At 61.6% G+C, this 55,843-nt stretch carries 53 protein-coding genes and 4 pseudogenes (1 of these 57 only partly in view); 25 read left to right on the forward strand and 32 right to left on the reverse strand.

The features are described 5' to 3' along the window. The first annotated feature begins 118 nt into the window (after positions 1–118). Positions 119–685, forward strand: coding sequence for a phosphoribosyl-AMP cyclohydrolase (locus tag IP85_RS20655; RefSeq protein ID WP_054151546.1), 567 nt, complete (start codon positions 119–121; stop codon positions 683–685). A 58-nt stretch (positions 686–743) separates the two neighbouring features. On the opposite strand, the gene IP85_RS20660 is transcribed toward IP85_RS20655, so the two are convergent. The 3 genes from IP85_RS20660 to IP85_RS20670 form a co-directional block, all read right to left on the reverse strand. After that, positions 744–1,448: a response regulator transcription factor gene (locus IP85_RS20660; protein WP_054151547.1), complete on the reverse strand. Its 705-nt coding sequence runs from the start codon at positions 1,446–1,448 to the stop codon at positions 744–746. Then, complete coding sequence (locus IP85_RS20665; RefSeq protein ID WP_082347849.1) at positions 1,445–3,079, reverse strand: HAMP domain-containing sensor histidine kinase; 1,635 nt, start codon at positions 3,077–3,079, stop codon at positions 1,445–1,447. Before IP85_RS20665 ends, IP85_RS20660 begins: the two co-directional genes overlap by 4 nt. A gap of 387 nt (positions 3,080–3,466) precedes the next feature. Beyond that, positions 3,467–3,895 (reverse strand): SRPBCC domain-containing protein, encoded by a 429-nt coding sequence (locus tag IP85_RS20670; protein ID WP_054151549.1) that lies wholly within the window; start codon positions 3,893–3,895, stop codon positions 3,467–3,469. Between the two features lie 113 nt (positions 3,896–4,008). Here IP85_RS20670 and IP85_RS20675 point away from each other — a divergent pair, with 113 nt between their 5' ends. Continuing rightward, positions 4,009–4,866: a DMT family transporter gene (locus IP85_RS20675; RefSeq protein WP_082347851.1), complete on the forward strand. Its 858-nt coding sequence runs from the start codon at positions 4,009–4,011 to the stop codon at positions 4,864–4,866. A 21-nt stretch (positions 4,867–4,887) separates the two neighbouring features. Here IP85_RS20675 and IP85_RS20680 read toward each other — a convergent pair whose 3' ends face one another. The 4 genes from IP85_RS20680 to carB form a co-directional block, all read right to left on the reverse strand. Continuing rightward, the gene (locus IP85_RS20680; RefSeq protein ID WP_054151550.1) at positions 4,888–5,073 is read right to left on the reverse strand and encodes a hypothetical protein; all 186 of its coding nucleotides are present in this window, start codon (positions 5,071–5,073) and stop codon (positions 4,888–4,890) included. Positions 5,074–5,197: 124 nt separating this feature from the next. Beyond that, a complete protein-coding gene (locus IP85_RS20685; protein WP_054151551.1) occupies positions 5,198–5,392 on the reverse strand; it encodes a DUF2283 domain-containing protein in 195 nt (64 codons plus the stop codon). Further along, positions 5,389–5,646, reverse strand: coding sequence for a DUF4258 domain-containing protein (locus IP85_RS22075; protein WP_082347853.1), 258 nt, complete (start codon positions 5,644–5,646; stop codon positions 5,389–5,391). Before IP85_RS22075 ends, IP85_RS20685 begins: the two co-directional genes overlap by 4 nt. A 10-nt stretch (positions 5,647–5,656) precedes the next feature. Then, positions 5,657–9,139, reverse strand: coding sequence for a carbamoyl-phosphate synthase large subunit (gene carB / locus IP85_RS20690; protein ID WP_054151552.1), 3,483 nt, complete (start codon positions 9,137–9,139; stop codon positions 5,657–5,659). A 287-nt stretch (positions 9,140–9,426) separates the two neighbouring features. On the opposite strand from carB, the gene IP85_RS20695 reads away from it, so the two are divergent. Further along, a complete protein-coding gene (locus IP85_RS20695) occupies positions 9,427–10,521 on the forward strand; it encodes a phosphatase PAP2 family protein (protein WP_082347854.1) in 1,095 nt (364 codons plus the stop codon). A 120-nt stretch (positions 10,522–10,641) separates the two neighbouring features. Next, a complete protein-coding gene (locus IP85_RS20700; protein WP_054151554.1) occupies positions 10,642–11,370 on the forward strand; it encodes a DUF1868 domain-containing protein in 729 nt (242 codons plus the stop codon). Positions 11,371–11,439: 69 nt separating this feature from the next. Here IP85_RS20700 and IP85_RS20705 read toward each other — a convergent pair whose 3' ends face one another. Beyond that, the gene (locus IP85_RS20705; RefSeq protein WP_054151555.1) at positions 11,440–13,815 is read right to left on the reverse strand and encodes a methyl-accepting chemotaxis protein; all 2,376 of its coding nucleotides are present in this window, start codon (positions 13,813–13,815) and stop codon (positions 11,440–11,442) included. 210 nt (positions 13,816–14,025) lie between these two features. On the opposite strand from IP85_RS20705, the gene IP85_RS20710 reads away from it, so the two are divergent. Continuing rightward, the gene (locus IP85_RS20710) at positions 14,026–15,510 is read left to right on the forward strand and encodes an amidase (RefSeq protein WP_082347856.1); all 1,485 of its coding nucleotides are present in this window, start codon (positions 14,026–14,028) and stop codon (positions 15,508–15,510) included. 9 nt (positions 15,511–15,519) lie between these two features. On the opposite strand, the gene IP85_RS20715 is transcribed toward IP85_RS20710, so the two are convergent. Then, on the reverse strand, positions 15,520–16,545 hold the full coding sequence (locus IP85_RS20715) for a zinc-dependent alcohol dehydrogenase family protein (RefSeq protein WP_054151557.1): 1,026 nt from the start codon (positions 16,543–16,545) through the stop codon (positions 15,520–15,522). Positions 16,546–16,725: 180 nt separating this feature from the next. Between IP85_RS20715 and IP85_RS20720 the strand changes: the two genes are divergently transcribed. Next, complete coding sequence (locus IP85_RS20720; RefSeq protein ID WP_054151558.1) at positions 16,726–17,394, forward strand: glutathione S-transferase; 669 nt, start codon at positions 16,726–16,728, stop codon at positions 17,392–17,394. A 6-nt stretch (positions 17,395–17,400) separates the two neighbouring features. On the opposite strand, the gene IP85_RS20725 is transcribed toward IP85_RS20720, so the two are convergent. Further along, complete coding sequence (locus IP85_RS20725; RefSeq protein WP_054151559.1) at positions 17,401–18,213, reverse strand: LytTR family DNA-binding domain-containing protein; 813 nt, start codon at positions 18,211–18,213, stop codon at positions 17,401–17,403. Between the two features lie 105 nt (positions 18,214–18,318). On the opposite strand from IP85_RS20725, the gene IP85_RS20730 reads away from it, so the two are divergent. Together IP85_RS20730 and IP85_RS20735 are read left to right on the forward strand one after the other, a co-directional pair. After that, complete coding sequence (locus IP85_RS20730) at positions 18,319–18,822, forward strand: DUF2306 domain-containing protein (protein WP_054151560.1); 504 nt, start codon at positions 18,319–18,321, stop codon at positions 18,820–18,822. Positions 18,823–18,904: 82 nt separating this feature from the next. Then, entirely contained in the window at positions 18,905–19,828 is a 924-nt protein-coding gene (locus IP85_RS20735; RefSeq protein WP_054151561.1) for a neutral zinc metallopeptidase, read from the forward strand. Positions 19,829–19,841: 13 nt separating this feature from the next. On the opposite strand, the gene IP85_RS20740 is transcribed toward IP85_RS20735, so the two are convergent. Then, complete coding sequence (locus IP85_RS20740) at positions 19,842–20,321, reverse strand: DUF2938 domain-containing protein (RefSeq protein WP_054151562.1); 480 nt, start codon at positions 20,319–20,321, stop codon at positions 19,842–19,844. 354 nt (positions 20,322–20,675) lie between these two features. Here IP85_RS20740 and IP85_RS20745 point away from each other — a divergent pair, with 354 nt between their 5' ends. Then, positions 20,676–22,025: an MATE family efflux transporter gene (locus IP85_RS20745; RefSeq protein ID WP_245280923.1), complete on the forward strand. Its 1,350-nt coding sequence runs from the start codon at positions 20,676–20,678 to the stop codon at positions 22,023–22,025. Positions 22,026–22,061: 36 nt separating this feature from the next. Here the strand turns inward: IP85_RS20745 and carA are convergent, their stop codons facing one another. Further along, positions 22,062–23,267, reverse strand: coding sequence for a glutamine-hydrolyzing carbamoyl-phosphate synthase small subunit (carA, locus tag IP85_RS20750; RefSeq protein ID WP_054151564.1), 1,206 nt, complete (start codon positions 23,265–23,267; stop codon positions 22,062–22,064). A gap of 316 nt (positions 23,268–23,583) precedes the next feature. On the opposite strand from carA, the gene IP85_RS20755 reads away from it, so the two are divergent. Then, the gene (locus IP85_RS20755; protein ID WP_054151565.1) at positions 23,584–24,036 is read left to right on the forward strand and encodes a GatB/YqeY domain-containing protein; all 453 of its coding nucleotides are present in this window, start codon (positions 23,584–23,586) and stop codon (positions 24,034–24,036) included. A gap of 55 nt (positions 24,037–24,091) precedes the next feature. Here the strand turns inward: IP85_RS20755 and IP85_RS20760 are convergent, their stop codons facing one another. Both IP85_RS20760 and IP85_RS22080 read right to left on the reverse strand, forming a co-directional pair. Next, positions 24,092–24,424 carry a BrnA antitoxin family protein gene (locus IP85_RS20760; protein WP_054151566.1) on the reverse strand — a complete coding sequence of 111 codons (333 nt, stop codon included), beginning with the start codon at positions 24,422–24,424 and terminating at the stop codon, positions 24,092–24,094. After that, positions 24,387–24,689: a BrnT family toxin gene (locus IP85_RS22080; protein WP_082347859.1), complete on the reverse strand. Its 303-nt coding sequence runs from the start codon at positions 24,687–24,689 to the stop codon at positions 24,387–24,389. The genes IP85_RS20760 and IP85_RS22080 overlap by 38 nt, the downstream gene beginning before the upstream one ends. A gap of 147 nt (positions 24,690–24,836) precedes the next feature. Here IP85_RS22080 and dnaG point away from each other — a divergent pair, with 147 nt between their 5' ends. The 3 genes from dnaG to rpoD all read left to right on the forward strand — a co-directional run bounded on the left by dnaG (position 24,837) and on the right by rpoD (position 30,670). Further along, a complete protein-coding gene (gene dnaG / locus IP85_RS20765) occupies positions 24,837–26,834 on the forward strand; it encodes a DNA primase (protein ID WP_054151567.1) in 1,998 nt (665 codons plus the stop codon). An 81-nt stretch (positions 26,835–26,915) separates the two neighbouring features. Beyond that, positions 26,916–28,223 (forward strand): adenylate/guanylate cyclase domain-containing protein, encoded by a 1,308-nt coding sequence (locus tag IP85_RS20770; RefSeq protein WP_054151568.1) that lies wholly within the window; start codon positions 26,916–26,918, stop codon positions 28,221–28,223. Positions 28,224–28,606: 383 nt separating this feature from the next. Then, positions 28,607–30,670 (forward strand): RNA polymerase sigma factor RpoD, encoded by a 2,064-nt coding sequence (gene rpoD / locus IP85_RS20775; RefSeq protein WP_054151569.1) that lies wholly within the window; start codon positions 28,607–28,609, stop codon positions 30,668–30,670. Between the two features lie 62 nt (positions 30,671–30,732). Here the strand turns inward: rpoD and IP85_RS20780 are convergent. Together IP85_RS20780 and IP85_RS20785 are read right to left on the reverse strand one after the other, a co-directional pair. After that, positions 30,733–31,155 (reverse strand): annotated as a pseudogene (locus IP85_RS20780) (type II toxin-antitoxin system VapC family toxin). Next, entirely contained in the window at positions 31,155–31,388 is a 234-nt protein-coding gene (locus tag IP85_RS20785; protein ID WP_054151570.1) for a type II toxin-antitoxin system prevent-host-death family antitoxin, read from the reverse strand. Before IP85_RS20785 ends, IP85_RS20780 begins: the two are co-directional and overlap by 1 nt. Positions 31,389–31,534: 146 nt before the next feature. Between IP85_RS20785 and IP85_RS20790 the strand changes: the two genes are divergently transcribed. Further along, positions 31,535–32,587, forward strand: a complete 1,053-nt coding sequence (locus IP85_RS20790; RefSeq protein ID WP_156323032.1) for a DUF930 domain-containing protein — start codon at positions 31,535–31,537, stop codon at positions 32,585–32,587. Between the two features lie 11 nt (positions 32,588–32,598). Here IP85_RS20790 and IP85_RS20795 read toward each other — a convergent pair whose 3' ends face one another. Together IP85_RS20795 and IP85_RS20800 are read right to left on the reverse strand one after the other, a co-directional pair. Next, entirely contained in the window at positions 32,599–33,747 is a 1,149-nt protein-coding gene (locus tag IP85_RS20795; RefSeq protein WP_054151572.1) for an amidohydrolase, read from the reverse strand. Between the two features lie 75 nt (positions 33,748–33,822). Beyond that, entirely contained in the window at positions 33,823–34,422 is a 600-nt protein-coding gene (locus IP85_RS20800; protein ID WP_054151573.1) for a LysE/ArgO family amino acid transporter, read from the reverse strand. Positions 34,423–34,511: 89 nt separating this feature from the next. Between IP85_RS20800 and IP85_RS20805 the strand changes: the two genes are divergently transcribed. Next, positions 34,512–35,414 (forward strand): LysR family transcriptional regulator ArgP, encoded by a 903-nt coding sequence (locus IP85_RS20805; protein ID WP_197278034.1) that lies wholly within the window; start codon positions 34,512–34,514, stop codon positions 35,412–35,414. A 74-nt stretch (positions 35,415–35,488) separates the two neighbouring features. Continuing rightward, the gene (locus IP85_RS20810; protein WP_054151575.1) at positions 35,489–35,869 is read left to right on the forward strand and encodes a nuclear transport factor 2 family protein; all 381 of its coding nucleotides are present in this window, start codon (positions 35,489–35,491) and stop codon (positions 35,867–35,869) included. A gap of 12 nt (positions 35,870–35,881) precedes the next feature. Here the strand turns inward: IP85_RS20810 and IP85_RS20815 are convergent, their stop codons facing one another. Further along, positions 35,882–36,343 carry a heme-degrading domain-containing protein gene (locus IP85_RS20815; protein ID WP_054151576.1) on the reverse strand — a complete coding sequence of 154 codons (462 nt, stop codon included), beginning with the start codon at positions 36,341–36,343 and terminating at the stop codon, positions 35,882–35,884. 94 nt (positions 36,344–36,437) lie between these two features. Between IP85_RS20815 and IP85_RS20820 the strand changes: the two genes are divergently transcribed. The 6 genes and pseudogenes from IP85_RS20820 to IP85_RS20845 all read left to right on the forward strand — a co-directional run. Next, a complete protein-coding gene (locus IP85_RS20820) occupies positions 36,438–36,860 on the forward strand; it encodes a secondary thiamine-phosphate synthase enzyme YjbQ (protein WP_054151577.1) in 423 nt (140 codons plus the stop codon). Between the two features lie 162 nt (positions 36,861–37,022). Beyond that, a complete protein-coding gene (locus tag IP85_RS20825) occupies positions 37,023–37,382 on the forward strand; it encodes a hypothetical protein (RefSeq protein WP_197278038.1) in 360 nt (119 codons plus the stop codon). A gap of 409 nt (positions 37,383–37,791) precedes the next feature. Continuing rightward, on the forward strand, positions 37,792–38,094 hold the full coding sequence (locus IP85_RS20830) for a hypothetical protein (RefSeq protein ID WP_054151579.1): 303 nt from the start codon (positions 37,792–37,794) through the stop codon (positions 38,092–38,094). A gap of 3 nt (positions 38,095–38,097) precedes the next feature. After that, positions 38,098–38,442, forward strand: coding sequence for an ATPase inhibitor subunit zeta (locus tag IP85_RS20835; RefSeq protein WP_236759293.1), 345 nt, complete (start codon positions 38,098–38,100; stop codon positions 38,440–38,442). Positions 38,443–38,558: 116 nt separating this feature from the next. Beyond that, positions 38,559–38,921: a hypothetical protein gene (locus IP85_RS20840; RefSeq protein ID WP_054151580.1), complete on the forward strand. Its 363-nt coding sequence runs from the start codon at positions 38,559–38,561 to the stop codon at positions 38,919–38,921. Between the two features lie 123 nt (positions 38,922–39,044). After that, positions 39,045–39,397, forward strand: a pseudogene (locus IP85_RS20845) (helix-turn-helix domain-containing protein); the annotation flags it as partial. A 141-nt stretch (positions 39,398–39,538) separates the two neighbouring features. Here the strand turns inward: IP85_RS20845 and IP85_RS20850 are convergent. After that, positions 39,539–39,979: pseudogene (locus IP85_RS20850) on the reverse strand (ABC transporter ATP-binding protein); the annotation flags it as partial. Here IP85_RS20850 and IP85_RS22305 point away from each other — a divergent pair. Next, positions 39,968–40,156, forward strand: a pseudogene (locus IP85_RS22305) (cysteine hydrolase); the annotation flags it as partial. The pseudogenes IP85_RS20850 and IP85_RS22305 sit on opposite strands and share 12 nt — an antisense overlap. Before the next feature lie 95 nt (positions 40,157–40,251). Here the strand turns inward: IP85_RS22305 and ggt are convergent. The 6 genes from ggt to IP85_RS20880 form a co-directional block, all read right to left on the reverse strand. Continuing rightward, positions 40,252–41,847, reverse strand: a complete 1,596-nt coding sequence (gene ggt / locus IP85_RS20855) for a gamma-glutamyltransferase (RefSeq protein ID WP_054151582.1) — start codon at positions 41,845–41,847, stop codon at positions 40,252–40,254. Between the two features lie 37 nt (positions 41,848–41,884). Next, positions 41,885–42,577, reverse strand: coding sequence for an ABC transporter permease (locus IP85_RS20860; protein WP_082347862.1), 693 nt, complete (start codon positions 42,575–42,577; stop codon positions 41,885–41,887). Further along, complete coding sequence (locus IP85_RS20865) at positions 42,574–43,287, reverse strand: ABC transporter permease subunit (RefSeq protein ID WP_054151583.1); 714 nt, start codon at positions 43,285–43,287, stop codon at positions 42,574–42,576. Before IP85_RS20865 ends, IP85_RS20860 begins: the two co-directional genes overlap by 4 nt. 72 nt (positions 43,288–43,359) lie before the next feature. After that, positions 43,360–44,211: a transporter substrate-binding domain-containing protein gene (locus tag IP85_RS20870; protein ID WP_054151584.1), complete on the reverse strand. Its 852-nt coding sequence runs from the start codon at positions 44,209–44,211 to the stop codon at positions 43,360–43,362. Between the two features lie 93 nt (positions 44,212–44,304). After that, complete coding sequence (locus tag IP85_RS20875; protein ID WP_054151585.1) at positions 44,305–44,979, reverse strand: GntR family transcriptional regulator; 675 nt, start codon at positions 44,977–44,979, stop codon at positions 44,305–44,307. Positions 44,980–45,068: 89 nt separating this feature from the next. Then, the gene (locus IP85_RS20880) at positions 45,069–45,929 is read right to left on the reverse strand and encodes a LysR family transcriptional regulator (protein ID WP_054151586.1); all 861 of its coding nucleotides are present in this window, start codon (positions 45,927–45,929) and stop codon (positions 45,069–45,071) included. A gap of 83 nt (positions 45,930–46,012) precedes the next feature. On the opposite strand from IP85_RS20880, the gene IP85_RS20885 reads away from it, so the two are divergent. After that, a complete protein-coding gene (locus IP85_RS20885; RefSeq protein WP_054151587.1) occupies positions 46,013–47,011 on the forward strand; it encodes a bile acid:sodium symporter family protein in 999 nt (332 codons plus the stop codon). Between the two features lie 58 nt (positions 47,012–47,069). On the opposite strand, the gene IP85_RS20890 is transcribed toward IP85_RS20885, so the two are convergent. Both IP85_RS20890 and IP85_RS20895 read right to left on the reverse strand, forming a co-directional pair. After that, positions 47,070–47,837 carry a coniferyl-alcohol dehydrogenase gene (locus IP85_RS20890; RefSeq protein WP_054151588.1) on the reverse strand — a complete coding sequence of 256 codons (768 nt, stop codon included), beginning with the start codon at positions 47,835–47,837 and terminating at the stop codon, positions 47,070–47,072. Positions 47,838–47,924: 87 nt separating this feature from the next. Next, positions 47,925–49,397 (reverse strand): benzaldehyde dehydrogenase, encoded by a 1,473-nt coding sequence (locus IP85_RS20895; protein WP_054151589.1) that lies wholly within the window; start codon positions 49,395–49,397, stop codon positions 47,925–47,927. Positions 49,398–49,723: 326 nt separating this feature from the next. On the opposite strand from IP85_RS20895, the gene IP85_RS20900 reads away from it, so the two are divergent. Then, positions 49,724–51,508 carry a sigma-54-dependent Fis family transcriptional regulator gene (locus IP85_RS20900; protein WP_082347863.1) on the forward strand — a complete coding sequence of 595 codons (1,785 nt, stop codon included), beginning with the start codon at positions 49,724–49,726 and terminating at the stop codon, positions 51,506–51,508. 13 nt (positions 51,509–51,521) lie between these two features. Here the strand turns inward: IP85_RS20900 and IP85_RS20905 are convergent, their stop codons facing one another. The 4 genes from IP85_RS20905 to IP85_RS20920 all read right to left on the reverse strand — a co-directional run. Further along, complete coding sequence (locus tag IP85_RS20905) at positions 51,522–52,973, reverse strand: amidohydrolase family protein (protein WP_054151590.1); 1,452 nt, start codon at positions 52,971–52,973, stop codon at positions 51,522–51,524. Continuing rightward, entirely contained in the window at positions 52,970–54,538 is a 1,569-nt protein-coding gene (locus IP85_RS20910) for a gamma-glutamyltransferase (RefSeq protein ID WP_054151591.1), read from the reverse strand. The genes IP85_RS20905 and IP85_RS20910 overlap by 4 nt, the downstream gene beginning before the upstream one ends. Before the next feature lie 96 nt (positions 54,539–54,634). Next, the gene (locus IP85_RS20915; protein WP_054151592.1) at positions 54,635–55,657 is read right to left on the reverse strand and encodes an ABC transporter substrate-binding protein; all 1,023 of its coding nucleotides are present in this window, start codon (positions 55,655–55,657) and stop codon (positions 54,635–54,637) included. Positions 55,658–55,681: 24 nt separating this feature from the next. Then, positions 55,682–55,843 carry the end of an ABC transporter permease gene (locus IP85_RS20920; RefSeq protein ID WP_054151593.1) on the reverse strand. 615 nt of this gene lie beyond the right edge of the window, so only the last 162 of its 777 coding nucleotides appear in the window; the start codon falls outside the window, past its right edge; it ends in the stop codon at positions 55,682–55,684.

Raw genomic sequence — 55,843 nt, forward strand, 5'->3', positions numbered from 1 at the left:
CTCGCAATCTCTCCCTTTAATCTTCCGTTCATGTTCGGCTCATGCAGCTTTCAGCTTCGCGACCCATCTTCATGCCAACGCACTGGGATGGTCCCAGCGTCGCCAATGAGGTTAAGAAATGTTCAGATTTGCCGTTTCGACATTTGCTGCTGTGATGATTGCCTTCTCCGCCCAGGCGGAGATGCCGGTCAAGGCAACGATCATCGACAGCACCATCACCCAGGCCCAGGTCGAGGCCGCCCAGGTTGCCTGGGGCGACGCGCTCGTGAAGATCGCCACGGATTACAAGGACGGCGGCATCGACAAGGCCAAGGCAACGGCCAAGGCGGTGATTGACGGAGCCTATGGCTATAACCTCGGCCCGGTGCTGTTCAAGCCGACGCTGACCGTCGAGCCGCAGACCTTCCGGCCGACGGCCGAAGGGGCGCTCGCCTATTTCGTCGGCCATGACCCGAACTACCCTGCCGATACCGGCTTTGCGCTGAAGGGCTGGACCTCGGTCAAGATCGAGAATTCGGCAATCTTCATCAGCGGCAAGACTGCGCAGACCATTGGCAAGGTCCATATCTCCGATGCCGAAGGCAAGGTCACCACGGTCGACAAGACCTGGGGCTATCAGCTTGACGATGCCGGCAATCTGCGGATCGTCCTGCATCACTCCTCGCTGCCCTATACCGTCAACTAACACTTCCGATCAGCAAACCTCAGCCTGTCTGGTTGTGTTGCGCGCCCCTGAGCACTCCTCAGGGGCGCGTCGCCGTCAGGCGATAGCCTAGGCCCCGGATGGCAGTGATTTTCACATCGGGGTCCAGACTGGCAAGCTTACGCCGAAGCCGGCTGACATAGACATCGACGACATTGGTCAGCGGATCACGATCGGCCGCCCAGACCCGCGCCAGAATGCGTTCTCGGCTGACCGTTGCCCCGGCCTGTGCGGCCAGCAGTTCGATCATTGCCATTTCCAATCCACTAAGCAGGACCTCGCCAGTTGCGCTGCGCAGACCCGGCAGTTGCCGATCCAGGGTAATCTGACCAATCTGCAAAAGCTTGGGCGCAGTGGTGGCCTTTGTCCGACGCATCAGCGCTTCAATTCGGGCCAGCAATTCATCGAAATCAAAGGGTTTGGCCAGATAGTCATCGGCCCCGCGTCGCAAGCCATCAGCGCGCTCCTGGCTTTCTCCCATGGCGCTCAACATCAGCACCGGGACCTGGTGGTTGCGCTGGCGTAGCATCTGGCAGAGGCTCAATCCATCGAGTTCCGGCAACATGACATCAAGAATGACAACACCTGCCAGGTTCTCCGTCGCGCAGGTGCGGGCAAAAGTCTCGGCGGCGGCCAGGCCCTCGCGGCCGTTTCGGATCCAGGTGACGGTATAGCCTTCGGCCTGCAGGCCGCGCTGCAGAAAATCGGCAACCCGGACATCGTCCTCAATCAGCAGAATGTTCATTGAGGCTCCTCATCCGTCAATGGCGGCGACAGCGGCAGTGTCAGGCGTGCAAGCGTGCCGGTACCCTGTGGCGATTCCAAGATCATCAGGCTGCCGCCCTGGGCCTCGGTTAACTGCCATGCGATGGCCAGACCAAGTCCGAGACCATCGGGTCTGTGCGTGCGAGCCTTGCTTGAACGCCAGCCGCGATCAAAAACATGGGGCAGGTCTTCGGCGCTGATGCCGATGCCCTGGTCGATGATGTCGATCTCAATACGCTCAGCCGCGGCTTTCGTGACGCTTACCTGGACCTCGCCACCGGGATGCGAATAGCGGATGGCATTGTCGATGAGGCAGACCAGAACCTGGCGGAGCCGGTTGGGATCAGCCTCGACCACATCCTTTGGCAGAGGGTCCGGCCCTTTGAGCTGAACGGCCCGTTCGGCCGCCATGGCGCCGGCAGCCTCCAGGGCCGCATGAAGCACCTCACCAAGTACCAGCTCTGAACTCTCGATCACCGGCCGGGCCTTCGGATCGCGCACAAGCACCAACAGATCCTCGATCAGGTGGCCCATCTGGCGCGAGACCGTGACGATCCGTTCCAAGGCGGAACGATAGGCGCTGCTGTCAGGATTTTTCTGTCTAAGGGCCACTTGGGCTTCACCGCGGATCACGGTGACCGGGGTGCGCAGTTCATGGCCGATATCGGCAAGCAATTGGGCACGTGCCCCTTCCGATGCCGCAAGTTCATCCACTGTGCGGCTGAGTTCGGCGGTGCGGGTGGCTACCTGCTGTTCAAGCACAATCCGGTCTTCGGTGGCGCAGTTGCGAGACTGTTCAACCTCACCCGCCATGCTGTTCAGCTGGTCGCCGAGATGGCGGAATTCGAGATCGCGAAAGCGTTGAAAACGATAGGAGAAATTGCCCTTTTGATAGGCGCTCAAACCCTGTTCCAGCTGTTCCAGCGGTTGACGGAAGCGGCTGACCAGAAAGGTGGCGAGGACAAAGGTGGCAAACAGTCCAAATCCGCCGGCGAACAGAAAGAGCTGGCGTGCGGTGGCCAACCCGGCATTGGCCCGCGTCCGTTCCGCCTCCAGCGCCATTTCCTCGGCGACAAGCGCCTTTTTCAGGGCCTGGGCCGGCGAAATCCCCTGTACCTGGCCGAACTGGATATCGACCTCGGCCATACGCGAGACCGTGGGCGAGGGGGATGTCAGCAGGGACGCTGTCTCCAGCTTGAGGCTGGCGACGACCTCCTTCAGAAAGGCAAGAAGCTTTGTTCTTTCTTCATGCTCCACGAGGTTCTTGTGGCGAGCGCGATCCATGTCACGCGCCAGGCTGGCCTTCTCCGCCACCCGCGCTATCAGGCCATCCATGCGCTCAAGGATTGCGCTGCGCTGGGCGGGGTCTCCGGGTTCATTCAGCAATCTGCGGAAGCTCCAGTTGCGAAGTGCCGCCTTTTCCAGATCGAAACTGAGGAGTGCTGAATAAATGTCGTGGGCAATTCGCCCGCGCTCTACGCGGTACTGGGATTCGTTCAGCACATACCAGCCGGCGAAAGCAAGGATGACGGTTGGGATGGCCAGACCCAGAAAGGCCAGCCGCAGCTGGGTCACATAACGCAGGGATAGGTCAAGTCGTGTGCGTTTCATCGTGCGCCGCTGTCATGGTTTGAGACGAGGTCATTCTTCTCTAGCCGGGCCGCGCGCCGCCGGCATCCTTTTTTCTGCTGGTGAGAGCGGTCGGAAGGTGGCTTTGAGTACCGCACGGCAGTGGGAAATATCGCCGCAAGAAGCCACCGCTCAGCAAGCACCTTGCGCCGACCGAAGCGGCCGCCCAACGGGTGTCGAGAAAGCCGGCGACCATCAAGCTGGAGATGTCGTCGATCCGTAAAGGCTAGGTGGCCGAAGGATCGAGGTCGGGTCACGATCGCTGGCATGCCGAGAAACAGGACCAAGAGGTCCATTGATAGATCAAGGAAGGCAATCGACAGGATTAGGAGGCCGATCAAATGTTGACGGGTTGCGAACATGGCCTCTTTAGAGGCCGAGGTCAGCCTCTAGTCGGTCGAAGTTCTGCTGGTTGGCGGCTGCGATAAAGCGCTCGATTTCGCGGTTTTCCGGCGTGTCGTCAAACTGCATAAGCCAGGTCATGCGTGTTCCCTCGGCCTCAGTGGCGAACGTCACTTCGAGCGTGAAGACATGCATCGGCTCATGGTGGAGCGCCAGGATCCGTGACGGCGGTTCTATCGCCTCAAAGGTCCAGTGATTGGCAAAGCCGGTGCCGTCGGAATTGGTCATGGTGACCAGCCAGTCACCGCCGGGCGAAAAGTCGAAATGGGTGATTTCGTTGGTGAAGCCGTGCGGTCCCCACCAGCGGGCAAGGGTTGCCGGATCGGAAAAGGCGGCGAAGAGGGTGTCGGACGGAACGTCGAAGATACGTTCGGTGACAATGTGCAGCTTTTCCATCAAAAACCTCCAGACGATCACAGCTTGCCAATGTGGGGGGCTTCGCGTTTAACACGTGGCAGACCCGGCCGGATAGTCTCGCGACACGGCAGGGTTCAGGAGGGGTATTTCAGTTGCATTCGACATTCGTACTGACCGCCATCGCCATGCTGGCCTTCGCCGCCAATTCGCTCCTGGCGCGAGAAGCACTGGGGACAGTGTCGATCGAGGCCGCAGGCTATACCGCTGTCCGGATCGTTTCCGGCGCGCTTGTCCTTTACGGCCTGATGCGACGCGGGCCGCTTCAGTCCGCATCGGTTGACAGACGCCTGCCGGGGGACTGGTGGGCGGCTGCGGCTCTTTTCGTTTATGCCATCGCATTCTCCGCGGCCTATCTTTCGCTTGGTGCTGCGACCGGGGCGCTGATCCTCTTTTCTTCCGTCCAGGCGAGCATGCTGGCCTTCGGACTTTTCAAGGGCGATCGGCCAAGCCTGCGGGAGGTGATCGGCTTTGCGATTGCTTTCGGCGCCTTCGTCTACCTTATCCTGCCCGGCGTGGGACGACCGGATCTCGTTGGCTGCCTGTTGATGATCGCCTCGGGCATGGCCTGGGCTGTCTATACGCTGCGCGGTCGAGGCTCACGCGATCCGATCGGCGAGACCGCCGGCAATTTTGTACGAGCTTCCGTGTTCTGCCTGCCGCTGGCGGGTTTTGCGCTGCTTTACGAGACGGCGACGCTCGCGGGCATCCTTCTTGCACTCGGCTCTGGCATCGTTGCCTCTGGCCTAGGCTATTCCATCTGGTACAGGGCGTTGCGCGGGCTCACCACCTTCCAGGCGGCGCTCATTCAGCTGTCCGTCCCGGTGATTGCGGCGCTCGGTGCCATCCTTTTCCTCAACGAGAGGCTGACGCTGCATTTTGTCGTGGCGGCAGCTTTCGTCATTGGCGGCATCGCCTTCGCCATCCTCGCCAAGCAGAAGCGGCAAGCCTGAACGCGTCGAGATTCGGCTTGGTCAGTTGAAGAATGCGAGCAATCCCGAAATGACCGTTGCCCCACCGATGGGCGCGATGAACAGCAGGATGATGTTCAACCCGACGATCCAGGCCAGCGCCTTCTGCTGGCGCGGTGTCAGTGGCTGCGGCCCCCGGCTCGGTGGTGGCTCTGGCGGCGGCGTATAATTCTTGAGATCGAGAAACATGACGGGAAGCCTGCCTCCGGTGCCGGACCACTATCATCAACCGGATAATAGATAGGCAGCAGTCACGCTTTTCCAGCGTTGACTTCGTCCTTAAAGCAAAGATTATCCTGATATCTTCAAGGGCTCAAGCAGCATCTTCGAGTGCAGCGGCCGGCAGATTGGCGCGTGCATTGAGCACTTCGAGACCGACGATCCGACCATCGCGGTCGTAGTCAAGCATGATGCCTTCGGAGACCTCTTCGCTCTCCAGGACGGGCTCCGTGGAAAAACGAATATAGGCAGCGTCGGCAGCTGCATCATATTCCAGTCTGGGCTTCATCTCGGCATCCGTGCGTTGCGATCGAGAAACGCCGTTATGATACGGATTTCTGTTTCGCTTTCCAAGCGGATTACCCGCAAGATGCGGTCTTCGCGTTCAGGAATACGGCCAAATCGTCGTTCCGTCGGTAGGCCTGATGGATCGCTTTCAGACCAATCTGGATTGCGAACCGTTCGCTCTATCCAGTCGAATTCGAGCTGCCGCTCCAATATCACCGTTTTTGCGTGCGCGGTGACGTGGAGCGGCTTGCTCATTTGGTGCGCCTCAGAAGTAGCTCTGAAGCGGGCGAACCTCGAGCTGGCCGCTCTTCAGCGCCCGGATGGCTTCGGCGGCCGCCAGGGCTCCTGCCATGGTCGTGTAGTAGGGCACCTTCTGCATCAGGGCGGCGCGGCGAAGCGACTTCGAGTCCGAGATCGCCTTGTTGCCGTCGGTCGTGTTGATGACCAGCTGGACCTGACGGTTGCGGATGGCGTCCTCGATATGTGGACGTCCCTCAAGCACCTTGTTGATCTTGATCGCGTCGATGCCGTTTTCGGCGAGGAAGCGCTGGGTGCCGCCCGTTGCCATGACCTTGAAGCCTATCTGGGTGAGGATCTGGATCGCGGGCAGGACGCGGGCCTTGTCCTCGTCGCGGACCGAGACGAAGACCGTGCCATCTCGCGGCAGTTCGACGGATGCTCCGAGCTGGCTCTTGGCGAAGGCGAGCGCAAAGTCCGTGTCGAGGCCGATGACTTCGCCGGTCGAGCGCATTTCCGGTCCAAGCAGCGTGTCGACGCCGGGGAAACGCGCGAACGGGAAGACGGCTTCCTTGACTGCGATGTGCTTCAGGTTGCGCGGATCGGGCTTTTCGCCATAAGCGGCGATCGCGTCGTCGAGCTTTTCGCCGGTCATGATGCGGGCGGCGATCTTCGCGATCGGGGCGCCGATGGTCTTGGCTACGAAGGGCACCGTGCGCGAGGCGCGCGGGTTCACTTCGAGAACGTAGATCACGTCGTCCTTGATGGCGTACTGGACATTCATCAGGCCGCCGACATTGAGCGCCTTGGCCATGGCGGCCGTCTGGCGTTCCAGCTCGTCGAGCGTTGCCTTGGAGAGCGAACGCGAGGGCAGCGAGCAGGCGCTATCGCCCGAATGGATGCCGGCTTCCTCGATATGCTCCATGATGCCGGAGACGAAGACATTCTCGCCGTCGCAGAGTGCGTCGACGTCGACTTCGATGGCGTTGGTCAGGTAGCTGTCGAAAAGCAGCGGGTTCTTGCCAAGCAGGGTGTTGATCTGGCCGGTCTTGTCGTTCGGGTAGCGCTGCTTGATATCCTCAGGCACGAGACCCGGGACAGTGTCGAGCAGGTAGGACTGCAGCATCGATTCCGAATGGATGATCTGCATGGCGCGGCCGCCGAGCACGTAAGAAGGGCGCACGACCAGCGGGAAGCCGATCTCGGAGGCGACGAGGCGTGCCTGCTCGACCGAGTAGGCGATGCCATTGTTCGGCTGGTTGAGGTCGAGCTTCATCAGCAACTTCTGGAAGCGGTCGCGGTCTTCGGCGAGGTCGATCATGTCGGGCGCGGTGCCGAGGATCGGGATACCATTCTTTTCCAGCGCTTCGGCAAGCTTCAGCGGGGTCTGGCCACCGAACTGGACGATGACGCCAACGACTTCACCCTTTTCCTGCTCTGCGCGCAGGATCTCGATCACGTCTTCGGCCGTCAGCGGCTCGAAATAGAGGCGATCGGAGGTGTCGTAGTCGGTCGACACGGTTTCCGGGTTGCAGTTGATCATGATCGCTTCGAACCCTGCATCCTTCAGGGCGAAAGCGGCATGGCAGCAGCAATAGTCGAACTCGATGCCCTGGCCGATACGGTTCGGGCCGCCGCCGAGGATGACGACCTTCTTGCGGTCAGAGACCTGGGCTTCCGAGCGCAGTTCGCCGACGAAAGGCGTCTCGTAGGTCGAATACATGTAAGCCGTCGGCGAGGCGAATTCGGCAGCGCAGGTGTCGATGCGCTTGAAGACCGGGCGGACGTTCAGCCCGTTGCGGAGTTCTGCGACTTCCTTCGGGCGCTTGCCCGACAGCGAGGCGAGGCGGGCGTCGGAGAAGCCCATGGCCTTCAGGGTGCGCAGGTTTTCGGCATCCTGCGGCAGGCCATGCTCGCGAACACGAGCTTCCATGTCGGTGATCGCCTTGAACTGGGCGATGAACCACGGATCGATCTTGCAGCCTTCGTGGACTTCTTCCGGCGACATGCCGAGGCGAAGGGCCTGGGCAACCATGCGCAGACGGTCAGGCGTCGGCGTGCCGATGGCGGCACGGATGGCGTTCTTGTCGTCGCCCTGACCAAGGCCCGGGATCTCGATCTCGTCGAGGCCGGTGAGACCCGTTTCGAGACCGCGCAGCGCCTTCTGCAGCGATTCGGCGAAGGTGCGGCCGATCGCCATGACTTCGCCGACCGACTTCATCGCGGTGGTCAGTGTCGGTTCGGCACCGGGGAATTTTTCGAATGCAAAACGCGGGATCTTGGTGACGACGTAGTCGATCGACGGCTCGAAGGAGGCCGGTGTCGCGCCGCCGGTGATGTCGTTTTCGAGTTCGTCCAGCGTGTAGCCTACGGCGAGCTTGGCAGCGATCTTGGCAATCGGGAAGCCGGTGGCCTTCGAAGCAAGCGCCGACGAGCGCGAGACGCGCGGGTTCATTTCGATGACGACGAGGCGGCCATCGGCCGGGTTGACGGCGAACTGCACGTTCGAGCCGCCCGTCTCAACGCCGATCTCGCGCAGAACCGCGATCGAGGCGTTGCGCATGATCTGGTATTCCTTGTCCGTCAGCGTCAGCGCCGGTGCGACCGTGATGCTATCGCCGGTGTGCACGCCCATCGGATCGATGTTCTCGATCGAGCAGACGATGATGCAGTTGTCCGCCTTGTCGCGGACGACCTCCATTTCATACTCCTTCCAGCCGAGGACCGATTCTTCGATCAGCACTTCGGTGGTGGGAGAGGCGTCGAGGCCGGAATTGATGATCTCGTAGAATTCCGAGCGGTTATAGGCGATGCCGCCGCCGGTGCCGCCCATGGTGAAGGATGGGCGGATGATGGCGGGCAGGCCAACATGGTCGAGGGCCTGGGCGGCAATCGCCATGGCATGACCCATATAGCGCTGCTTGCGGTCGGTCTCGCCAAGGTTCCACTGGTTCTCGAGCTCGTCGAGGGCCTTGTCGAGTTCGGCGCCCGACAGCTTTGCCTTCAGCTCGTTGCGGGCGGCTTCATGCGTCTTGCGGTCGGCATCCTTGATCTCGGTCGCGTTGGCGAGCATCGACTTCGGCGTTTCGAGCCCGATGCGGGTCATGGCTTCGCGGAAGAGGGCGCGGTCTTCTGCCATGTCGATGGCAGCGGGCTTGGCGCCGATCATCTCGACATTGTACCGGTCGAGAACGCCCATGCGCTTCAAGGAGAGCGCGGTGTTCAGCGCCGTCTGGCCGCCCATGGTCGGGAGCAGCGCATCGGGGCGCTCCTTGGCGATGATCTTGGCGACGACTTCAGGCGTGATCGGCTCGACGTAAGTGGCGTCGGCAAGACCCGGATCGGTCATGATGGTCGCCGGGTTGGAATTCACCAGGATGACCCGGTATCCTTCTTCCTTCAGCGCCTTGACGGCCTGGGTACCGGAATAGTCGAACTCACATGCCTGGCCGATGACGATCGGCCCCGCGCCGATGATGAGGATGGACTTGATGTCTTGGCGCTTGGGCATGGCTCTATCCGTTCTTTGACCTGCGCGAAAAACCGGCCTGGGTGAGGGAGGTCACCGGCCGGGCGCAGAGAGATGGTCTTTTCAGGCTAGAAGCGGCTTATAGGGAAATGTTGGCCGGGAAGGAACCCCGAAATTGACGATTCCGACAGGAAATCGCGTCGCTGTCCGAATGGCGTTGGCAAGACTCGATCAGCGTGCGGGGGAGGGGCATCACGACCGATCCCGCCTAGGCGCCTGACGCGCCGTCGATTACGGAATTTTCAGCAAAAGAATGCTTATCATTGCTGATGATTTCAGCTCCTGAGAATACCACTGTCAAAAGCCGCCTACTCGCTCTTTGGCGAGAAATGCTGGCGCATATGCGCTGCGATGGTGCCGTGTATGCTTGCGTGGCAATTTACACGCTCATCTGCTTCGGAGTGCTGCAGTTTTACGGCCGTTGGGACCAGTCGTCCCACACTCTCTATTTCGTACAATGGCCGCTACTTTTTCTCTGGTTCATGCCGATGATGGCGATCACGTTCGATCTTGTCTGCGGGATCCATCGGTTTGGCGGCAACCGGGGCCGCGCCTATCGGCGCTTCTTCGGGGCGAAGCGGCTCGCCAGGCTGTTTGCAGGGATGGTTCTGCTCATGGCCCTGATGATCTTTCAAGGAAGCTTCACTTCTCTCAAGAACATGCTGCCGATTCTGGCTGACGGCTTCCGCTACGACACGCTGCATGCCGACATCGACCGCTATATCCATTTTGGCTACGACCCTTGGCGACTGCTCTATCCACTGGCAGGCCACCCCATCGTCCTGGCGATCCTTGAATGGAACTACAGCGTCCTATGGTTCGTGATCTGCTTTGCATCGCTGTTCTTCGTCGCCACCTCGGCCTGGGCAGACGGTATCCGGACTAGATACATGCTGATGTTCATGTTCGTATGGGTCTTTTGCGGCAATGTGCTGGCCGGTTTGTTCCTGTCTGCGGGCCCCGCCTTCTACGGGGAAGTTACCGGCGACGATTCCCGCTTCGCAGACCAATTGGCATTCCTCGCGGACGGCCAGGCTCGGTCGTTCCAGCTCTATCTGTGGCGGATCTATGAAAACGGGAGCGCCGGCTTTGGTTCGGGGATCTCGGCATTTCCGAGCGTGCATGTGGGGTTGATCACGATGAATGCACTATTCCTGTCGGATCGTTTTCCGAAGCTGGCTTGGCTGGCGGCCGCTTACACCATGCTGATTGTCGTAAGTTCGGTCTATCTCGGCTGGCATTATGCCATCGATGGTTACGTGTCGGTCGTGGTGGTCGCGCTCGCCCATGGGTTACTGAAAAGCTGGGAAGCCCGTAGTCAGTTCCGATCCCCGCAAGCGGTGCTGATCGACGGAAAAGATTGAGCTGAGTTTATGCACTCGAGGAGCGCTGGCGGAACAATCGTTGAGGCTCGCAGTCGCAATCGTCATACTCCGTTTGCAGCCGATTGCTAATCGCAATGGCATCCATAAGCAGAGGATGCCATGTCGACCCACGTTTTCTCAGATCTTCCCGACCGTCTTGTTCCTTTCGCCCGCAATCTGATGTCGGGCCCGATCCCCCATCTCGGGCAACGCTACGACACCGCCGGCACCTTCCTTCGCGAACGCGGCAACACCGTCGTGTGCCACCTCGTCGAGGGGTCCGAAGCGGCGGCTGCGATCACCGATGCACGTTCGCGGTTCACGCAGATGCCCGGTGCCGACAAGCTCGCCTTCACGGCCGCCACCAGCCTGCACATGACCCTCTTTCAGGGGATCATCGAGACGCGGCGGGCGCTGCCCTACTGGCCGTCCGACGTGCCGGTGGAAACGCCAGTCGACGACATGACGGGGCTGTTCATCGATCGCCTGGCGCGCTTTGAGCCAGGTGACACCTTTGCCATGGAGGTGACGCATGCCACCCCGAATGGCCTGACGCTTGATGGTGTGACGGAACGCGACCGGGCAATCCTGAAAGACTGGCGGAACCGCCTGGCGGATCTGCTCGGCTACCGGCATCCGGATCACGAGACCTATGTCTTCCACATCACCTTCGCCTACATGATCGAGCGCTTCGACGATCAGACCATGGCGGCCTGGGTGCCGTTTCTCGACGAAGTCACAACGGAGATCCGTCGGCGCGCGCCGGTGATCGAGCTTAGGGCACCGGCATTCTGTGCCTTCGACGACATGAACCACTTCGAAGAGCTTCTCGTCTTCGAGCCGAAGTGAACCGCAAAGCGGAAACGAAAATGGCGGGCCGGAGCCCGCCATCCCTTGCATCAGGACGAGCCTGCGCGATCAAAATTCTTCCCACTCGGCGCCACTCGGGGCGGGCTTCGCGCCCATGGCCGAGGCGATCTTTCCGGCCAGCGCACGCGCCGGGGATGTTACCGGACGGGCGGCTTCGCTGACAGGCGACGGACGGGCAGGAGACGCTGAGCGGGTGTGGATCGAAGCCGGAGCGCTGTGGGGCCGTAGCGCATGAGTCGCTGCCGATGCGTGCGGGGTCGAGCCGAGATTGAACTGGGCGAGGCGGGCCGAAAGGGCCTGCACTTCCGAGACGAGGGTGTGGGACGCGGCATTGGTTTCCTCGACCATGGCGGCGTTTTTCTGGGTGCCCTGGTCCATGATGTTGACGGCCGAGTTGATCTCGTGAAGGCCGGTCGACTGTTCGCGTGCGGCCTCGACGATCGCATGGACGTTGGTGTTGATCTGCTGCACTTCGGCGACGATGGCGGAGAGGGCTTCGCCGGTCTGGTCGACAAGCGAGACGCCGTGCTTGACCTGTTCGCCGGAGGCCGTGATCAGGGTCTTGATTTCCTTTGCGGCATTGGCCGAGCGTTGCGCAAGCTCGCGGACTTCCTGGGCGACGACGGCAAAACCCTTGCCGGCTTCGCCTGCGCGGGCTGCCTCGACGCCTGCATTGAGCGCCAGCAGGTTGGTCTGGAAGGCGATTTCGTCGATCACGCCGATAATGTTGGAGATCGACTGTGACGACTGTTCGATGGCGCTCATCGCATCGACCGCTGAGCGAACGACCTCACCGGAGCGTTCGGCGCTTTCCTTGGTGCGGCTGACCTGCTGGCCGGCTTCTTCGGCGCGCTGGGTCGATTCCTTGACGGAGCGGGTGATCTGCGAAAGGGCCGCGGACGTCTGCTCGACGGAAGCCGCCTGCTGTTCGGTGCGGCGCGCCAGATCGTCGGCTGCCGAGCGGATTTCGTTCGAGCCGTTCTCGATGGTGGTCGCGTTGTCGCGGAACGAGATCATCGCAGCGCGCAGCTTCTCGATCGAATCGTTGAAGTTGCCACGGATTTCGTCGAGCGCCGGCGAGAAGGTCTTGTCGAGCCGGACAGTCATGTCGCCGTCCGAAAGGCGGGCGAGGCCGGCGCGCAGTTCGTCGACAACGAAGCGGATTTCCTCTTCGCGGGCCTTGTGCCCCTTGGAGCGTTCGACGCGTTCGACCTCTTCGAGCTCGTAGCGGGCTTCCGCCTCCTTCTCGAGCGCGACCTTCTTGCGATTGCTCTCCAGGAGGACGCCGAGCGAGCGGGAGAGATCCCCCAACTCGTCCTGACGGTCCTTGTCGGTCAGTTCGACGTCGAGGCGGCCGGCAGCAATGTCGGTGGTCTGGCCGATGACGCGATTGATGCGACCGATGAAGCGGCGGGCGAGCAGCCAGCCGACAACAATGAGGATGATGGTTGCGCCTGCTATGATCAGAGCGGAGGTCCAGAGGGTCTCCGTCAGGACACCGAGCACGGTTGCGCTCGGGACGGCGACCACGACGTTCCAGATGGCGCCGGGGAAGGGTTCAATCGGGACTGCAATGGCCATGCGCTCGATGCCGTCCTTGTCGACCATGGTGCCGACCGAACCCGGTGACTTCAGCAGGCTCTCCCATGCGGTTGCGTTCAGACCGCTGTCCTTCAGCGCCTTGCCCATGGCCGCCTTGTCCGGATGGCTGACAAAGGCGTTGGCGGACGACAAGAGGGCGATGTAGCCGTCGCCAAGAGGGCGCTTTGCCCCGAGATCGGCAGCCGTCTTGTCGAGGTCGATATCGGCGCCGACATAGCCGAGTGCCTTGCCGTTCTCCATCACCGGGATCGAGATCGTCGTCATCAGGACGTCCTTGCCGTCGACCGGGTAGACGTAGGGTTCGAGCAGAACCGTTTTTCCTGTCGTAACGGGCAGGATGTAGTAGTCGCCAGCGCCTGGCTTGTCATAATCGACGAGCACGTCGCTCTTGATCGTTCCACCCGACCTGTAGATGTAGGGCATGAAGCGGCCGGTCTGATCGTGGGCCGCTTCGCCGACGAAGTCTGCATCCTTCCCGTCGAAAGCGTTCGGTTCCCAGCCGCTCGAAACGCCGATGGCGCCGGGGAAGCCTTCCAAGGTGGTCGTCATGACGGCCATGGCTGTGTCGCGGTCGGCCAGTCCCTTTGCACGCAGGGCGGCAATCGAGGCTTCCATGCCAACGACCATCTGGTGTGCGACGCTGAGCGTCTTGTTCACCTCTGCTGCGGCCTCTGACGCAGCTGTCTGCATCTTGTCGATACCGGCGCCACGGATCGTACCATAGCTGACGCCCACCACTGTCGCGGCAACGCCGATGGTCGTCACGACGCCGAGTGCCACCGTCGAGAAGATGTTCCTGCTGGTTGCAGATTTGAATAACATGGGCCGTTCCCTCATGAGCCTATGACTTCGTTGCGGCAAACAGCGTCCACCGCGCCGGTGTTGTTCCGGCCTTTCAGGGTGAGATTACCCCTGCATGGTTAAGTAGGTGTTTATATTCGGGTGGGCCGCTAGATCCGATCTTGCTTGATCGGCGTGTGGTTTGACCGGAAGGTGAGGGCCATCAAACGAGTCGGCAGTGGGGGAGTGAAAGTGTTCAGGGAGTATGCTGACTTCGACGGATTGGCGCTGGCCGACCTGATCAAGCGCAAAGAGGTTTCGGCTGGCGAGGTGCTTGAGGCGGCGGTAACGCGGATCGAGACGGTCAATCCGGAGCTGAATGCGGTTGTCCGACCGCTTTTCGATCGGGCGCGGCAGCGGGTCGCGAAGGGACTGCCGGACGGCCCGTTTTCCGGTGTTCCGTTTCTGGTGAAGGACCTCCTGGCGCAGATTGATGGTGTGCCGACGGGCAATGGCAATCGGCTCTGGGCAACGCGGGTCGCAAAGGGCAATAGCGAATTGGTGAGCCGATGGGAGACGGCCGGCCTCGTCATCGCCGGGCGCACCAACACGCCTGAATTTGGCCTGACACCCTATACCGAACCAGGCGCCAATGGCCCGACACGCAATCCTTGGGATCTCACGCGCACCCCAGGCGGCTCATCGGGCGGATCGGGTGCGGCGGTAGCCTCCGGCATGGTGCCGATTGCGTCGGGTGGCGACGGTGGCGGGTCTATCCGCATCCCGGCGTCCGCCTGTGGCGTCTTCGGCATGAAGCCGACGCGCGGACGAACTCCGGCCGGACCCTTCATCGGCGAGGCCTGGTCCGGTTTTGCCATCGAGCATGTGCTGACGCGCTCGGTGCGCGACAGCGCCGCTGTCCTTGACGCAACGCATGGAGCGGATCGCGGTTCGCCTCATCCGCTGCCGCCGCAGGAAGGCACATTCCTTGACGCCTGCCAGCGCGCGCCCGGAAAGCTGAAGATCGCGGTGTCGCGCCAGCCGATGCTCGGCAAGGCCGTGGCGCCGGAGGTGGTGGCTGCCTTCAATGATACGGTGAAGCTTCTGGCCGATCTCGGTCACGAGGTGATCGAGGCGGCGCCTCCTGTGGAGCGCGACGCCTTTTCCATGGCCTTCCTGACGGCTCTTGCCGGGGAGCTGCGCGCCGACATCGAGTTCACGGCGAAGACCTTCGGGGTAAAGATCCGTCCCGGCGACTACGATGCGTCCTCCTTTGGTATGGGGCTCCTGGGCGAGGGTTTCACCGCGTCCGACCTGATCACCGCCCATCGCTATCTCACGCTGTCGGCCCGCTCCATCCTCGGTTTCTTCGAGGATGTCGATGTGCTGATGACGCCGGTGCTTTCGACCTTGCCGGTCAAGATTGGCGCCTTGCAGCCGAGCGCCATCGAGAAGAAGCTCTTGACGGTGCTCGGCTATGTCGGCGGCGGCAGGCTATTGAAGAAGCTCGGGATTGCCGAGCAGCTGGCTGCCCAGACCTTCGAGTTTATTCCCTGGACACCTGTCTTCAACGTCACCGGCCAGCCGGCCATGTCGGTTCCAACGGGCTGGTCGCCCGAGGGCTTGCCGATCGGGATGCAGTTCGTCGGTCGTTTCGCCGACGAAGACACGCTGTTTGCGCTTGCCGGCCAACTCGAGCAGGCGGCACCCTGGAAGGACAGACGCCCGCCGCTCTGACCGCCCCGCTTACAGGCCGGGCACGACGAGCACCTTGACCTCGCCCGGTTGCGGCGGATTGCTGACCACATCGGGCGCATCGTCGAGCGAGACCTTGCGCGAGATCAGCTTCTCGACCTCGATTTTGCCCGAGGCGATCAGGTCGGCTGCGCGGCGGTGGGTGAAGGGGTTCAAGAAGGAGGTGACCAGCTTGACCTCGCGGAAGAGCAGGTCGAAGGGCTCGATCGCCACTTTTTCCCCTTGCGCCATCACACCGAGGATGACGGCGGTGCCCCCCGGACGGACGAGCTTCGTCGCCTGAATGACCGTTTCGCCGACGCCTGCGCATTCGAGGACAACGTCCACGCCGCCGGGAACGAGACCGGTCTCGCCGGAGATCTGCATGACGACATCGCCTGCGGCAGGGTCGACGCTGGCGGTTGCGCCGAGCTCTTCGGCGAGCTTGCGGCGGGCGGCCTGACGGGTCACGAGGATGACCGTGGCTGCGCCTGCCAAGCGGGCGAGCTGTACCGTGAGGAGGCCGATGACGCCACCGCCGAGCACGACAACAGAAGCGCCGGCCTTGATCTCGGCGAGATCGATGCCGTGCAGGCAGCATGCAAGCGGTTCACAAAAGGCGCCGTGCATCGGGTCGAGGTCTGGCGGCAGGAGAAAGGCCTGACGGTGTGGAACGACCACATAGTCGGCGAAACCGCCGTCGCGGTGAATGCCGATGGCTCTGAGGTTCCGGCAGAGATTTACCCGGCCGTTGACGCAGTGGCTGCAGCGACCGCAGGCGATGTTCGGGTCCCCCGTGATGCGATCACCGAGTTTGAAGCCGGTGACGGCGCTGCCGATCTCTTCGACAATGCCGCTGAATTCGTGGCCGAGGGTGACCGGTGGCGTGCAGGGGAATTCACCGTGGTAGAGATGCCGGTCGGTGCCGCAGACGCCGCAGGCTTCGACGCGCACCAAGATATCGTCCGGTCCGGCCTTTGGCTTTTCCACCTCCCGTGTGAAAAGCTGGCCCGTCGCCTCCAGTCGCATCGCCTTCATCAGTCACTCCTCCCAAAGCATTGTCTGCCTTTGCAGATTTGCATGCAGGATCAGGGCTGCCAAGCCGTCAGCGCGTGCGATCTGTCTTCCCATCACCGACAAAGTTGAGCTGTCAGCCTCGACGGCGGCCGGGCTGGTCGATAGACAGTTCAAGCAACGACAATCAAAGGGCCGTCTCTGATGATCACCGTCCACTATCTCGACAACTCGCGCGCCCACCGCATTCTCTGGCTGCTCGAGGAGCTTGGCCTCGACTATCAGGTCAAGGTCTATCATCGGACGAAGGAATACCTCGCGCCGAAGGAGCTGAAGGCGGTGCATCCGCTCGGCAAGTCGCCGGTCATCGAGGATGGGGGGCGCGTTGTCGCGGAAAGCGGTGCGATCATGGAATATCTGATCGAGACCTATGGCGGGGAGGGGTTGCGGCCTGCCGCCGGCACCGAGGAGCGGCTGCGCTATCGATACTGGATGCATTATGCCGAAGGATCGGCCATGCCGCTTCTGGTGATGAAGCTGATCTTTGCGCGCATTCCGGGGCAGGTACCCTTCTTCATCCGGCCTGTGGCCAAAATGATCAGCCAGGGTGTGTCGCGTAAACTGCTCGACCCGCAGCTCTCCGACCATCTCGACCTCTGGATCAACGAAGTCGGCAAGGACGGCTGGTTCGCGGGCCGGGAATTCTCGGCGGCCGATATCGCGATGAGCTTTCCGGTCGAAGCCGGTTTGACCCGGATTGCCGGTGGCAAGGATGTGAGCGTGCTGAAAGGCTGGATCGAGCGGATCCGCGCGCGACCTGCCTATCAACGCGCGCTGTCGCGGGGTGGGGACTACGGTTACGCCAAGAGCTGAAACGGCTCAGGTTCCGCCGAAACGCTTGCGTACCCTTTCGGCGAAGCTGCGGCTGACAGGCACCGTGGCGCCAGAGGTCAACCGCAGGAAAAGACGGCTGCCGTCTCTTTCCAGGCCGGTGACATGGCTCGCCGCGACCCAATGGGATCGATGGGTTTGAACGCCATCGGTCGTGCCGATTTCGCGCAAGGCATCGGAAAAGCGCAAGAGAAGAAGCTGCCGGCCACGGGTTGTCGTGACGACGGTGTAGTGATCCTCCACGGTCAAATGCAGAAGCGGACCGCGCATTTCCGGCTTGAGGCGAGCAGTCAGCGGCGCTGGCTCGGCCGCGTCATTCGGCGGTTTGAGCGCAGCCGTTGCGTCGCTACCTGATTTTGGTTCGGGAGTGGTGGCCGACAGCGTCAGATGCGTGAGGAGACTGAAGAGCACCGAGAGTGGAAGGCAGACGACGAGCTGGCGGCCATAGGCTGGAAGGCTTGGCGCAGCGCCTAGCCATGACCAACGGATCAGCTCCACCGCAGCAGCGACGAAGGGTGCGGCGATCAGGGCATTGATGGCGAGCAGCAGAGGGGTGCTGTGCAGTCGTCCGGCAAACGAAATCTCCGCCAGCGTGATGACCACAATCGCGATCGTCCATGCGGCTCCATGCAACAGCGTCCAGAAGGCGGCGCGTTCGAGGACGCCCATGCCCTCCATCGTGCCCGATGGGCCGATCGCCACGAAGACCGAAACCACGATGGCGAATGTTGCCCAGAGGCGCGGCGCGCTGATGAGCATGGTCCATTCACGAAGCGCAGACTGCAGGGTGGTGCTGTTCACGAATTTCTCTCGACATCGACGGCAAAGCATTTGTCTCGCGGCGCCTTGCGAGCGAACAGCGGGACACGATCCATTGAAACCGCGATTTTCTCCAAGGCAAGCCCCATGTCGATTTCTCTGCTGACGCAGTCTTCCCTCGCCATCCAGATCCATGTCGCCTCAGCCGTCTTTGCCCTTCTCCTGGGCGCTACCCTGCTGGTCGGCCGCAAGGGAACTGGCCCGCACCGGCTTCTCGGGCGGCTCTGGATCGGGATGATGGTGATCACTGCACTCTCCAGCTTCTTCATTCAGTCACTGCGGCTCTATTTTGGCTTCAGTCCCATCCACATCTTGTCTGTCTTCACACTGATCGGCAGCTGGCAGGCGGTGGCGGCAGCACGTGCGGGGCGCATCGCCGAACACCGCCGGCACGTGGGCAACCTCTACAGTTTTGCACTGCTGACAGCCGGGGCCTTCACGCTGCTTCCCGGACGGCTGATGCACAAGTTGTTGTTCGGCGAAGGACAAGGGCAGGGGCATCTGTTTGCGATCGGTTTGCTACTCTTCCTCGTGGCGGCGCTTCAGTGGTGGTTGCGCAAGTCCCCCCGGCATTTCAGGCCGGGAACCTGAAACACGCGACTTGCCGCTGGTGTCGTGGAACAGTTCGGCTATCTTCTCATTGTCAAGGGCAGATGCGTGGAGGGACAACATCATGGAATGGCGAGGCCGGCGACAGTCGAACAATGTCGAGGACCGGCGTGGGCAGTCCTCCGGTGGCCTTGGCCGCAACCCGTTCGGGCGCTCCGGTATTCAACTCCCGATGGGTGGGCGGCGCGGCGGTGGCTTGAGCTTCGGCACCATCATTTTCCTTGTTGTCATCTACTTCGTGTTGAAGGCCATGGGCATCGACATGCTGCAGGTACTTGGTGAGGGCAATGTCGGGGGCGCCGGATCGGGTTACGAGCAATCGATCGGCCAGCGTCCTCAGGGGCAGTCCAGTGATGACACCACGGCCTTCGTGCGGACGGTTCTGGCGGAGACCGAGACCACCTGGAATGCAATCTTTACGGCCTCCGGCGAACGCTATCGGGAGCCGACCCTTGTGCTCTTTGCTGGCTCGACGTCATCACCCTGCGGCCAGGCGTCCTCAGCCACCGGTCCGTTTTATTGCCCTGCCGATAGCAAGGTCTATCTCGACACGGAGTTCTTCGACCAGCTTGAGCAGCAGTTCGATGCGGCCGGCGACTTCGCCCAGGCTTATGTGATCGCGCATGAGGTCGGGCATCATGTGCAGAACCTCACCGGTGTTCTCCCGGAGTTCAACCGCCAGCGCCGCTCGATGGGGCAGCGCGAGGCAAACCAGATGTCGGTGCGCGTCGAGCTGCAGGCCGATTGCTATGCCGGGATATGGGCCAAATCCGCCGACAAGGAGGGTATCCTTTCCGACGGTGACCTTGAGGAAGCGTTGAATGCCGCACAGCAGATCGGCGACGACACCCTGCAGAAGCGCAGCCAGGGCTATGTCGTGCCCGACGCCTTCAATCACGGCACGTCTGCGCAGCGGATGAAGTGGTTCAAGCGTGGCTATGACAGCGGCAATGTCGGTGCCTGCGACACCTTCTCCGGCGCGATCTGACGCGCCGGTTCTTTCAGCGGATCAGCAGTGCGGTCAGCCACAGGCCGAGACCGAAGGCGGTATGGGCCAAGAGATTGAGGGCGCGGACCTTATTCGGGTTCGGCGTCTTCGAGGCGGCCCAGCCGAGCCCAAGGCCCGGCTGCAGCAGGAACCAGCCGGCCGCAACAGTGGCAATCGCCCAGATCCAGGCCGGCAGCAGGGTTGGTCCGGCAAGCCAGCTTGAGCCGAGCGCGAGGACGAGGATGATCCCGTAGGCAATGCCGACGGCATAATGCGCGATCCAGCCAAGTGCCTGTTCGTGGCGGTAGGGTGCAGCATCTGCGATCGTTTGATGAAACACCGTGCCGAATTTAAGGTGATAGAACCAACGTCCGACGGGAGCCCAGTTGGCCTTCGGCTGGCGGAAGGCGAGCGTCAGAAACATGGCCCAGAGGTCCATGGCAAGTGTTGCGCCGATCCCGATGATGGAGCCGCGCCAGATCAGTTCCCACATGCTTCATCCGTCCTGGTGATCGAGAAATAGAGAGTTGACCCTATGGGCGGTTTGCGGCCGTAAGAAAGGCCGTTTTGCGCGGCAACAGGCAACTTCCCCTGTTTTTCGAGAGGATTTCGGTTCGGATCTGATGTTTAAGCCCTGATTTTCATCAATCTTGCTGATGTATCGCGCAATAATTTTGCAGGTTGTCGATTTCACCTTGCTGGATTGCAGGTTGCCGCTTATCCCGATGTGACATGCCGCTCACCAGTACGCTCTGGAAGCGGCTTTTTTCGTTGGAATAAAGCCATGCACACCGATGCTGTCACGATCGAAACCTCAAGCCATGCGCCTGTCGGCGCCGGCTCCTGGATGTCGCATATCCGGGCGACGCTGTCGCTCGGTATTCCCCTGATCGGCGCGCAGCTGGCGCAACTCGGCATTCACACCACTGATGTGGTCATCGTCGGTCAGCTCGGAGCGGTACCGCTTGCAGCCATGGTGCTGGCCGGGCAGTTCTTCTTCACGATCTTCATCTTCGGATCCGGTTTCTCCATGGCTGTCATGCCCATGGTCGCTCAGGCCTATGGACGCGGTGACGTCGTCTCGGTCCGTCGCTCGATCCGCATGGGCATGTGGGTGTCGATCCTCTATGTGATCCTGACGATGCCGCTGTTCTTCAATGCGGAGGCGATCCTGCTCGCCTTGGGGCAGAAGCCCGAGGTGGCAAGCCTTGCTGCAAACTATGTCTTCATCATCCAGCTCGGCCTGCTTCCGGCCCTGCTCTTTGCCGTCTTGCGTGCGCTGGTCAGTGCGACGGGCCGGGCCCGGATCGTGCTGTGGGTGACGCTCGGCATCCTGGTCCTCAATGCGATCCTCGCCTATGCGCTGGTGCTCGGGCACTTCGGGCTGCCGGCGCTCGGCATGACCGGGGCGGCGATCGTTGCGGTCATCGTGCAGTGGGTGAGCTTCGTCGCCATGGTGATCTACATCCAGACCCGGGACGAGACGCGGCGTTACGAGCTCTTCGTGCGCTTCTGGCGGCCGGACTGGCAGGCGTTTCGCGAAGTGCTGCATCTCGGGATGCCGATCAGCGTCACAGTGCTTGCGGAAGTCAGCCTGTTCAGCGCTGCCTCGCTTTTGATGGGGCGGATCGGCACGATCGAACTGGCCGCCCATGGCATCGCACTGCAGCTCGCCTCGATCGCCTTCATGCTGCCGCTTGGATTGGCGCAAGCCGCAACCGTTCGGATCGGCCTTGCGCATGGACGGGGCAATTATCCGGAGCTGGTGCGGGCATCGATCACGGTGCTTGGCATTGCCGGTCTGATGTCCCTTTCGGGCGCAATCCTGTTCCTGCTCGTGCCAAATCAACTGTCTGCCGCGTTCATCAACGAGAATGCCCCGGCCGCCGCCGAGGTGCTGGCCTATGCGGGGCCGCTCGTTATGGTCGCGGGGCTTTTCCAGCTGGTCGACGGGTTGCAGGCAATTGCGGCTGGGCTCTTGCGCGGGCTGAAAGATGCGCGCGTACCGATGATCCTGGCGCTCGTTTCCTACTGGCCGATCGGCTTCTTCCTCGCCTGGCTCATGGCCTTCCCGCTCGGGATTGGTGGTATCGGCATCTGGTACGGCTTCTGCCTTGGGCTTGCGAGCGCTGCCTTCATGCTGAGCCTTCGTTTCTACCTGAAGGTCCGGCATGAAATGCAAACTGCCCGGGCATGAACCCGGGCCGCCAATATCCAGTCTGACTGAAGCGTCTCAGCGCTCGGCCAGTGCCGGTTCGCCCTTCGTTTCGCGCACCATGTTGATGAAGCGGCGGAAGAGGTAGTGGCTGTCCTGCGGGCCGGGTGAGGCTTCCGGGTGATGCTGGACGGAGAAGACCGGCTTGCCCTTGAGGCGCAGGCCGCAATTCGTGCCGTCGAACAGGGAAACGTGAGTCTCTTCAACGCTTTCCGGCAGCGACTTGGAGTCGACTGCGAAGCCGTGGTTCATCGAGACGATCTCGACCTTGCCTGTCGTGAAGTCCTTCACCGGATGGTTTGCGCCGTGATGGCCCTGGTGCATCTTCTCGGTCTTGCCGCCCAGCGCCAGGCCCAGCATCTGGTGGCCGAGGCAGATGCCGAAGACCGGCTTGTCGCTCTTCACCAGGGTCTGGATGACCGGCACGGCATATTCGCCGGTGGCGGCCGGATCTCCCGGGCCGTTCGACAGGAAGACGCCATCCGGGTTCAGGGCCAGGATGTCTTCGGCCGAGGTGGTTGCCGGTACGACGGTGACCTTGCAGTCGAGGCCGGCAAACAGGCGCAGGATGTTGCGCTTCACGCCGAAGTCGACGCAGACGATGTGATACTTGGCGTCAGCAGCGCCGAGCGTCGTGTGGCCTTCGGTCCAGGACCAGGCCTTCTCGTTCCAGACGGAAGACTGGCCCGAGGTTGCGACCTTGGCGAGGTCTAGGCCTTCAAGGCCGCTCCAGGCCTTGGCTTCGGCCTTCAGGGCCTCGATGTCGAAGACGCCGTTCGGGTCGTGAGCGATGACGGCGTTCGGTGCGCCGTTTTCGCGGATCCAGGCGGTGAGCGCGCGGGTGTCGATGCCGGCGAGGCCGATAATGCCACGGGCCTTCAGCCAGGCGTCGAGGTGGCTTGCGGCACGATAATTTGATGGTTCCGTGATGTCGGCCTTGAAGATCGTGCCGACCGCGCCGTGGCGGGCTGCCGGCGTCAGGTCTTCAATGTCTTCGTCATTGGTGCCGACATTGCCGATATGCGGGAAGGTGAAGGTGACGATCTGGCCGAGATAGGAGGGATCGGTGAGGATTTCCTCGTATCCGGTCAGTGCCGTGTTGAAGCAGACTTCGGCCTGGACCTTGCCGGTTGCGCCGATGCCATGGCCTTCGATGACGGTGCCGTCGGCGAGAACGAGGAGGGCGGTCGGCTTGCGGGTCGTCCAGGGGGCTGTCGCGGTCATGGTCGTTCCTTGTTCGCCCGCGTGCCGGCCCCTTGTCGGAGCGGTATCGCAGGACCATCTATGTTGCAGATCGAGGGCGCGCGAGATCGCGCGTTTTCAGCCCTGATGACAATTTGCGTGCAGGTGCCGAGCAATAGACGCATCGCGTGGAGAGGTCAATTCCGGAGTTGCCGGAGTGTCGGATTTCTCCCAAGCCATTTCAATGGTTTGCTCAATTCGTTTGCACTGCAGCAGATGTCTGGCTATGAGAACCACTCAACGAACACGGAAAAGCCACAATCACTAAGGGTGAGACGGCCTTTCCCCGGAGAAGAAAATGATACGCGACACGCTCGCCAACTCGCTGAAAGAAGCCCTGAAGGCCAAGGATGTCCGTCGGACGTCGACCGTGCGTCTGATCCAGACCGCGATCAAGGACCGGGACATTGCGCATCGCGGTGCCGGCAAGGATCCGGTCAGCGACGACGAGATCATGCAGATCCTGATGAAGATGATCAAGCAGCGGGACGAATCCGCCAAGATCTATGCCGACAACGACCGCCCGGAACTCGCTGCCCAGGAGCGCGAGGAAATCGTCATCATCAAGTCCTTCATGCCCGAGCAGCTCTCGGAAGAGAAAGTGCGTGAACTCTGCGCTGCGGTGATCAACGAAACCGGGGCGCAAGGCCTGCGCGACATGGGCAAGTGCATCAATGCGCTTAAGGAACGTTATGCCGGCCAGATGGACTTCGGCAAGGCCTCGGGCGTGGTCAAGGATCTCCTGAAGTAACTGCCTTGCCTCATTCACATGTGTTCGACGCCGCCTCCGGGCGGCGTCTTGCGTTTCAGGGTTTCGAGCGCTTCTGCTCGTCGACGAAGTGGCGCAGGACCGCGTTGATGCGGGTCTGGTAGCCCTTTCCGGTCGCCTGGAAGAAATCGATGATGTCGGGATCGAGGCGGATCGAGATCGGCTTCTTCTTGTCCGGGATCACCATCCTGGCCTTGGACCAGTCGATGTCCATGTGATCCTTCCAGTCCGGATCATCGCGCATGGCGCGCTCGATATCCTCATCGGTCATGGCATCGACGCGGGCCCAGTCGGTCTGGCTTTTTTCACCCCGCGCCCGTTTTTCCAGAATCTCAGAGATGGTAGTGCGCGTGATATTCTCTTCGCTCATTTCTTCTCGCAACGCGGGCGGATATGATCCGACAGACGTTTCCTCTCATGGTGTAGACGGCGGTAATCAATCGGCCGCTTTCCGGGCAAGTCGCAAGAATCCGCAATTCACCGTTGGTCAGGGTCTGTGTTTCAAGGCGAGGTTCGGCCAGTGCCAAGACAACGTCATCGAAGTCGATTCCATGCTTGTGGCGATTGCTGATCCGTTTAACCTCGTCCCACTCGAAGGCCCATTCTTCCTGCGGAATGTCGTCCAGGCTTCGCATGGCAGCGGCTCTCGTATCCGTCGGCTACAAGTGTATATACAAACGTCATGATGTTCAACCTCTGTGAATAACGGGCACTCCGCGCGAAAGCCTTGGCGCTCTGGCCAGTGGGTGCCTATATGGAGGATCAGCTTCCCAAGGACACCGATGCGTTTTTCCAGCGACTTCCTCGACGAGATCCGTGACCGCGTGCCGATTTCGGCCGTGGTGGGCCGCCGCGTGACCTGGGATCGCAAGAAGACCAATGTGTCGCGGCAGGACTATTGGGCGTGCTGCCCCTTCCATGGCGAGAAGAGCCCAAGCTTTCACTGCGAAGATCGCAAGGGCCGTTATCATTGCTTCGGCTGCGGCGTGTCCGGCGATCACTTCCGTTTCCTGACAGATCTTGAAGGACTGAGCTTCGTTGAGGCGGTGCAGCAGGTGGCCGATATGGCCGGGATTGCGATGCCGCAGCCAGATCCGCAAGCGGAGCGGCGAGAGCGGGAACGCACGACGCTGCAGGACGTCATGGAGATGGCGACGCAGTTCTTCCAGGACCAATTGCAGACGGCGAGCGGCGCACGGGCACGCGCCTATCTGCGTGAGCGTGGCCTCTCTGGGCGGACCATCGAGACGTTCAGGCTCGGCTATGCGCCGGAAAGCCGCAATGCGCTGAAAGAGTATCTGGCCTCCAAGGGGGTGCCGAAGGAGCAGATCGAGGCCTGCGGGCTCGTCGTGCATGGCCCTGATATCCCGGTCTCCTATGATCGCTTCCGCGATCGCATCATGTTCCCGATCCTGTCGTCGCGTGACAAGGTCATCGCTTTCGGCGGGCGTGCCATGGCGGCCGATGCCATGGCGAAGTATCTCAATTCCAACGAGACGGAGCTCTTTCACAAGGGCAATGTTCTCTACAACTTCTCCCGCGCTCGCCGGGCGATGCAGGGGGCTGACGGCGCCGATACCCTGATTGCGGTCGAAGGGTACATGGACGTGATCGCGCTCTACCAGGCGGGCATCGAGAACGCTGTCGCGCCACTCGGCACGGCGCTGACCGAAAACCAGTTGCAGCTGATGTGGAAGACGACGCCTGTGCCGGTTCTCTGCTTCGATGGTGACGGCGCGGGCCAGCGGGCAGCGTTCCGGGCGGTGGATCTGGCTCTGCCACACATCAAGCCGGGGCAGTCGCTCCGGTTCGCCATGCTTCCCGACGGCAAGGATCCGGATGATCTCGTCAAGCGCGATGGGCGCCAGCCGTTCGACCGTGTGCTGACGGAGGCTCGTCCGCTCGCCGAAATGGTGTGGATGCGCGAAACGCAGGCCGGTGGCTTCGATACACCTGAAAAGCGCGCGGAACTTGAAGCGAAGCTCAAACAGATCGTCAACGTCATTGCCGACGAAAACGTCCGTCGCCACTATCAGCAGGATGTGCGTGACCGCCTCTATGGCTTCTTCCAGGGCAGTCAGCCCGGCCGCGGAGAGCGTGGCAATTTCCAGGGCGGCAGCCGCGGGCAGGGGCAGGGTGCCCGAAATGGCGGCGGACGTCCTCCGGGGCCCGTTGCCTCAAGCAGGGGTACGATTTCGGACCGGCTGGCGCGATCAGGCCTCGTGCGAGGCGCGCTCGATCAGCCGACGCTCAGGGAAAGCGTGCTGGCGCTGACCATTGTCAATCATCCGCAGCTTCTCGAGGGCGAGTATGATGAGGTCGCCGCGATCGATTACGAGCATGCGGGATTACAGAAACTGTGGTCGTCGCTGCTGACGGCTGTGGCGGAAGCAGGCCCTGCGCTCAGCCGCGATATCCTGATCCAGAAGCTTGAGGCCCATGGTCACGGCACGCTGCTGCGTAATCTCGACCAGCAGATCCGCAATGCGCGGCTCTGGATCGCCACGGAAATTGCTGCGTCCGAGGATGCCCGTGAGGGCTATCGCCAGGCGCTCGCGCTTTACAAGCGGGCAAGGGCCTTGAAACGTCAGCGCATGGAGTTGGAGCGGGAGATTGCGGAAGCGACCGAAACTGACGATGGCGCGCGCATCGAGCAGGTGATCAGCGCCTTGCATGAGGTGCAGCTCGAAGTGACGCGCATGGAAAACCAGGAAGCCATCATCGATGGCTTTGGCGTGATGTCTGGACGCGTCAAGGGGCCGGCGACCGGACACGCCTGATGTAATCGTTTGCATAAACCTGTTGCACGGCGGCGGCAAATGGGGGATTCAGGTCCTGTTCCATTGTTACCGGAAACAAGAGTGGCGCAGCACGAGTTCGATTTCATAGCCCGCAACGGGCGCAAGCTCCGCTCGTTCTGGCGCCTGCCGAATGCCGTCTGGTGGGTGGCAAGGATCGGAACCGCCGGTTATCCGCCGCGTATTCGCCGCAGGCTCGCCGTCACCAACATCATCGCCGCGATGGTCAGCCTGATGACCATTCCCTATGTGCTGCTCTACGTGGCCTATGACTGGTATGGCCTGCTGCCGGCGATCATCGCCTTTTCTCCGCAGGTGATCTTCTACGCGCTGACCCCCTATTTTCACCGCTACGGACCGATTTCTGGGGCGCTTTACCTGTGCACGATCTGGCTGATCTTCGGGATCGGCTACTGCATGTTCTTCGGCCGGGACTCGGGGTTGCATTTCTATTTCCTGCCCGGGGCGGCGGCATCCATGCTCGTTTTCGGGGCAGAGCGGCTATTGCTTTCCGCCTTTGTCACCATTGTCGGACTGGCTGCCTTCCTTGCGACCGAAATCCTCTTCGTGGCGCCGCTCGACTTCATCCGGGTCGAGCCGATTTTTCTGAATACGCTCTACTACCTGACGGTACCCTTTGCCTTCCTGCTGATCTTTACCACCTCCTTCTTTGCCTTCAAGGAAGCCGCCCAGGCGGAGATGGCGCTGGAATCAGAACACGAATTCTCGGAGAGGCTGCTGCAGAATATTCTGCCGCAGGCAGTGGCCAGCCGGCTTCGCGATCACCGGACGCAGGTCGTGGCCGACCAGATCCCGTCTGCCACCATCCTGTTTGCCGATATCGTCGATTTCACGCCGAGGGCGGCACGCTGGCAGCCGCAACAGGTCATTGCCTTCCTAGGGCGTGTCTTCTCGCAATTCGATGCGATTGCCAACGCGCATGGCCTGGAGAAAATCAAGACGATTGGCGATGCCTACATGGTGGCCGGCGGCCTTCCCGAACCGAAGCCGGATCACGAGACAGCCGTCGCCCTGATGGCGCTCGATATCATCGCCTGCTGCCGCAAGATTTCGGAACAGGTGGGCGAGGTGGTGGAGGTTCGCATCGGCCTTGATGCGGGGCCGGTGGTGGCCGGCGTGATCGGGACTAACAAGCTTCTCTACGATGTCTGGGGCGATACGGTGAATACGGCGGCGCATATGGAATCCCATGGCGTTGCCGGTCGTATCCAGGTTGCCGACTGCCTGAAGCAGCGCCTGGAGAGCCGTTTCGATTTCGAGCTGCGTGGTGAGATCGATGTCAAGGGCAAGGGGTTGATGCGGGTCTGGTTCCTGACGGGTGTCAAGAGTGAGTCTCTCACCGCGACATGACTCGGCTCTTGCGGGTTTTGCCTCTTGTTTCTCGGGCGTGACGTCCTACATCTGCGAAGATCGGTGATAAAGACGCCGTTGAACGGCTTGTTTTGTTGATTTTCCCTGTCGAGCCGCCGGAAAGGCTTGACGTCAGGAAAAATTGTGGGAATCACCAATCCAAGCACACAAGGGTGAAGTGGGTTCGGACGGATCTCTGGTATGGTGACCGGTCATGCAGACAAACGAGTTTTCGGCGCTGCGACCGCAATGCCCATAGTTAAGCAGGAATTAAGCAACACTCCGTTAGGTCAGTGACAGCTATCCGCCCGGGTGAGTGGTTCGTCTCCCATTCCTCCGGCGGCAAGCCGCATGATCAGACGTCAGGGAAAGCGACAAGATAAATGGCATCGAAAGTCAAAGAAAACGAAGAAGCCGACAGCGAACGCGACGGCGCGCCGGACGGTCCGCTTCTCGATCTTTCCGATGACGCGGTCAAAAAGATGATCAAGGCCGCGAAAAAACGCGGCTATGTGACCATGGACGAGTTGAACTCGGTTCTGCCGTCGGAGGAAGTGACCTCCGAGCAGATCGAGGACACCATGGCCATGCTTTCCGACATGGGCATCAACGTCATCGAAGATGAAGACGTCGATGAAGCCCAGAGTGGGGAAGACGACGCCGAGGAAGAAGGCGAGAGCGAAGGCGGCGAACTGGCCCCGACGGCTGGCACTGCTGTGGCGACCGCCAAGAAGAAAGAGCCGACCGACCGTACCGACGATCCGGTGCGCATGTATCTGCGCGAGATGGGCTCCGTCGAGCTTCTGTCGCGCGAAGGCGAAATCGCGATTGCCAAGCGCATCGAGGCCGGCCGCGAGACGATGATCTCCGGCCTTTGTGAGAGCCCGCTGACCTTTCAGGCGCTGATCATCTGGCGCGACGAACTCAACGAAGGCACGACGCTTCTGCGCGAGATCATCGATCTCGAAACCACCTATTCCGGTCCGGAAGCCAAGGCGGCACCGCAGTTCCAGAGCCCGGAAAAGATCGAGGCCGACCGCAAGGCAGCCGAAGAGAAGGAAAAGGAGCGCGCCAAGCGCCGTCCGCAGGCCGCTTCCGGTGACGACGACGACATCACCGCCATCGGCGGCGAAGGCATGCCGCCGGAAGAAGAGGAAGAGGACGAGGACGAATCGAACCTGTCGCTGGCCGCGATGGAATCGGAACTGCGTCCGCAGGTCATGGAGACCCTCGACCTAATCGCCGACACCTACAAGAAGCTGCGCAAGCTGCAGGACCAGCAGGTGGAGGCGCGTCTTGCCTGTGCCGGCACGCTGTCATCAGGCCAGGAGCGCCGCTACAAGGAGCTGAAGGATCAGCTGGTCACGGCGGTCAAGTCGCTGTCGCTCAACCAGAACCGAATCGACAGCCTCGTCGAGCAGCTCTACGACATCTCCAAGCGCCTGATGCAGAACGAGGGCCGTCTGCTGCGTCTTGCTGAAAGCTATGGCGTCAAGCGTGACTCGTTCCTCGAACAGTATCAGGGTGCTGAACTCGACCCGAACTGGATGAAGTCGATCGCCAATCTTTCGGCGCGTGGCTGGAAGGATTTTGCGCGCGAGGAAAACCAGACGATCCGCGATATCCGTGGCGAAATCCAGAACCTTGCCACCGAAACCGGTATCTCGATCGCCGAGTTCCGCCGCATCGTGTCGATGGTCCAGAAGGGCGAGCGTGAAGCACGTATCGCCAAGAAGGAAATGGTCGAGGCGAACCTGCGTCTCGTCATTTCGATCGCCAAGAAGTACACGAACCGCGGCCTGCAGTTCCTCGACCTCATTCAGGAAGGCAATATCGGCCTGATGAAGGCGGTCGACAAGTTCGAGTATCGCCGCGGCTACAAGTTCTCGACCTATGCGACCTGGTGGATTCGTCAGGCGATCACCCGCTCGATCGCCGACCAGGCCCGCACGATCCGTATTCCGGTGCACATGATCGAGACGATCAATAAGATCGTTCGCACATCGCGCCAGATGCTGCACGAAATCGGTCGCGAGCCGACGCCGGAAGAACTGGCCGAAAAGCTCGCAATGCCGCTCGAAAAGGTCCGCAAGGTCCTGAAGATCGCCAAGGAGCCGATCTCGCTCGAAACCCCCGTGGGTGACGAAGAGGATTCGCATCTCGGCGACTTCATCGAGGACAAGAACGCGCTTCTGCCGATCGACGCCGCCATCCAGGCGAACCTGCGCGAAACAACAACCCGCGTTCTCGCCTCGCTGACGCCGCGTGAAGAACGCGTGCTCCGCATGCGCTTCGGCATCGGCATGAACACCGACCACACGCTCGAAGAAGTCGGCCAGCAGTTCTCGGTCACCCGCGAACGTATCCGTCAGATCGAGGCAAAGGCGCTCCGTAAGCTGAAGCATCCGAGCCGGTCGAGGAAGCTTCGGAGCTTCCTGGACAGCTGATCCAGACATGGGTGTTTGACATCAGGACCCGTCGGAGCGATCCGGCGGGTTTTTTGTTTTTGTCAGATCGCAATGATCGGATGGGCAATCGTGCTGCAAGCTGTAGCCATAACCTTGTCGAGCGTGGCCACCGTGAGGCCATGGCTGACAGCGATGGCAATGTGGAGGCTGTCGCCGGCTCGCAGGCCCAATTCGGTCCGATCGCAGAGCCTGGCGGCGGCATGGTAGTCGGATGATGACACTGGCAACATGACCAGCGAGCGGGTGACGAGTTGATTGAATGCGGCGAGAGCTTGTGCCTTCTGCATCATGTCGATTTGCCCTGTGCGCAGTTTAAGAGACAGGGCTTACGAGAATTCAGTCATGGTCCAACCGCATATATGGAGTGACCCCGATTCCTGATCCCGTAGCCACGCATATACACGGTCCGCTGCTGGCTCGTTCGTTAGAAGCGCGACTAAAGCAGAAGTGTCGACATAGGCCATCAATAGCGGTCTTCGTCGCGCAGACGGCGGATGCCGCTATCCTCTGTCTGCGGCATCTGCCTGATCACACTGTCGAGCCAGACGAAATCGATCGCTTCGCGAGTCTGATCGGCAGGCACGAGTCGGGCAACCGCCTTCCCATGACGCTCGATCTCGATCGTCTCGCCCTGTTCGGCTTTTGCGATGAGATCGCTCAGACGCTCTTTAGCGGTCGCAATGCTTACGGTTGTCATGCGGGCCGCTCCCAAACACGGATTACTGGAACTATCTTCATCATCATCCTATCTGCAGCCGGAGAAAAGAACTCGTGTCGCTAAGTTCTGCACGGGGATTGGATTAAACCTCTCTTTTTGCCGCAATCGTCGCTATGGATCGGATCATGACGGATACCAAGACGACAGGTTGGCGGCGCTTCGGGGGAGGGCTGACCCTTTCTCTGCTGCTGCACGGGCTTGCAGTGGCCGTTTTCCTGTTGAGTTTCGATAGTCCTGTCGAGCTTTCGCCTGAAGAACAGGCGGTCGAGGTGACGCTGGTTGCGCCCCCGACTGAACCGGAGCCGGAGCCTGCACCGGAGCCAGAGCCCGAGCCCGAGGCGACGGAGCCTCCGCCCGAGGAAACGGCTGAGGCCCAGCCGCTGCCGGCCGAGCCGGAGGCGCCAACACCGGAACCAGAACCGGAAGTCGAACCCGAACCGCAACCGGAACCCGTCGAGCAACCACCCGTGCCCGAACCGGAACTGCCCGACGCAGCGTCTGCGCCCATTCCCGTGCTTCGGCCGGTGGTGCGCTTTGGTGAAAGAGACAGCGGACCGGAACTCTCTCGCGGGACTGAAGCCGAGGCAGAGACTGCCGAGGAGGCTCAGACGCAGGAAGAGGCGGATGAAGTTGCCGATGCCGCGCCGACGCTGGCGCAGCCCGAGCTCACGCTGCCGGAAGCTCCGCCACTCGATGGGGCCCTGCCGGAGGCCGCGGCGGAGACGGTTACAGGGGAAGGCGAAGCCGAAGCCAGCACTCAGGACGAAGCGACCGACCCTGCCGTGGTTGCGGCAATCTCCGAGGCGCAGCTTGAGCCGCGGGATGTAACCGAACTTTTTTCCTCGGCGATTTCAGGGGATCGGGCGGCGATGACGGCCATGGCCGGGCTGACGCGTCAGGAGCGCGGGGATCAGCTGTGCGGGACCGAACTCAGTCAGCAGCTTCGCAACGGCACACCGGCCTATGTGCCCTATTTCCTGCCGATCCTGCGCCTGCGGGAGGGCAATGTGGTCGACGTGCCGCTCGCGGCCTTCCGCGATGTCAACGGGTCCTGGATCAACATTGCCGTGCGCTGCGAGGTTGACGACGACGCGACCGAGGTCGTGCGCTTCTCGCTGTCGGTGGGCAAGGCTGTTCCGCGCGCGGAATGGGCGGAGCGCGGCTTTCCGGACAGCTGAGGCCGGAGCGTTTAGCCGAGCGCCTTGCGGATGACCGCCATGAACACGCGGGCGCCGATGGCGGTCAGGTCATCCGGATAGTCATAGTCGGGATTGTGCAGGGCAGGGTGGTTCTCGCCGGCGCCGAGGAACAACATCGCCGAGGGGCAGACGGCGCGCAGACGGCCGAAATCTTCTGACGCCCGCATCGGCAGGTTGCCTTCATCGAAGCGGATCCCCTCCGCCTGCAGTGCCGCTTCCAGATGCGCTACGGCTTCCGGAGCATTCTCGCAGTGGAAGAAGATGTCGTGAGAGCTGATGCCGTGCTGGAGCCCGGCGGTCTGTGAAGCCTCGGCGACCAGATGTTCGGCCTTGGTGCAGAGATCCGCCATCCGATCGTCTACCAGGGTTCTTAGTGTGACCCAGATCTCGGCATCGCCTGGCGCAATCCCGAAGGCCTGTTCGCCAAGTGATGCGTGGGTGACTGTTGCCAGCGTGAAGTCCGTCAATGGCGGTGCGCCATGGGAGAGGGCTGTGAGTTCCGGCATCAGACGCGACATGGCCGCCATCGGCGAGATGCCGGTTTCGGGCTGGGAGGCATGAGCGGTCTTGCCGGATAGCTTGATCTTCATGCCGCGCGAGGCGCAGTTCACTGGACCGCTCTTCAGCGCCACGGTGCCGAAGGCAAGGCCCGGCATGTTGTGAAGCGAATAGGCGAAATCAGGCCGGATTTCGTTGAAACGCGGATCTGCGAGCACGGCAGCGGCCCCGCTTCCGTCTTCTTCTGCCGGCTGCCAGAGCAGTACCACGCGTCCCTTGCCGACGGGTTGCCGGGACAGGCCCCGCGCCAGCGCCACAAGGATGGTCGAGTGACCGTCGTGGCCGCAGAGATGGCCTTTGCCGGCAATCGTCGAACGGTGGGAGGCTTGCGACTTCTCCTCGATCGGCAAGGCATCGAGTTCGGCGCGGATGAGAAGCGTGGAGCCCGTCAGTCCGCTGTCGAAGACGGCCGCAACGCCGTGACCGCCGAGATCCGTGACGATCCGGGAGGGTGCGAGTGGCTGCAAGGCTTCAACCACGCGGCGGGCGGTCTCCCGTTCTTCGCCTGACACTTCCGGATGGCGGTGCAGCTCGTGCCGAAAAGCCTGAAGCTCGATCACATCGCGGTTGGTCAGAAACATCGGTCCCTCCTCATGACACTGCGCGTCCGGTCTATACCATCGCGAGCCGTCGCCCAAGTCGAAGCGGGCACAAGGTTACAGGATCAGCTTGAGCGCGATGGCTGCCATGACAAAGGCGATCAAACCGTCGAGAACACGCCAGGCGACGGGCCTCGCGAACAAGGGGGCAAGCAGGCGCGCGCCATAACCCAGGCTGAAGAAGAAGGTGAAGGAAGCGGTCATCGCGCCGAGCGCAAAGGCGGTCTCCTGTCCGGCGTAGCGGGTCGAGATCGAGCCCAGAAGCACGACCGTATCGAGATAGACATGCGGATTGAGCCAGGTGAAGGCGAGGCAGGTGAGAAAGGCTGCCTTTAGGCTCGTTGCGGTGGTTTCTCCCGCCCGGAGGCTCGCCCCCCCGGCCCAGGCGGAATGGGCACTGCGTAGCGCATAGACGGTGAGGAAGGCTGCCCCGCCATAGCGCATCACCGGTTCCAGCCAGTCGAGGCGTGACAGAACGGTTGCAAAACCCGCGACGCCGAGCGCGATGAGGATCGCATCGGAGATTGCGCAGGTGAGGACGAGCGGCAGCACATGCTCCCGCCGCAGACCCTGACGCAAGATGAAGGCGTTCTGCGCGCCGATCGCGACAATGAGGCTGAGACCGAGCAGGAACCCGGCGGTGGCGGCAGTGAACATGGCGAACTCCTGTTGGCGATGCCACTTTGACTAGTCGCCTCGGGCAAATTAGAACAGCTAATAAGTCTAATGCAGGATAAGGGTTTCTGATGTTTGATCCCTCCCAGCTTGCCGCTCTGTCTGCCGTTCTTCGGGCGGGCAGTTTCGAGCGTGCCGCCCAGATGCTGCATGTGACCCAATCGGCAATTTCCCAGCGTCTGCGGCAGCTCGAGGAGCAGGTCGGCACGTCGCTCGTCATTCGCTCGCAGCCATGCCGGGCGACAGAGGCCGGCGAACGCCTGTTTCGCCATGCCGAAGAGGTGCGTCTCCTGGAACAGGGAGTGCGCCGCGATCTCGGGCTTTCTACTCGCACAGGCGGCGACGCCGCCGGCTTCCCAACGCTGCGGCTTGCCGTCAATGCCGATAGCCTTGCGACCTGGTTCGTGGCAGCCATGCAGGATATCGAGGGCGTATTGTTCGATCTCGTCATCGACGATCAGGATCACAGTGCCGACTGGTTGAAGCGCGGCGAGGTGCGGGCTGCGATCAGCGGCTCGGCCAAACCGGTCCAGGGATGCGATTGCCGACCGCTCGGAACGCTGCGCTATCTGGCGACCGCAAGCCCTCGGTTCTTGGCGCAATGGTTCGAGGGTGACAGGGTGACCGCGGCCAGCCTCGGCCGGGCTCCCGTCATCACCTTCAACTCCAAGGACCGGCTCCAGGTCCGCTGGGCGGAGGAGGCGCTGGGTGTCGCAACAACTGGTCCCTCGCATTGGCTGCCCTCCAGCCACGCGTTTGTCGATGCGGCCATTGCCGGCCTCGGCTGGGGCATGAACCCCGAACTGCTTGCCGGCGCCGCTCTTGCCGACGGACGTTTACGTGAAGTTGTGCCGGGAAAGCCGCTTGACGTGCCGCTCTACTGGCACGTCAGCCGCTCCGTGGCCGGGGCGATGACACCGGTCACCGAAGCCGTGATCCGCGCGTCCGCCCGTGTCTTGCGCCCAATCCGGTGACGCCGGGCCGCCCGGGGCGGCATCTTGCTTCCCGCGCTGACAGGCCTATCTTGTCTGAGAAGAAGGAGAGGCCCATGTCCCTGAAAGAACAGACACTTGCCGTTATTGACGCCCTCAATCGGCATGACTTCGATCGGCTTCTCGCAATGTTCGAAGAGGAGGCGGTGCTCGATCTGCCGGATGGCATCCGGGTGATCGGCCACGCGTCCTTCCGGGACACGCTGGCGGCCTATGTTCTGCGCCATGGCATCACGCTTTCCGATCATATGGTGATGACGGATGCCGCGGGCTTTCGCGTTGCGGTGGAATGCACGCTGAACGGCTCGGACCGCCGCGACGCCGATGGCGGGGTGAACGGCGACGAGGGCCCCTATGCCCTGCCAGCCGTCCTCGTGCTTGAACGCGAGAGCGATCTGTTCCTGCGGCTCAGCCTCTATGCGGGAACGCGCCCTTAAGCGAGGCTCTCTTCAGCCGGTGCCGAGATAGGCTTCCAAGACCGTCACGATCATCGCATGGTCCTCTTCCGACTTCAGACCGGAAACGGTGATTGCGGCGACGACGCCGGTGCCTTCCACCCGGACCGGAAAGCTGCCGCCGTGATCGGCATAGTCCATGGGATCCAGGCCGATCTCCGCCGATACAATGCGGCCACGGGCGCGATTGAGCTCGCCGACCCGAAGCGATGCCTTGTGCATGCGCAGCGTCACATTGCTCTTGCGGCGTGCCCAATTATCATTGTCCGGCGAGGCGCCAGGCAGGGCGGCGTGAAACAGCGTGCGGTCGGGCGTTCGGATGTCGATGACCACCGGCGCCTTCTGCGACAGGGCCAAGTCTACGATGCGCTGGCCGACATCGAGCGCCACCCTTTCATCGAAGCTCTTGAAAACGAGCAGGCTTTCCTGTCTTTCGATGGTTTCGATCAGGCTCATCTCGGTGCTCCTCCGTTTGTCGGCGCGAGACTATAGAGGGTGGTCCGGATAGGCTAGGGGCCGACGTCGGTTCTCCCCGCCGAAGCACGAAAGGATGGGCATGACCATACAGAGACTGATGATCGCCACGCGCGGGCAGGGCCTTTACGAGTTCACTGAGGCGGTGCATTCGTTCCTTGCTGACTGCGGCCTGGAAGAGGGCGTCATGACCGTCTTCGTGCGTCACACCTCCTGTTCGCTGCTGATCCAGGAGAATGCCGATCCCTCGGTGCAGTTGGATCTTAAGGCCTTTTTCCGCCGCCTCGTGCCACCGACGACGCATCCGTCGATGGACTACATCACTCATCGCGACGAAGGGCCGGATGATATGCCGGCGCATATCAAGGCGGCGCTTCTGCCGGTGTCGCTCTCCATCCCGTATTGCGACGGGCGCCTGCTACTCGGGACATGGCAGGGCATCTATCTCTTCGAACACCGCGACAACCCGCATCGGCGTGAGGTCGTCTTGCATGTCTGAGACGTCGGAGTGGCTCTGCCCCGCAAGGTGAACAGTCGCTGAATGACGGATTCGGACTGCATTCAGCCTGCCGAATCTATTCTCTCCTCAATCGCTCGAAACGGCGGGATGGAAACCAAGGCGCCAGGATGCGCCAGTCCTAGGAGAGAGAAAATGATCGGCATGCTTCGGAAAATCGGTCTCGCAGCCATCGTCTCGGTCATGGCGACCACTGGCCTTGCCAGCACGGCTTCGGCCGACAGCTTCGGCTGGGGCGTCTATATCGAAGGTCCACGCAATGGCGGCCCCGGCTGGGATCGCCCGGGGCACCGCCCGGATTGGGATCGTCCCGGTTGGGATCGGCCCCGTCGCGGTGAATGCCGTCCGCATCAGGCCGTGGAAAAGGCGCGCTGGAACGGTCTGCGCCGGGCCTTCGTCGCCGATGTCACGCCGCGGCGCGTGGTGGTCGCCGGTGTCCGTCACGGTGGTCGCGACCGGATGGTCTTCGCCAATGTCCGCGGCTGCCCGGTCATTCGCCACTGACGCCATGGCTGCGGAGCCGATTGGCTTTCGCCCGAACGCTTGAGCCTTGATCGCCCGCTGCCCGGGCCATGCAACAAGGGGCCAGACAAGACCCCGGCTGCATGGCCCGACTTTTTCATATCGGTTGATCCCGATGCCTTGAAGACGCCCGAATCGATTGCCATATCAGCATCAACCCGCTGGTCCGGGCCCCTCTGGCAAGAGCCTCCGGCGCTCTTGCGATGTCGGACCTTTTTCGACACCGCTGCCGGTCCAAGGACCACTCCATGAGACACCACCACTCCATCCTGATTTCACCGGGTCGTTTCCCGGCACATGACGCCGCTCATCCGCGCCCGGGCATGCCGAAGCCGCGCATTGCTCTGCCGAGCCCTCTTGCTCAGTCGTCGGCAAGGTCGGAGACCGCCCGATGATCGGCGAATGGATTGCAGCGCTGTTTGCCGCCTTCGTCATCGATCCTGTCGAGGCAGATATTCGCCAGAGGCTCGAGGAGATGCAGGCGCCCGTGCAGGTCGTCGCCCAGGTGGGTGACTGTCTTCGCACCACCGGTCCCATGCTTGTCGACCGCGCGAGCGGGGACCTGTGGTGGGCTGCCACGACGGCGATATCGGTGACAACCGGCCTTACAAGCCCGGCGGAATTGCTCGATGCCGACAACCCGGCTTGCGCGCCCATTGCCGGCTATCTCATCTCCGCGGACGCGGAAGCCTGATTCATGACCGAGGAGGAAAATCGATCCATGCCGCTCACCATTGTTAAAGCCGCCGCCCAATCCGCTCACCCGCATGAAGAGGACGGGCTTGGCAGCATCCGTGCCCGGCGCAATCTGCTCGCCGGGTACTGGGCGGGCTCGCTGATCGGCTTTACCGGCGACGACCTCGGGCGCTACGCCCGGGATCTGCACGCCGTCGATCATGTCGTGGCAGGTGACAGCGACGTGATCGCGCGGTTGTCGCGGGATCTGGCGACCGCCGGACACCAGACCAGCAAGGCCGATATCGAGGCGGCGCTGCGCCGCTTTCATGCCCAGGCACTGAAGGACACCGGCTGTACCGAATAGCAGCCGGCACTCTTCTTACACTGATCCTCCGATCTTGCGTTGTGTCCGGCGCAAGACGCGCTACACTCCCCTTGTCACCATAGACGGGCTTTGGGAGGAGCAAATCAATGAGACGCATGTGGCCGGAGGAGTTCAGTTCGTTGCTCGACGGTGCGGAGGAGGTCACGCTGACCAGTCCCGCCCGAACCCGTGAGGACGGCTCGCACAGCGAAGCGATCCGTCGTCAGGCCCTCAAGGTGCGCCTGACGCAGGCCGACTTCGAGCGCATCTGGCCACTTGCGGAAGCGCGCTATCGCCTGCAGGGCCAATATGCCGGCAAGGCGATCACACTCATCGTCAACAATCCCCACTACAGCCAGTGGCATCCCGCAGACGGCGGTGAAGTCGATAGCGTCTCCGACAGTGGTCGCAGCTATTCGACGCGTCATTTCATCGTGCATTTCCTGCTCGACGATGTGCGGGAGACGGCAGACGCCTGAGGACGTCCCTGGCTGATGGGAGATTTGGTGGGCCCTGAGGGCCTGCCGAATCTAGATGATTTCAACCTGTTATGTGTGCATGGGCAAATTTCAGGTGTGAGGAAAATCAGTGGCTTAATGAATATGGCGGCTGATCTGAAGCCCATCCGATCAGAAGTGGATTACGACGCAGCTCTTGCCGAAGTCGAAACCTTGTGGGGAGCAAAAGCTGGCACCCCAGAAGGAGCTGGTTGGATATTCTGGCGACCCTCATCGACGCCTACGAAGCAAAGATTTATCCTATGGATCCCCCCGATCCGGTGGAAGCAATCCGGTTTCGGATGGAGCAGCAAGGTTTGACCCGAAAGGATCTCCAACCGATGATTGGACCGCGTAACCGTGTAGCAGATGTCCTGAACCGCAAGCGAAGCCTGTCGATCGACATGATCCGCAAACTTCACGCTCGATTGGGTATTTCTGCAGAAGTCCTGATCAAGCTGAGTAGGTGGCAAGGTCGCCTGAGCGGGTTCTGTTTCGCCAACGGTTTCTTCTCGGCGTGGACCAACACATCAGTCACACTGACTGACGTGTAGGAAGCCGGGAAGGGCCCATGTGATGATGGGCGTCGCCCTTGCTGCTCAAGGCAGCTGTACGAAATGCCCCTTGCTGACTTCGCGGTACTCGCGGCGGGGCGGTGTATAGCCGGTTGGCCGAACCGGGCTTTTCAATTCGTCGATGGCCGCGCTGCGCCTCAGGCCACGGCGCTCGGGATCGGGAACCGGCACGGCTGCCAACAGCTTTTTTGTGTAGTCATGCTGCGGGTTGTCGAAGATCGCGGCGCGGGGGCCGATCTCGACGATTTCGCCTAGATACATGACGGCAACCCGGTGGCTGATCCGCTCGACCACAGCCATGTCATGGCTAATGAACAGGAAGGCGAGATTGAATTCTTCCTGCAGGTCCATCAGCAAGTTGCACACCTGCGCCTTGATCGAGACATCAAGCGCCGACACGCTTTCGTCGGCCACGATGACTTTCGGATTAAGCGATAGAGCGCGGGCGATCGCGATGCGCTGGCGCGTGCCGCATCCGACCTCGGCTATGACGTGACTGTCGTCCATGATGCCATCGCAACCCGTGATCTGGAGCTTGGCGGCGGGACGGTCTCCGCAGCCGACGTCCATGCGTCTTTCATGGCGGCGCTTGCATTTGCCTATACGAATGTCGTGAGCGCGGATGAGTATCTCAACAGCTGAAACATGATGAACAAGGCCGGGGAGTTCCCCGTCCTTGTGGTATTCTGCGGTCCGTTGCGGATGACGACATTTGGTATGAGATGGCCTGCGGGCTCTCAATAGCCCAGAGCAATCCCATCCTTGCGGGGTTCAGATGCGCCCAACAGGGTGCCATTCTCCCAATCGATCCGCACGACCTGCGCGCCGCCGATCGGATCTTCAGCCGGCACGATCTCGAAGCCACGGCGGGTCAGCTCGGCCTTGGTCTCCGAGGGAACGGTATGCTCGGCCTCGACGCGCGGGACCTTGCCGCCAACCGGGATCAGGCGCGGCAGGTCGATCGCATCCTGCATGTCCATGTCGTAGTCGACCACCTTCGAAATCAGATGGGCATGGCCCATGGCCTGGTAGTAGCCGCCCATGACGCCGAAGGACATTTCCGTGCGGCCGTCGCGTGTCACCATGCCGGGAATTATGGTGTGCAGCGGACGCTTTTCCGGCGCGATCATGTTGGGATGACCGCGCTTCAGCGAAAAACTCTGGCCGCGATTGTGGAGGATGACGCCCGAGCCCGGCGCGACGAGGCCGGTGCCGAAGCTGTCGAAGATCGAATTGATGAAGCTGACCGCATTGCGGTCTTCGTCGACGATTGAGATGTAGACGGTGTCGCGATGGAGCGGCATCTCGAAATCAGGCAGTTCGGTCAGTGCCCGGGTCAGGTCTATCTTTTCGGCCAGTCCCCGCGCGAAGTCGGCCGAAAGGAGTTCATCGATTGGCACATTTGCCTTGGCCGGATCGGCGATCCAGGCGTCGCGCGCGGCATAGGCGAGGCGGGTAGCCTCGATTTCCAGATGCAGCCGGTCGGGTGACTGGGGGGCGAGCGAATTGTCGAAGCAGGAAAGGATATTGAGGATTAGCAGCGCGATGATGCCCTGGCCGTTCGGCGGGCATTCGTGCACGGTGTAGCCGCGGAAGTCGGTCGTCACAGGGTTCACGTATTCGCCCTGGGCTGCCGCAAAATCCTCCAGGGTGTGGAGGCCGCCATGGGCGTTGAGATGCGCCACCATGTCTTCGGCGACGGATCCCTTGTAGAAGCCGTCGCGGCCTTCGGCGGCAATCTTGCGGAGCGTTGCGGCAAGCTTCGGCTGGCGGTGCGTTTCTCCGATGCGCGGTGCGCGGCCGCCGGGTAAGAAGATCTCGGCTGCTGCCTTGTCTGCGGCGAGAAGCTTCTCTTCTTTCTTCCAGTCGCGATGGACGCGCGGCGAAATGGCATAGCCCTCTTCGGCATAGCGAATGGCGGGTGCAAGAACCTCGGCGAAGGATAAGCGCCCGTGGTCGGCATGCAGTCGGGTCCAGGCGTCAATGGCGCCGGGGATGGTGACGGCGGATGGGGACTGGCGCGGGACTTCGGTCAAGCCGCGCTCTTCGAACCAGTCGATCGTCAGCGCTTTCGGCGTGCGGCCGGAGCCGTTGTAGGCGATGACCTCTGCGCCGCCTTTCGGAGCGTACAACGCAAAACAATCGCCACCGATGCCGGTTGAGCCCGGTTCGACCACGCATTGCACGGCGCAGGCCGCAATCGCTGCATCCATGGCATTGCCACCGGCCTGCAGAATGTTGATGGCCGTTAATGTGGCATAGGGGTGGGAGGTCGCGGCCATGGCCTTGGCCGAGACGGCCACCGATCGCGTCGGTTTCTCGAAATTGCGCATCCTTGTCAGTCTCCTCGTATTCTCTCGTGCCACGACTTCAGCCGCGGGATCTGTATGGTGTCATGCGGATCTCCAGGAAGGCTAGTGCCCGGACGATCAGGAAGTTGATGAAAAGATAGATGGCGCCAGCCGCAATGAACACTTCGATTGCACGGTAGCTCTGTGAAATGAGCCCCTGGGCAATGCCGGTCACCTCCATCAACGTGATGATCGAGGCAAGCGAAGTGCCCTTCACCATCAGGATGATTTCATTGCCATAGGCAGGGATCGCCTGACGCAGCGCGATCGGCAGGATCACGAGGCGAAGGGTGAGGACGCGGGACATGCCGAGTGCCTGGGCGGCTTCGCCGAGGCCACGCGGGACGTTCTTGATTGCGCCGCGCAGGATCTCGCTGCCATAGGCTGCGGTGTTCAGAGTGAGGGCAAGGATGGCGCACCAATAGGGTTCGCGAAACAGACCCCAGAGACCAATGGCCTGCAGCGAGGGGCGGAACTGACCGAGCCCGTAATAGATCAGGAAGATCTGGACGAGCAGGGGTGTGCCGCGAAAGACGGCGACGAAGGTTCTGATGGGCCAGACGACGAACCGGTGTTCGCCTTGCTGGGCGAGTGCCAGTAGAAGCGCCAGGACGAAGCCGAGCAGGATCGAGGTGCCGGCCAATTGAAGTGTCAAAGGCACGCCCGATAGAAGCTTCGGTATGATTTCGAGGAAGAAGCCGATGTCGATCATCGATGCATGATCCCCCGGGATGTGCGTGTCTCGGCGGCGCGGAAGACCTGGCCGGTAATGCCGGCGATGACGAAGTAGAGGCCGGCGGCGGCGAGATAGAACAGGAAGGGTTCACGCGTCGAGCCGGCACCGATTTGTGCCTGACGCATGAGTTCGACGAGACCGATGACGGAGATCAGGGCGGAATCCTTGAGCACCAGTTGCCAGACATTGCTCAGGCCCGGGATCGCATGGCGCAAGAGTTGTGGGATGATGACGAGGCGCAGCATCTGCAAGCGCGACAGGGCCAAGGCTTTCGCGGCGTCGAACTGTCCGCGTTCGACAGCCTGATAGGCGCCGCGATAGACCTCGGCCTGGTAGGCGCCGGAGATGATGCCGATCGCGATGACACCTGTTGCAAGCGAGGGCAGACCGACGAAGCCTTCGGAACCGAAGCTCTTGGCGATCGCGGTGAGGGCAACGCTGCCGCCATAGTAGAAGAGGTAGATCGTCAGCAGATCCGGAATGCCACGAAAGACGGTGCCATAGGCTTCGGCAAGGGATCTCGGGATACGTTTCGCCGATAGAGCGCCGCTGGCGCCAAGCGCGCCAAAGACGGCTCCAAGCAGAAAGCCCAGCACCGACAGCAGCAGGGTCATGGCGGCTGCGCCGAGAAGTGCCGCACCCCAGCCACCTTCGGCGAAACCGAGCAGATGCAGTTTTTCAAGCATGCGGGCGAACCCCTTTATGTCACTCCTGCGGCCGGAATTGCGAGAACTCCGGCTGCAGTCGGTCCGCCTTGGTTACTTGACCGGGGTGACGTCGGTGCCGACCCATTTCTCGGAGATGCGCTTGATGGTGCCATCTGCAATCGCGGAGTCGATCGCCGCATTCAGCATGTCCTTCAACTTGGTGTCTTCCTTGCGCAAACCAGCGCCGGTGCCGAGGCCGAAAACGCCGCCGACGAAGCCCGGGCCAGCGATCGTGTAGTCGCCAAATTCCGGCTTGGCGAGCGTGGCGGCCAGTGCCGTCTGCTGGGCAAAGAGCGCGTCGATGCGGCCCGCAGAAAGGTCAAGATCGTGCTGTTCGGTGGTCTTGTATTCGCGGATCTCGACGATGTCGCCGAAGTACTTCTTAACGAAGTCGAGGTTGGTGGTGGCAGCCTGCACACCGACGATCTTGCCCTGAAGCAGCGGCTTCAGCTTGTCGATGGCCGCGATCGCCGCAGCTTCATCCTCCAGCTTGAACTTTTCGGCGGAGATGCCGAACTTGCCGAGATCGCTGTCCCTGGCGACCGCAAAGCCTGAGGGATCGACGGCGTAAGGCTGGGTGAAGTCGATGGTTTCCAGGCGCTTCGGCGTGATGAACATGCTCGCCATGATGACATCGAACTTGCCAACGGTGAGCGAGGGAATGAGGCCGTCCCAATCCTGGGCGACGATCTCGCAGGTGATCTTCATGCGGGCGCAAAGATCGTTTGCCAACTCGACTTCGAGGCCGTCGAGCTTGCCGTCCGCCGTGGTGAAGTTCCAGGGTGCGTATGCGCCTTCGGTCGCGATCTTGATCGGTTTCTGCGCATCCTGGGCCAGAACCGGCTGGGCGAGTGCAAGTGTAGTCAAGACAGCCGTAAGCGCTGCCATGCGATGGATCGTCATGACTTTTCCTCTTCGTTAATGTGCCGTGGATAACGGCGGTTCCCCGTCCGCGCCGGATGTTCCCCCGGCTACGGACATATCTTCAGGCTGGGCTCAAGGCCGCCCGGGACTGGCGTAATCGGCAAGCATGGATGCCGTTTCGATGATGTGTTCTTGCATGACCGCCTCGGCATGGCGGGCATCACCAGACCGCAGCGCGTCAATCAGCCTCTGGTGCTCCTCACGGGCCGAGAGCGGCTTGTCGACATAGTCGAACCAGATGCGCATGTAGGGCTCGATCGCCACATGCAGCGCGGTAATCTGTCGGATCAACTTCGGGCGACCACTCAGATTATAGATGAGCGCGTGGAATTCCTGATGGCGCAGGACCCAGTCGCTGCTGCCCGACTGTCCGGCGCGTTCCATGCGCTCCAGCAGCCGATCCAGTTCCTCGAATGTCTCCGAATTCATGCGCGGTGTCGCGAGACGAACGGCAAGGCCTTCAAGCACGGAGCGAATTTCGAAGGTTTCATGGATTTCGTCGAGCGTCAGTCCGGCGACGATGCAACCGCGATTGGGGCGCAGCGTCACCAAACCATCAGCCGCAAGCCGCCGAAAGGCCTCGCGAACCGGCATGCGGCTCATGCCGATCTCAGCTGCGATCTCTTCAGGGATCAGTCGCTCGCCCGGCTTGTAGCGACCGACACGCAGGGCGCGTTGCAGGTGGAGATAGGCCTCCTGCTCGGCCGTCGAGGCAAGATGCGCCGTGGCGGTGGTCGATATCGGCACGTTTGGCTCACTGGATTTTTGTATCCACTTATCCAAACATCACGCTTGAGAGCCGTCAAGCGCTTTTTGATCAAAAGCTGACGAGGGCCTCAGCGGGCGGGGTGGAGGCCGTTTGCCACCCTTTCCCGGACGAGGCGGGTGAAGGCCGCGATCGTGTTTCGGTCTGCGCCGGGAGACGCCACAAGGATGAATTCGACATCCTCGATCGTTGGCAGGGCGGACGGCGGAAGTTCCCGCAGTCCCGATGGAGCAAGGTTGCGCGGTTGCACGAGTACGCCCATTCCGGCTCGCGCTGCAGCGGTTAGGCCGCTCAGGCTCTGGCAGGAACAGACGATCCGCCAGGGTTGCCCGGCGCGTTCCAGCGCCTCCATCAGGAGTGTTCTTGTGAGGCTCGGTGGTGGGAACACGATCAGCGGCAGGATGGGTTTTGCAAGGACTGCTTCCGGATCGTGGGCAAGCCAGACAAGCGGTTCGCGCAGGATCGCCTCGCCCCGGCGATCGCCCAGGCGACGCTTGGCAAAGACTAGATCAAGGTCGCCCTTGTCCCGCATGTCGGCGAGATCCTTGGAGAGCGCCACCGTAAGGTGGAGCTCGACGGCGGGATAATCGGCAATGAAGTCCTGCAGGAGTGCCGGAAGCTGGCCGGAGACCAGATCTTCGGAGATGCCGAGCCGCAATCGGCCTCGCGGCCGGGCAGACTCGAAGAGGGACGCCGTCTGCCGTTCGAGCGATAGAAGTTGACGGGCATGCGGAAGAAGGGCTTCGCCGTCGGCCGTCAGGCGCACGCCGTGGGTGTCGCGGTCAAGCAGGCGCCGGCCGAGTACCTCTTCGAGGCGCTGCAGGTGCTGGCTGACGGTCGATTGTCGCAAACCGAGTTTCTGGCTGGCAAGGGTGAAGCTGCCAAGCTGGGCTATGGACACGAAACTGCGCAAGTGAACGAGATCGAGCATATCACGTTTTCCGATGACTGTTATTTCTTGCATCGGATTTAACGATAACTAGTCTCAAGACTCTGTCCAGCTGGATCCCTCAGATGAAACGCTTTCTTCCCGATACCTTTACCCTGCTGCTCATAGCCATGGTCGTGCTTGCGACGTTATTGCCGATTTCCGGCAAGCCTGCGGAATGGTTTGGGCTAGCGACCAGTTTGGCGATTGCGCTGCTTTTCTTCCTGCATGGCGCACGCCTTTCGACCGATGTGGTCGTCGCGGGCTTCCTGCACTGGCGGCTCCAGAGCTTCATTCTCGCGGTCACCTTCGTGGTCTTTCCGCTGCTCGGTCTCTTGATGGGGTTCCTATCGCCGTGGTTGATCCCGCCGGCGCTCTATCTTGGCCTTCTCTATGTCTGCGTTTTGCCATCGACAGTGCAATCCTCCATCGCCTTCACATCGATCGCCGGAGGCAATGTGCCGGCCGCGATCTGTGCTGCTTCTGCGTCAAACATTCTAGGCATGTTCCTGACGCCGGCGCTTGTTGCGGTACTCTTTTCAGCGGGAGGTCATGTCGGGGTGTCGCTGGACATGATCTGGAAGATCATGCTGCAACTGTTTCTACCCTTCGTCCTTGGCCAGTTGTTGCAGCCCTTCATCGGCAACTGGATCCGGGCGCGCAAGTCCCTGCTTGCGCCCGTCGATCGCGGTTCGATCCTGATGGTCGTCTATCTCGCCTTCTCCAATGCCGTAATCGAGGGCATCTGGACTGAATTCTCCACCGCGGACCTGGCCTTGGTGATCGGTCTCGATGTCGCCCTGCTTGTCGCCGTGCTGTTGATTACGGCGTTCGGATCGAAGCTGTTCGGCTTCAGCCGGGAGGACCGGATCACCGCGATCTTCTGTGGCTCGAAGAAAAGTCTGGCAAGTGGTGTGCCGATGGCCGGCGTCATCTTCGCCGGCCAGTCGGTTGGCGCAATCGTGCTGCCGCTGATGCTCTTTCACCAGATCCAGTTGATGCTCTGTGCGTGGCTGGCGCGGCGGTTCATCCTTGAAGCGCCGGAGCCGGTGCTCACGTCCTCTCAGCAGACGCCTGGAAAATAGGTTCAGCAGCCGGTCCGGTCAGGCTTCCTTCGGCAAAGAGCCAGATGAAACCCGGCGATCAGGTGTAGGTTGCTGCAAGACCGCCATCGATCGGCAGGTTCACCCCATTCACCCACCGGGCATCTTCCGAGCAGAGGAAGAGTACGGGCCCTGCGATTTCATCGGCCAGCGCCGGGCGTTTCATCCGGTGGGAGTCTGCCTGGACACGTTCCTGGCCAAGCATGGTCACGAAGTCGCCGAGGATCGGGGTGAACACGGGACCGGGGGCCACCGAATTCATCCTGATGTCGTGCTCCATGAACAGGGCCTGGCTGCGCTTCATGGTCCAGACGATCAGGGCCTCCTTGAAATACTGGTAGCAGGTTTCCTGCGCGACCGGGTTCGCTGCAAGCCAGGCTTGGCCTTCGGCGAAGCTCTTGGTGTCGGCGAGCACCTTATGCTGCTCGATGCGCTTTGGCCATTCTGCACCGAGGATCGAGGCGAAGTTGACGATGGAGGAACCTTTTGGCATGCGCTCGATCAAGGCTTCGGTCAAATGCCGAAGACCGAGATAGTTGACACGGGCCACGAGGTCTTTGTCGGCGGTGCCGGGAACGCCCGCAGCATTGACGAGCGCGTCGATGCGGGCGGGGAACTGGGCAAGCACTGCGTCGATGGCGGCCGGATCGGCGAGATCGATCTTGATGAAGCCGTCGAGTGTCAGCATGGCGTCGTTGCGATCGACACCGATGACGGTTGCGCCGCGAAAGCGGGCGAGGCGGGCGACTTCACCGCCGATGCCCGAAGAGACGCCTGTGATGACAATTGTTTTTCCTGCAAGGGTCATGGTCTTGTTCCCTGGGTTTTGTGTGGATGAAATCCGTCCGCCATCAAGGCGGACGGTGATCCGATGCTCGGTTGGGGAGCGAGGTGATCAGAACGGATAGGGTGTCGCGGTCTTTTTCACCGAGACCCACTGCCACTGGGTGAACTCTTCGATGTCTGCCGGGCCGCCGACACGGGTGCCGTTGCCGGACTTTCCTCGACCGCCGAAGGGCGCATAGGGACCGCCATTGACCGTCTGGTCGTTGATGTGGAGCTGTCCGACATTCAACTCGTCTCCGACGGCCATGGCGCGTCCGAGATTGTTCGAGATGACGCCAGCCGCCAGCCCATAGTCCGATCGATTGGCGAGCTCTACCGCTTCCTCATCCGTCTTGAACGAGACGATGCAGGCGACAGGCCCGAAGATCTCTTCCTCAAAGGCCAGCATGCCCGGCTTGACGTCCGAGAGCACGGTTGCGGCATAGAAGCGACCGTCATGGGTGCCACCGGCGAGCAGCTTCGCCCCCTTAGCCACGGCATCGTCAACGATCTTCTGGATCGCTTCGACCTGGCTGTCGGAGATGATCGGGCCGAGCGCCACCTGCTTGGTCGAGGGATCGCCGGCTGGCAGGTGTTGTGCCTTGCTGACAAGCCGCTCGGTGATAGCAGTCTCGATCTTTTCATCAACCAGGATCAGCCCGGTTGCCATGCAGATCTGGCCCTGGTGCAGGAAGGTGCCCCAGGCGGCATTGGAGGCTGCCACATCAAGATCGGCGTCATCGAGAATGACGAGTGCATTCTTGCCGCCGAGTTCGAGCTGGACGCGCTTGAGGTGACGGCCGCAGATCTCACCCACTTTGGAGCCACCACGTGCCGAGCCGGTGAAGGAGACCATGGCAATGTTCGGATCGCTGCAGAGGGCTTCACCGGCATCCGCGCCACCAGGCACGACATGCAGGACGCCCTTGGGAAGGCCAGCCTCTTCGAAGATGCGGGCGATGATGATGCCGCCGGAGATCGGCGTTCGCGGATCCGGCTTGTGCACCACAGTATTTCCAAGCGCGATTGCAGCCGCGATCGAGCGTACGGACAGAACGAGCGGGAAATTGAACGGAGAGATCACGCCGACCACGCCATGCGGCACGCGCCGGGCATAGTTGGTCCGATCATCCATGCCAGGCAAAAACATGCCGGACGGCTGGGTTGCCAGCGATGCGGCATGGCGGATGAAGAGTGCGCCGTGTTCGATCTCGATCATCGCTTTCGGATGGATGGAGCCGGATTCCTGCATGATCCAGGCCGCCAGTTCCTGACCGTTTTGCTCCAAAAGGTCAGCGGCACGATTGAGGATCGCCGCACGCTCAGCCGGCAAGGTCTTGGCCCATGCCTTCTGTGCGGCTTTGGCCTGTTTTGCCGCGCGGGCGACATCGGCCGGGCCGCAGAGGCCGACGGCTGCCAGGACATTGCCATTGGCGGGATCGGTCACATTGAGCGTTCCTGCCATGGTCTCCTGCCACTCGGAGATATAGGCCAGCCCGCCCCAGCGAGCGGTGTCCAGAAAATTGGGCGCGTGCACATTCATTGGTTCAGGGCCTCCAGTTCCCTTGGTTGGGGAGGTCCGCGCACAGCTTCGCCGTCATGAGGTCGGCCCGTGTTGAGCCGCTCATCCCATCTCAGCTGATCGATGCGTCCTCCGTACCACCTCCTCAAGTGGCTCGAACAAGTCATCGCAAGGGATGTGCCAGTTGCTGCCTTGGCAGTTGCATGTCACTTCTGGGCTTCGAAAAATCTCGAAACTACAATGGAATAGCTGGCATTCATTCGAAATTGCTTCCAGCGTCGACTTGGATTGCAGATTTCATCAAATGGTGAAATCATGGAAAAAACCTGAAAACGCATGAAGCCGATATGACCCCTACCAAACCGCCTAAGCTCGTTTCTCTGGCCGATGTGTCGAAGTCGACGGGCAAGATGTTGTCCAAGGGGGCGTTCAGCGAGCTCGATACAGGTGCCTCGCCGACACTGTCGGAACTGACCGAGGCACTGCATTTTGCCTTGGGCGACGGCCGGATCTGGCTCAACGACCAGCGCATGGTTCTGATGCAGAGCCAGGTTCTCGGTCGATTGCGTCAGGAGATCATCGAGGCCTTCGGCATGGAGGCGGCAAAAGGCATCTTCATGCGTGTTGGCTACATGCAGGGCGTCCGGGATGCCGAGCTGATCCTGAAACGCTTTCCGCATCAGGATCTCACTCATGCTCTCGCCGCAGGACCGCGCGTCCATACCTTGGAGGGTTTCGTCAAGGTCGAGACCAAGCAGTTCGAATTCGACAGCGATAAGGGACGCTATTTCGGCGAGTTCTATTGGTACGATTCCTCCGAAGCGGGCGAACACATCGTTCATCATGGTCTGGCAAGCGAGCCCGTCTGCTGGATGCAGACCGGCTATCCCAGCGGCTACACCAGCACGCTCTTCGGCCGGCCTGTGATTTTTCGCGAGATGGAGTGCTCGGGCATGGGGGCGTCACGCTGTTATGTCGTTGGCCAGAACGCCGAAGAATGGGGAGAGGACGCACCCGAACGAGCGTATCTCGGCCTCGAATGGCCACGATCGCGGCGCACTTCGCGCAGCCGCTCGGAGAAAACGCAACGAAGCGGTGATCCCGCCTCGGCGAACCCGACGGCGAGCACCGGTGGCGACCCGGTCGTGGGCGTTTCCGCCAGTTTCCTGCGTGCGCGGCTGATGGTGGAGAAGGTGGCCGACACGGAGGCTACGGTTCTGCTGGTCGGGGAATCCGGTGTCGGCAAAGAACTGTTTTCCCAGCAGTTGCATCGGCTTAGCCAGCGCTCGACCAAGCCGTTTGTCGCACTCAACTGCGCGGCCATTCCCGACACATTGGTAGAATCGGAACTCTTTGGCGTCGAGAGGGGCGCTTTTACCGGCGCTGTAGCGTCCCGACCGGGCTATTTCGAGCGCGCGGCGGGCGGAACGCTCTTCCTCGACGAGATCGCATCACTGGCGTATGCCGCGCAGGGCAAGTTGCTTCGTGCCATCCAGGAGCGGGTCATCGAGCGTGTCGGCGGTTTGAAAACGGTGGCGGCGGATGTCAGGATTATCGCCGCCTCGAACGTCGATCTAGCCGACGAGGTGCGGACGGGGCGCTTCCGCCAGGACCTCTATTTCCGTCTTTGCGTCTTCCCGATTTCCATTCCGCCGCTTCGCGAGCGGCGGGACGACATTCCCCTGCTCGTCGACCATTTCCTGCGTCTGTTCCGCGAGCGGCACCGCCGCCAAGTGGTAGGCCTGACCCGCCGCGCCATGGATGCGCTGCTCGCCTATGATTTTCCGGGCAATATCCGCGAACTGCAAAATCTGATCGAGCGCGGCGTGATCTTTGCCGATCCGGGCGGGTTTATCGATCTGCAGCACATATTCACAGCCAATGAACCACTGGCCCCGTCCCATCCGTCGCTGACACGTGAAGGACGCTTGACCTATGGCCAGGTCACCCTGTCACCTGCAGCAGTCACTCCGGATTTTCTGCAATCTTCTTCACACATCAAAGCGGCCGAGCTCGATCTCTACCGTCAAGCCCTCACCACCCATCGTGGCAATGTCTCTGCCGCCGCCCGCAGCCTTGGCATCTCGCGTGCGAAGCTCGAGTACCGACTCCGAAAGAACGGCCTCCACTAAAGCGCCGGCCTGGCTAGCAGCAGCCATTATAGGCTTGGTTCCACTCAGCGAGCGCCGTCTCGATGAGGGGCCAGTCCCGACGCAATGTCTCAAATCGTCGGACAGATTGTCGGTAGCTGCTGCGCAATTCGTTTTCCAGGGCATCGAGGTCTATGCCGGGTAAACGTCCTTGCGCGACGATGGTCTTTCCCGCCACGATCACCTGCAGCACATGTCGTGCATTTGCGCGTGCAAAGAACAGGTCGACAGGCTCAAGCTCCATGATCCTGTCCCGATCGAGGCGGTCATAGTCGAGCTCAAGAAAATCGGCCGGTTCTCCGACTGCAATCTTGCCGGTCCCGGACATGCCGATCGCTTGCCGTCCATGAGCAATGCTTTGCAACAGGAAGTCCTGCCGCGACCAGCTCTGCGTAAAGCCCATCCCGCCGTGCAGGGCATTTGCGAGACGGATCTCGCGGATCATGTCGTCGTCCTCGTCGAAGGCCTGACCATCCACACCGATCGCGACATGACAGCCTCGCTGCCAAGCGCTGGCGACGGGTCCGAGCCCTGAACGGAGATGCAGATTGGATCCGGAGTTCGTGACGATGCGGCAACCTGCCTCCGCAATCATGTCCAGTTCGTGCGGGCGGGCGTGGACGCAATGCACAAGGGTCAGTCGCGGCGAGAGCAAGCCGATTTCCTTCAGATAGGTGACGATCCCTTGCTGAAACGTGAGATCCGACCACCGCCTCTGATAGGGTGTCTCGAGGAGATGCATATGAACTCTGCGGCCGGTTTCGGCAGACCGTCGCGCGATCGCCTGGAGCAGTTCATCGCTACACCATTGCACGCCAGCCGGTCCAAACTGCACGTCGACCATCGGTCCCTGGATGGCTTCCGCGATCTGTTCCGTTGTCTCGATCAGGCGCTCGGGAGATTGGGGTGGCCGGCAAAAGGTCTCCCGCAGCAGAGCCGCGGTGCTGGCCGGAAGCTTGTCGAGCAGGGCCGTTTCGTCACCATAGACGAGCGGATTTTTGTCTCTCAGCGCCGGGGCAAAGGCAATCCTGACACCGACGTCCCGTGCGGCCCTTGCAACTTCGCAGGCTTCCTCGACTGGATCGAGTTTGCCGCTTGGCCGCGTATAGTGTACCATGACCGCGCCGCAGCCAGACAGTGCTGCGCGCGCGAGCGGTGCCACGGCGGCCTTGTAGGCATCCGACGGCGTGGCAAGGATCGTGCGCGGCAGCCACGCCTCCAGGGGCAGGAAGGCGGTTCCGAAGGATGACATTGGCAGTGGCCGCGCATGATCATGGGCATTGGCCAGTGCAGGGATTACCAGCGTGCGCTGGTTCCCCGCCGTTGCAGGGCTGGCGTCTTCCACAGCCGTAATGACCCCGTCTTTCCAGCGGATGCGACGATTCTGTTGCGGGCCCCGAGGCTCGCCGATCGTGTGGGTGGCGTAGAGCTCTCCTGAATGGGTCATCGGTTCTGATCCGGCGATAAGGCAACACTCGCCGCTGAGCCGTTGCCGCGTGGATCATGGGCACCTTCCACACTGCCATTTTCAGACAGCCGGATCACGCCTGCCTGTCCGAAAATCGGTGAAAGGGCAGGGAGCATCGCGACTTCATGGCCGAGGGCCGAAAGTGCTTCGGCCTCTTCAGGCCGAATCGATCCCTCGATCTTCAGGCTGTCACGGCTGTCGGAGAAGGTTCGTCCCAGGAGGAAACGTGGCTGGGCCAGCGCCAGCTCGGGTGTCATGGCGTCGTCGAGCAGGCTGGTCAGTAGCACAGACAGCGTCTGCGGCTGACCATCGGCGCCCTGCGTGCCGTAGAGCAGATAGGGTTCGCCGTCCCGGATCGCGATACCCGGGTTGAGGGTGTAGAAGGGCCGCTTGCCGGGCGCCAGGCAATTCGGGTGGCCGGGTTCAGTCGAAAAGGCTGCGCCGCGATTTTGCCAGAGGATGCCTGTCCCGGGAACGATGACGCCACTGCCCCAATCGAAATAGGTGCTCTGAAGCAGGCTGGCACAACGTCCCTGAGGGTCCGTGACGGCAAAGAAGACGGTATCTGCGCTGTTGACCGGATGAGGCCACGCCATGGCGGATGCGGGATCGATCCTGCCCGCTGCGGCGTCGAGCGTGCCTGTTTCGAGCATGGCTGCGGCCGGGTCATGCTTTCCAGTATCGAAATCCGGATCGGCGATCGATGAACGCTTCAGGAAAGCCTGCTTGGTCGCCTCGACAAGCAGATGGATCCGGGCGGCGGTTCCTGGGGTCGTCTCTACGAGATCAAACCGGGAGAGAATGCCCATGATGGCAAGCGTCGAGCAGCCCTGCGTTGGGGGCGGCGGCGCCAGCAGCAGCGTTCCGCGATAATCCAGCGCCAGCGGATCGACTTCACGCGTGCGGGTGGCTGCCAGATCCGCTTTGTTGAGCGGCGAGCCTACTTTCGCCAGGCCGTCGGCGATCGCTTCCGCCAGACAGCCATCATAGAAGCTCCGGTATCCTTCGTTCGCAAGGGACCGCAGGCTTGCAGCCAGCTGAGGCTGGCGCAACAGTCCCGCGTCGCTGCGATGGTCGAAGATTGCTGCAAATCCGGGCCATACGGGGTGCTCTTGCCCGCGAAAGTCGAGCCAAAAATCCTGGGAGGCGCTTGGTATATAGCCGCCATCGGCCAGTTCGATCGCGGGAGACATCAGATCCGCGAAGCTTTCCCGACCGGCCCAGTTCGCAGCGCTGAAGGCGAGGGCATGTCCCCAGCTGTCGACAGCGCAGGCGGAGGTCAGCATGGAGGATGGGCCGCGCGCTGGAATGGCGTCTTTCGGAACGGTGACCCCGGCAGCAGCCTGGCCTATTCCGAGGAAGCAGCGGCGGCGCCCCTCCCGGTCGCAGACCAACCAGACGGCATCGCCGCCCAGGCCGCAAAAATGGGGCATGACCACCGCGAGCACTGCGGCAACTGCGACTGCCGCTTCGATCGCGTTGCCTCCGCGTGCCAGCACGGCCCTGCCGGCTTCCGTTGCGAGCGGGTAAGGGCTCACAACCATCCCTGATTCCAATCGGTGGGCACGTGTTGGCTGCATGTATCTTGCTCGCGCGGGATTTGTGGCCGGCGGCAGGATGCCGCCGGCCGGGCCATTGGATCAGTTGATCGTGTAGGTGAGCTTGCGCTCTTCGAGCGGCGGCAGGAACTGGCGGTCAAAGACCTGCTCGGCCGTCGGCTTGGACGGCAGCTGATAGCCTTCGGCCACGATGTCGATGGAGCGAGAAAGGCGGCTGTCATCGAGATCGCCCAGTCCGAGCTTTTCGACTTCCGGGGAGACGATCAGGTTCTCGTAGGAGAATTTGAGGCGGTCGTGCTCCAGGTCACGCTTGACGAGGTTGTCGTAAGCGACGACGGAATCCATGCCCTTTTCGGTGTCGAGCCCGATTTCGATTGCAGCCTTGTTGACCGCGCGGACCAGACCGGCAACCGCCTGCGGGTTCTCGGCGATCAGCTTCTGCGACACCATGAGGCCGTTCGAGTAGAGGTCGAGACCGTGATCACCGAACAGCAGCCAGTTATAGTCCTTTGCCGGATCCTGGCGGTTGTTGATGAGGTTGAACCAGCTGGTGATGTTGAACACCAGTGCGCCGTCGATATCGCCCTTGATCAGCATGGGTTCCTGCAGGTTCGGACCCATGTTGTCGATCTTGACCTGAGCCAGGTCGACTTTGTTGAGCGTGGCGAGGACCGTCACCAGGCGCGTGGTCGGTGTTCCCTGTGCGCCGCCGAGCGTCTTGCCGACGAGGTCTGCCGGCGTAGTGATATTGGTCTCCTTCTTGCTGACGATCGCGAAGGGCGGCTTGTTCCAGAGCTGGTAGACCATGACCGGGGCTTCATCGGGGCGGGTCGCGGCATTCTGGATGATGGCGTTGATGTCGCCGAAGCCGGCATCATAGGTACCCGACATGATGCGCGTGACGGTGGCCGCCGAGCCCTCGCCTTGGTCAATGGTCACGTCGAGACCTTCCGCTTCAAAGTAGCCTGCTTCCTTGGCGAGCAGAAAGGCAGCGTCCGATCCTTGCGTCTTCCAACCCAGCGTAAACTTGATGGCGGTGTCGGCAAGCGCCGCGCTGTTGAGGCAAAGGCCAAGAGCGACGGTGGAGAGAAATGTCTTCAGCATGTTGAGCTCCGATTGTTCGAGGGGTCAGGCGGTGGTGGTGAGATCGTTGCGGCGGTTCGCCCAGCCGGCGACACGCATTTCGACGAGAGAGAAGGCGGCGTAGAGAAGCACGCCGAGCACTGCGAGAATGAACAGTCCCGCAAATACCAGCGGCACGTCGAAATTCGAGGATGCCGTCATCATGAC

Origin of the sequence: Rhizobium sp. AAP116, from assembly GCF_001295785.1 — a bacterium.
Lineage (GTDB): Bacteria > Pseudomonadota > Alphaproteobacteria > Rhizobiales > Rhizobiaceae > Allorhizobium.

Coding starts and splice junctions, on each gene's coding strand:
- IP85_RS20655 (WP_054151546.1), top strand. CDS start 119: ATGTTCAGATTTGCCGTTTCGACATTTGCTGCTGTGATGATTGCCTTC.
- IP85_RS20660 (WP_054151547.1), bottom strand. CDS start 1,448: ATGAACATTCTGCTGATTGAGGACGATGTCCGGGTTGCCGATTTTCTG.
- IP85_RS20665 (WP_082347849.1), bottom strand. CDS start 3,079: ATGAAACGCACACGACTTGACCTATCCCTGCGTTATGTGACCCAGCTG.
- IP85_RS20670 (WP_054151549.1), bottom strand. CDS start 3,895: ATGGAAAAGCTGCACATTGTCACCGAACGTATCTTCGACGTTCCGTCC.
- IP85_RS20680 (WP_054151550.1), bottom strand. CDS start 5,073: ATGTTTCTCGATCTCAAGAATTATACGCCGCCGCCAGAGCCACCACCG.
- IP85_RS20685 (WP_054151551.1), bottom strand. CDS start 5,392: ATGAAGCCCAGACTGGAATATGATGCAGCTGCCGACGCTGCCTATATT.
- IP85_RS22075 (WP_082347853.1), bottom strand. CDS start 5,646: ATGAGCAAGCCGCTCCACGTCACCGCGCACGCAAAAACGGTGATATTG.
- carB (WP_054151552.1), bottom strand. CDS start 9,139: ATGCCCAAGCGCCAAGACATCAAGTCCATCCTCATCATCGGCGCGGGG.
- IP85_RS20695 (WP_082347854.1), top strand. CDS start 9,427: ATGATTTCAGCTCCTGAGAATACCACTGTCAAAAGCCGCCTACTCGCT.
- IP85_RS20700 (WP_054151554.1), top strand. CDS start 10,642: ATGTCGACCCACGTTTTCTCAGATCTTCCCGACCGTCTTGTTCCTTTC.
- IP85_RS20705 (WP_054151555.1), bottom strand. CDS start 13,815: ATGTTATTCAAATCTGCAACCAGCAGGAACATCTTCTCGACGGTGGCA.
- IP85_RS20715 (WP_054151557.1), bottom strand. CDS start 16,545: ATGAAGGCGATGCGACTGGAGGCGACGGGCCAGCTTTTCACACGGGAG.
- IP85_RS20720 (WP_054151558.1), top strand. CDS start 16,726: ATGATCACCGTCCACTATCTCGACAACTCGCGCGCCCACCGCATTCTC.
- IP85_RS20730 (WP_054151560.1), top strand. CDS start 18,319: ATGTCGATTTCTCTGCTGACGCAGTCTTCCCTCGCCATCCAGATCCAT.
- IP85_RS20735 (WP_054151561.1), top strand. CDS start 18,905: ATGGAATGGCGAGGCCGGCGACAGTCGAACAATGTCGAGGACCGGCGT.
- IP85_RS20740 (WP_054151562.1), bottom strand. CDS start 20,321: ATGTGGGAACTGATCTGGCGCGGCTCCATCATCGGGATCGGCGCAACA.
- IP85_RS20745 (WP_245280923.1), top strand. CDS start 20,676: ATGTCGCATATCCGGGCGACGCTGTCGCTCGGTATTCCCCTGATCGGC.
- carA (WP_054151564.1), bottom strand. CDS start 23,267: ATGACCGCGACAGCCCCCTGGACGACCCGCAAGCCGACCGCCCTCCTC.
- IP85_RS20755 (WP_054151565.1), top strand. CDS start 23,584: ATGATACGCGACACGCTCGCCAACTCGCTGAAAGAAGCCCTGAAGGCC.
- IP85_RS20760 (WP_054151566.1), bottom strand. CDS start 24,424: ATGAGCGAAGAGAATATCACGCGCACTACCATCTCTGAGATTCTGGAA.
- IP85_RS22080 (WP_082347859.1), bottom strand. CDS start 24,689: ATGCGAAGCCTGGACGACATTCCGCAGGAAGAATGGGCCTTCGAGTGG.
- dnaG (WP_054151567.1), top strand. CDS start 24,837: ATGCGTTTTTCCAGCGACTTCCTCGACGAGATCCGTGACCGCGTGCCG.
- rpoD (WP_054151569.1), top strand. CDS start 28,607: ATGGCATCGAAAGTCAAAGAAAACGAAGAAGCCGACAGCGAACGCGAC.
- IP85_RS20785 (WP_054151570.1), bottom strand. CDS start 31,388: ATGACAACCGTAAGCATTGCGACCGCTAAAGAGCGTCTGAGCGATCTC.
- IP85_RS20790 (WP_156323032.1), top strand. CDS start 31,535: ATGACGGATACCAAGACGACAGGTTGGCGGCGCTTCGGGGGAGGGCTG.
- IP85_RS20795 (WP_054151572.1), bottom strand. CDS start 33,747: ATGTTTCTGACCAACCGCGATGTGATCGAGCTTCAGGCTTTTCGGCAC.
- IP85_RS20800 (WP_054151573.1), bottom strand. CDS start 34,422: ATGTTCACTGCCGCCACCGCCGGGTTCCTGCTCGGTCTCAGCCTCATT.
- IP85_RS20805 (WP_197278034.1), top strand. CDS start 34,512: ATGTTTGATCCCTCCCAGCTTGCCGCTCTGTCTGCCGTTCTTCGGGCG.
- IP85_RS20810 (WP_054151575.1), top strand. CDS start 35,489: ATGTCCCTGAAAGAACAGACACTTGCCGTTATTGACGCCCTCAATCGG.
- IP85_RS20815 (WP_054151576.1), bottom strand. CDS start 36,343: ATGAGCCTGATCGAAACCATCGAAAGACAGGAAAGCCTGCTCGTTTTC.
- IP85_RS20820 (WP_054151577.1), top strand. CDS start 36,438: ATGGGCATGACCATACAGAGACTGATGATCGCCACGCGCGGGCAGGGC.
- IP85_RS20825 (WP_197278038.1), top strand. CDS start 37,023: ATGCTTCGGAAAATCGGTCTCGCAGCCATCGTCTCGGTCATGGCGACC.
- IP85_RS20830 (WP_054151579.1), top strand. CDS start 37,792: ATGATCGGCGAATGGATTGCAGCGCTGTTTGCCGCCTTCGTCATCGAT.
- IP85_RS20835 (WP_236759293.1), top strand. CDS start 38,098: ATGACCGAGGAGGAAAATCGATCCATGCCGCTCACCATTGTTAAAGCC.
- IP85_RS20840 (WP_054151580.1), top strand. CDS start 38,559: ATGTGGCCGGAGGAGTTCAGTTCGTTGCTCGACGGTGCGGAGGAGGTC.
- ggt (WP_054151582.1), bottom strand. CDS start 41,847: ATGCGCAATTTCGAGAAACCGACGCGATCGGTGGCCGTCTCGGCCAAG.
- IP85_RS20860 (WP_082347862.1), bottom strand. CDS start 42,577: ATGATCGACATCGGCTTCTTCCTCGAAATCATACCGAAGCTTCTATCG.
- IP85_RS20865 (WP_054151583.1), bottom strand. CDS start 43,287: ATGCTTGAAAAACTGCATCTGCTCGGTTTCGCCGAAGGTGGCTGGGGT.
- IP85_RS20870 (WP_054151584.1), bottom strand. CDS start 44,211: ATGACGATCCATCGCATGGCAGCGCTTACGGCTGTCTTGACTACACTT.
- IP85_RS20880 (WP_054151586.1), bottom strand. CDS start 45,929: ATGCTCGATCTCGTTCACTTGCGCAGTTTCGTGTCCATAGCCCAGCTT.
- IP85_RS20885 (WP_054151587.1), top strand. CDS start 46,013: ATGAAACGCTTTCTTCCCGATACCTTTACCCTGCTGCTCATAGCCATG.
- IP85_RS20890 (WP_054151588.1), bottom strand. CDS start 47,837: ATGACCCTTGCAGGAAAAACAATTGTCATCACAGGCGTCTCTTCGGGC.
- IP85_RS20895 (WP_054151589.1), bottom strand. CDS start 49,397: ATGAATGTGCACGCGCCCAATTTTCTGGACACCGCTCGCTGGGGCGGG.
- IP85_RS20900 (WP_082347863.1), top strand. CDS start 49,724: ATGACCCCTACCAAACCGCCTAAGCTCGTTTCTCTGGCCGATGTGTCG.
- IP85_RS20905 (WP_054151590.1), bottom strand. CDS start 52,973: ATGACCCATTCAGGAGAGCTCTACGCCACCCACACGATCGGCGAGCCT.
- IP85_RS20910 (WP_054151591.1), bottom strand. CDS start 54,538: ATGGTTGTGAGCCCTTACCCGCTCGCAACGGAAGCCGGCAGGGCCGTG.
- IP85_RS20915 (WP_054151592.1), bottom strand. CDS start 55,657: ATGCTGAAGACATTTCTCTCCACCGTCGCTCTTGGCCTTTGCCTCAAC.